The following is a 57671-nucleotide window of genomic DNA, read 5'->3' as shown; positions in this document are numbered from 1 at the left end:
TTTTGATATGCCTGAAAATGGCGGTTACATCGAAGTCAAAGATGCCGCAACACATGACACTTTGGCATGGGTGAAATCCCATGACCGCGCGTCAGTTGAGCAAGTGATTGCTCGTTCTCAAAAGGCACAAACTGCGTGGAAAGCACAAACAGCTCTACAACGCGCTGATGTGCTTTGGGCTTGGTTTGATTTGATGCAGGAAAATAAAGAGTCATTGGCTCAGATTTTGACTGCTGAACAAGGTAAGCCTTTAGCTGAAGCACGTGGTGAAATTGGCTATGCTGCTTCATTTATTCGTTGGTTTGCTGAACAAGCACGCCGTATCGATGGTGAAGTTTTAACACCAACACTGCCGAACCAGCGTTTGTTGGTGATCAAACAGGCGATTGGTGTTACGGCAGCAATTACGCCGTGGAACTTCCCCGCAGCAATGATCACACGTAAAGCAGCACCTGCCATTGCAGCAGGGTGTTCAATGATTGTGAAACCTGCTGAGCAAACGCCTTTAACAGCTTATGCTTTAGAAGTGTTAGCACTGCGTGCTGGTTTGCCACAAGACGTGTTATTACACATCAGTGGTGATTCAAGCGAAGTGGGTAAAACATTGTGTGAAAGCGACACGGTGAAAAAGTTGAGCTTCACCGGTTCAACTCAAGTCGGTCGTATCTTGATGCAACAATGTGCGCCAACCATCAAAAAACTGTCTTTAGAATTAGGCGGTAATGCACCAGTATTGGTTTTTGATGATGCCAATCTTGAGCAAGCGGTACAAGGTATTATGGCCAGCAAGTTCCGCAATAGCGGACAGACCTGTGTATGTGCCAACCGTATTTATGTACAAGACGGTATTTACGATGCTTTGGTTGAAAAATTAGCGGTTGCTGTGACCAACTTAAAAGTCGGTGATGGTCGAGTTGAGACTTCAACCCAAGGGCCTTTGATCGACGAAGCTGCGATTGCAAAAGTACAGTCGCATATTGCCGATGCCATTAGCAAAGGTGCACAGGTTAAAACCGGTGGTCAACGTTCAAGCTTAGGTGGTACTTTCTTTGAACCGACACTTTTAACCGAAGTGACGCAAGAGATGAAAGTCGCGAAAGAAGAAACATTTGGCCCATTGGCTGCATTGTTCCGCTTCAACACCGAAGAAGAAGCAGTGCAAATGGCCAATGACACAGAGTTTGGTCTAGCAACTTACTTGTTTACCCAAAACACAGCACGTCAGTGGCGTGTTGGTGAAGCGCTTGAGTACGGTATGGTTGGCATCAACACTGGCGCGATTTCAAATGAAGTGGCTCCGTTTGGAGGTGTGAAGCAGTCTGGCTTAGGTCGTGAAGGTTCTAAATTTGGTATCGACGAATATCTCGAAATGAAATATTTGTGCGTAGACTTATCTGTTTAAGTTAGTCCAGTAACCATCAGTTAAAGAATCAGCCTTGCCCATTCAAGGCTGATTTTTTATGGGTGTATATTGGGAAAGAGTCGATCTATTTTAAAATATTGCAAGGTCTAATATTGGTTTGACCCTGAAACTTATAGTTTTGCGGGGTAGTGTTTGATCAACCAAATAAGATCACTAAAGTCATTATTTTTCATGATAGCTTGTGTCGCACGCTGTAAAGAAGTATCAATTAAATCACCTGATTGCCTATTTAAAATATTTATATGCTTTCATAGGCTTTGTTGCACAAACCTATCTCTAAAGGCTTATTCCACAATATAATTCTCAAATGAATAAGCCCACACCTAAAATCTATCGTACAACCAATTGGTCTTCTTATAACAGTGCATTAATAAATCGAGGAAATCTCTCAATTTGGTTTGATCCCAAGACGCAATGGTACGCTCAACCCAAAGGTAAACATGGTCGAAATCAAACTTATTCAGATACAGCCATCCAATGCTGTTTAATGATCAAATCCTTATTTCGTCTTTCTTTACGCATGGTCACTGGCTTTGTGCAAAGTCTCATTCATCTTTGTAGATTAGATTGGACAGCACCGGATTATTCAACCATTTGTAGAAGACAAAAGCATATTGATATTGCAATTAACTATCAAAAAAGCAGTAATGGTCTCCAGCTACTCGTCGATTCTACTGGCTTAAAGTTTCTAGGCGAAGGTGAATGGAAGCGTAAGAAACACCAACCTGAATATCGTCGCCAATGGCGTAAACTTCATATTGGTATAGATGCTGAAACCCTTCAAATACGCGCTATTCAACTCACTACAAATAATGTGAGTGATTCACAAGTGCTTGGTGATTTACTCGATCAGATTCCACAAGATGAGCAGATTGACTCTGTCTATACTGATGGGGCTTATGACACCAAGCAATGCCGTCAAGTAATTGCAGACCGACAAGCACATGCGGTGATTCCGCCAAGAAAAAATGCGAAACCTTGGAAAGATACAAAGACCAGCTCGCTAGAGCGAAATGAATTACTTCGAACAGTTAAACGTTTAGGAAGAACAATATGGAAAAATTGGTCAGGCTATCATCGCAGAAGTCTGATAGAAACCAAGATGCATTGCATCAAATTATTAGGCGATAAACTCCGTGCGAGAAACTTTCAAAGCCAAGTCAATGAGATTCATGCACGTGTGGCCGTATTAAATAAATTTACAGATTTAGGCCGACCTCACACCCAAGTTGCCACTTAAATTTAGATAACTTGGAAGAAGTTTAGCTTTTGAATGTTTGTGCAACAAAGCCACCTGTAGACCATAAGTACAATTCTTCTGTTTTGGCTTTGGATGCAACCACAGGTAAAGAGAAGTGGGTTTATCAAACCGTTCACAATGATCTTTGGGACTTCGATTTACCCATACAGCCAAGCTTGGTCGATTTTCCAATGCAAAATGGGCAAACCAAACCTGCTGTCGTCATTGGCACTAAATCTGGTCAGTTCTTTGTACTCGATCGTGTGACAGGCAAGCCTTTAACCAAAGTCATTGAACAACCTGTCAAAGCTGCAGATATTCCTGATGAGCAATACAGTGCAACTCAGCCACGTTCAGTTGAAATGCCACAAATTGGCAATCAAACTTTGACTGAATCGGACATGTGGGGCGCAACGCCATTTGACCAGTTGATGTGTCGTATTAACTTTAAATCGATGCGTTATGACGGTCTCTTTACTGCACCGGGTTCTGATATATCTTTAAGTTTTCCGGGTTCGTTGGGTGGGATGAATTGGGGCAGTATCGCATTTGACCCAACGCATCGTTATATGTTTGTCAACGACATGCGCCTAGGTCTGTGGATTCAGCTGATTAAACAAACGCCTGAAGACTTAAAACTTGAAGCCAGTGGCGGAGAGAAGGTCAACACTGGTATGGGCGCAGTGCCAATGAAGGGTACACCGTATAAAGTGAATAAAAACCGCTTTATGTCGGTATTGGGCATTCCATGCCAAAAACCACCTTTCGGAACCATGACGGCGATTGATATGAAAACCCGTCAAGTGGCTTGGCAAGTGCCTTTAGGTACGGTTGAAGATACGGGTCCAATGGGCATCAAAATGGGCTTAAAAGCGCCGATTGGTATGCCAACTATTGGTGGTCCAATGGCAACTCAAGGTGGTTTAGTGTTCTTTGCTGCAACACAAGACTTCTACTTGCGCGCCTTCAATTCATCTAATGGTGAAGAGTTATGGAAAGCGCGTTTACCCGTAGGTAGCCAAGGTACACCAATGAGCTATATTTCTCCAAAAACAGGCAAGCAATATGTGGTCATTTCCGCAGGTGGGGCACGTCAGTCGCCTGATCATGGTGATTATGTGGTTGCGTATAGCTTAGCCGATTAAAACGTTTTATTGTATGGGAAGCCTGCCGAGATGATAGGCTTCCCATTTTTATGGTAATAACAAGCAAGGAAATATTGTGCGATTAACTTATTTGATGCCTGCGCCTTTTAAACAAGCCTTATTGACAGCGGTTATTTTACAATCTATGCATGCTTATGCAGAAGCGACAGAATATCAACTTCCTGTCATCACCGTCCAAGCGGTACATACCGATAGCGAGTTGTTATCGACTTCTGCATCCATTCAAAAAGTCCAAGCGGCTACAGTACAAAACAATGCCAATGTGAACCTATCCGAAGTTTTACAAGGGGTTGCAGGCTTACAAATTAATAACCGTGAAAACTATGCGCAAGACTTACAGATTTCGATGCGTGGCTTTGGCGCTCGTTCGACTTTTGGCGTGCGTGGCATTCGGATGTATGTCGATGGTATTCCTGCGACCATGCCTGATGGTCAAGGGCAAAGTTCCAATATTGACCTCAATAGTTTAGATCACATCGAAGTAGTGACAGGGCCATTTTCATCTTTATATGGTAACTCATCAGGTGGAACCATCTTGACTGAGACTAAAGAAGGGCAAGGCAAAGACTCAATTCAAGTGGGTCTAAATGCAGGCAGCCACCATAAGCAACAAGCCAATATCCAATTACAAGGGGGTTCTGAACAGGCCAATCAACCCGCTTATGTGATTAGTTCCTCTTATTTTGATACCGATGGTTTTCGAGACCATAGTGCAGCACAAAAAGTACTGAATAATGCCAAACTAACATGGAACTTAGACGATGGCAGTAAAATCAACTGGGTGATGAACCGTGTCGATATTGATGCTGACGACCCACAAGGTCTCAGTCGTGAGCAGTGGAAAGCTAATCCGAAACAAGTGAATGACCGTACCAATACTTATAATGTGCGTAAAGAAATTGAACAAACCCAAACAGGGCTGACGTGGACTAAGCCGCTGAATGATCAGCAAGAGTTGTATAGCATGTTCTATTTGGGCAACAGACAAGTCGTACAATATCAGTCGATTCCTAAATGTACGTTAAGTAAAACGACAGGGGAATGTATTGAGAATACATCACAATTAAACCCTCGCCATGCTGGTGGTGTGATTGATTTTGACCGAGATTATTATGGTGCGGACTTCCGTTGGACGGGTAAAGCGCTTTTACCGAATACAACCTTGGTTGCCGGTGTGGCTTTAGACCGCATGGTCGAAGATCGTAAAGGCTATAATAATTATAATCATGCAGGTACATTTGGCGTGAAAGGTGATTTACGCCGAAATGAAAATAATACCCTGTGGAATTTAGATCCATATGTGCAGGCCTCATGGCAATTCTTACCCACATGGCATCTTGATACAGGCTTACGCTATAGCAATGTACATTATGAGTCAGATGATCATTACATCCTTGATAAAAATGGTGATGACAGTGGTTCAACGGATTATCAAAAATTATTGCCTTCTGTAGCTTTAGGCTGGGAAATTTTACCTGAAATTTATGCCTATGCCAGTTATGGCAAAGGCTTTGAAACGCCAACCTTTACCGAAATGGCTTATAACACTGATCCTTCGAAATCGGGTATGAATTTTGCGTTAAAAGCAGCAAGTAGTGATAACTATGAGCTGGGTCTAAAGTCGCAGAATCCATTCGGGCTCTTCACTTTTGCTATTTTCCAGACAGATACAGAAAACGATATAGTGACAGCGGGAACACGTGATGGTCGTGCGACTTTTCGTAATGCAGATCAAACCACACGACAAGGTTTAGAGCTTTCATGGCAACAAACGATTTGGAAAGAACTCAATATTCAATCTAGCTTTAGTTATATCGATGCTGAATTTGATAGTTATACAGCAGAAATAGCGAATCCAGATGATTCAACAAAACCTTATGCGAAAGCCATTAATAAAGGAAATAAGATTCCCGGGATTGCCAAAAATCAAGTGTTTACCCGTATTGCATGGCAACCAGAGAGGGGCTTTCAAGCCGGCTTAGAAGCACGCTATATGGATAAAATTTATGTCGATGATATCAACTCAGATACTGCGCCAAGTTATACCGTTGTGGCTGCAAATGTCGGCTATTTATGGGTAAACCGTGACTGGAAAGTAAACAGCTATGCCCGAGTCGATAACCTGTTTGACCGTAACTATGTTGGCTCAGTGATTGTGAATGACGGCAATAGTCGCTTCTTTGAACCTGCCGATGGCCGAAACTTTAGCGTTGGCATGAGTGTAACCAAAGCCTTTTAATGAAAATGGTTTGGCTAAGCAAAAATGCAGCATAGCCAAACCAGATGAATCGCGCCATACGACTGCAAAAGACGCTTTTGTATGGGTGCTTAATCTATTTATGAATTGCTTTGATATTCCTGAATCACTTCCAGTGCAGCACGGAACGCCTCTTGAGTCGCAGGTGCGCCGCAATAAGGCAAACTGTGTAAAAGGACTTCTTGAATTTCTTCTACCGTTGCACCGTTATTTAGCGCACCGCGAACGTGACCTTTCAGCTCAGTTGGACTCTTTTGTGCCGTCAAAAATGCAATGGTAATTAACGAGCGATATTTACGCGGTAAAACACCTTCACGTTGCCATGTTGAGCCCCAAGCATGTTCATTAATCCAGTCCTGCAAAGGTTGGGTGAAAGGTACAGTATTGTCCTGAGCACGTTTAACAAAAGATTCGCCCATGACTTCTGTGCGAACTTTTAAACCATTTTCATAATCTTGTTGTGACATGGGAACCTCTGAATGTGGAATGCAAATATAGTAGCCGAGCGGCTTAGTTTTTCATCAGCTATTTGGGTTAAAAAGATGTGCGCTATAGTCATCCTTCAATATATTTGGAAGTATAGAGATACTCTTGATCAAGCTGATGATGGTTTTTATACTTGATTGAAAGGCTATAAAAATGCCTATTGGAACTGAAAACCTTTTTGATTGAACTCAATAACAAAGCAGCCGAAGCTGCTTTGAATGATGTCGTTTTGTACTAAGCGGCTTTAAAATCATTGATGATCAGTGCTAAGCCAGTCGCTTTCTGGATTTGTTCTAGGCTTACATCGCGTGCCAGTTCAACTAGTTTCACACCTTCAGTAGTGATATCCATCACGCCTAAGTCAGTAATGATACGGCTGACGACAGCTTTACCCGTGAGTGGTAGGGTACATTGAGGCACGATTTTTGGTGTGCCATCTTTGGCACAGTGTTCCATCAGAACCACAACTTTTTGTACGCCAGAAACCAAGTCCATTGCACCGCCCATGCCTTTGACTTTTTTACCCGGAATCATCCAGTTTGCCAAGTCGCCTGTTTCAGAGACTTCCATTGAACCTAAAATAGCAATATTGACATGACCACCACGAATCATAGCAAAGGATTCTGAGCTTGAGAAAAATGCAGCCCCTTTACGTGCGGTGACAGTTTGTTTTCCTGCATTAATCAAGTCTGCATCAACTGCATCACGGGTTGGAAATTCATCAATACCGAGTAAGCCATTTTCTGACTGTAACCAAACATTGATCCCTTCTGGCAGATAATTGGCCACTAAAGTCGGTAAGCCAATACCTAAGTTGACATAAAAACCATCTTCGAGTTCAAGGGCAGCACGCTGCGCCATTTCATTACGTGTCCAAGCCATGACTAAGCTTCCTCTGCTTTAATGGTCAGTTGTTCAATCTGCTTTTTGGGGGTGGCGTTCAGTACCACACGGTTGATGTAGATACCCGGTAAATGGATGTCATCTGGATCAATTTCACCAATTTCAACCACTTGTTCAACTTCGGCAATGGTGAATTTGCCTGCCATGGCACAGTCAGGGTTAAAGTTACGTGCTGTTTTACGGAATACCAAGTTGCCCGCTTTATCAGCCTTGTAGGCTTTCACTAAAGCAATGTCCGCAGTAAGGGACATTTCTAAAATATGCGGACGACCATCAAAGTCGCGGACTTCTTTACCTTCGGCAATGAGGGTGCCTACACCTGTTTGGGTGAAAAATGCAGGAATACCTGCGCCGCCTGAACGTAGTTTTTCTGCGAGCGTACCTTGCGGAGTAAGCTCAACTTCAAGTTCACCATTGAGATACTGACGCTCAAACTCTTTATTTTCACCGACATAAGAGGCAATCATTTTTTTAATTTGTTTGGTTTCTAATAATTTACCCAAACCAAAGCCATCCACACCCGCATTATTCGAAATACAGGTTAAACCTGTGACACCTGTATCTTTTAAGGCATCAATTAATGCTTCTGGAATACCGCAGAGGCCAAAACCACCCACGGCAACCGTTTGATTATTGGCAACTACATCAGCTAATGCTTCGGCTGCATTTGCGACGACTTTATTCATGTTTTATTTCCTGATCTTCCTTGCTTGTTATTTTTTTAGCATTGCGCTGCACTTTTTAGAAATTGAATCTTTCTAACGTATAATAAGAAAAACTCATTAATGCAGAATATTTACAAAGAAAAATAGATAAAAGAAGAGTCAAAGCATGTGCGAAAGCTATGCAAATAATCATACAGTTTATTTTGAACTATAAAGGTTTAGCTTCAGTTTCGCCTAGAGAAAGGGAGAATTTAGCTTAGAAATGATGCCAAAGTGTGGTCTCAATAAATTGAGACGACATGTTAGACAGTTCATAATCTTTTTTATAAATAATGCCCACCGCGAGTTGCGCTTGATTGTCCTCAATTTCAACCAACACATTTTTTTCAAGGTCGATGAATTTTTGGAAATGCCGTGGAATAGCAGTGACGCCCATACCATAGGCAACAAAGTGTGAAAGGGAACTGATTTGGTGGCATTCGACTTTCAAGTCCAACACCACTTGATGCGCAGCACAATGTTCCTCAATCACATGCCGAATAATCGAGGGGTTTTGTAAGGTCACAAATGGACAAGAGCACAGTTCAAGCCATGTCACGCTTTTTTGTTTGGCTAAGACGTGGTGTTTGGGCAATAGAGCCAAAAAGTCTTCATTGAATAAAGGCTGAAAAATCAGTTGATCATTGGCCTTGGGTTCAAAACAAATGCCAATTTCAAAGATGCCTTCTTGAACTTTTTCAATGATTTTTTCATTGGTGATGTCATGGATGGAAAAACTGATGTTAGGGTGCAACTGTGAAAAATCATGCATCACTGCGGGGAGTACCGCATGGGTGGCAAAGGGCATTGAGGCAATATTTAAAGTGCCACGGTTGAGTTTAAAGCGCTGTTTGACATCTTTTTCCATATCTTCCCAGTTGGCCAGAAGCTTTTTGGCATAGGGAATAAGAGATTGACCTTCAGTGGTGATTTCTACCCGACGCGTGTTGCGTTTAAACAGTTTTCCACCCAGTTCTTCTTCCAATGTTTTAATGCTTAAGCTAAGAGCGGATTGGCTCAGACATAGTTCATTGGCTGCATTGGCATAATTAAGCGTACGTGCAAGGACCAAAAAGGCTTTTAATTGTTTGAGTGTCATGAGCTTCCCTGAGCAATGATGCAACACGATGTTGAATGAAAATGAACGTGTTTTTCTCAAATGGTTTACATGAAAAATACAACAGACGGTCAAAACAGATCAAGTGATGGAAGTGGGTGTCATTTTTATCAAGTCGTCAAAGCAGTATAAGTCGAACAGCATGATAGTCTGTAAAAATATGTTTTAACTGAATGAAAAATATAAAAATTGGTCATTTCGTGCGATTTTGAAATTTTACCTTTAACTTGATGCAATTAGTTTTATCAGTCTTGCTAGGGCTTGGATATTAATCAATTTTTCTTCTTACTCAATGATTATTTTCAAACAATGTGTGGGTTTATATGCATTATAGTCTGACCCAATAAGCTGAAATATTAATGCTCTGATGGATAAATATAGTACATAGATCAGAGTGCAAATAGACATCTCGTCATGAGGGAAATAGACGGTCTATGAATGCGTATTTGGTTTTTCCGCACAGGCTGATTGCACTGTGACTCCACTAGATTTGACATCATTAGTCATTAATATCACAGCACATCAAGACATATTTTCTTTAAGGATGGAGTAAAAAATATGTGGGATTTAGGTGTAATTTTATTGTCTCTTGGGCTACTGATGTATACAGCCTACAGAGGTTTTTCCGTAATTCTTATGGCACCGATTTGTGCCCTGTTAGCGGTTTTACTGATTAACCCTGCTAACGTTTTGCCTTTTTATTCAGGCGTGTTTATGCCCAAAATGGTTGGGTTCATTAAAGATTATTTCTTGGTGTTTTTACTCGGTGCCATCTTCGGTAAAGTGGTTGAAATGTCAGGGATTGCCGAATCCATTGCCAAAACTATTGTGAACCTGATTGGCTCTAAAAATGCGATGTTAACCGTTGTGCTGTTGGGTGCAATTTTAACTTATAGCGGCGTCAGTCTCTTTGTGGTGGTCTTTGCAGTTTATCCATTTGCAAATCAACTCTTTAGACAAGCCAATATTCCAAAGCGTTTGATTCCGGGAACCATTGCCCTTGGTGCATTTACGTTTACCATGGATGCCTTGCCGGGAACCCCGCAAATTCAAAACGTTATACCGACGACCTTTTTTGGTACAGATATTTATGCAGCGCCGTTTCTTGGTTTGATTGGTGGTGTATTTGTTCTTGCTACAGGTTTGAGCTATTTAGAATGGCGTCGCCGTGTAGCCGCTCGAAATGGTGATGGCTATGCTACAGGTATTGAGCTGACAGAAGCCGAGCAACAACAACTTAAACAAAACTTAGATACAACATCAAATGGTTCTACCGCACGTCAATGGTTGGCTTTTGTACCCCTCATTTTAGTTGCCGTGACCAATAAGTATTTATCAACTGCGATTAAAGAATGGTATCCAAACGGTTTTGATTTCAATGCCATTGGACTTGCAGCTTACACCGTCGATGTTGCCAAAACCTCTGCCATTTGGGCTGTGGGTTTAGCCTTAATTGTGGGCATTATCGCGGCAATTTCATTTGACTTCCGCCGTGTCTATACCGGCTTCAAAGATGGCGTCAATGCCAGTATTGGCGGGTCTTTACTTGCAGTGATGAATACCGCATCTGAATACGGTTTTGGTGCGATCATTGCGGCCTTACCGGGCTTTGCGATCATTAGTCATGCATTGGGCAATACCTTTACCAATCCACTGGTCAATGGTGCAGTCACCACGACAGTCTTGGCGGGTGTGACAGGTTCAGCCTCTGGTGGTATGAGTATCGCCCTCAGTGCGATGGCCGATCAATACAATGCTGCGATTCTAGCCATGGGAATTCCACCTGAAGTTATGCATCGTATTGTTGCAATGGCATCTGGCGGTATGGATACCTTACCGCATAACGGCGCCGTGATTACCTTACTTGCTGTGACAGGTTTAACCCATAAACAATCTTATAAAGATATTTTTGCCATCACGATTATTAAAACCATCGCGGTATTTGTTGCCATTGCTGCCTTTACTTGGTTTGGTATTGTTTAAGACTTTGGAATGAAAAAAGAAGACAACGGAGTACATCATGAGTCAACTGTTAAAAGATAAAGTTGCATTTATTACAGGTTCAGCCAGTGGTATTGGACATGAAATTGCAAAGAAATTTGCCAGTGAAGGTGCAAAAGTTGTCATTTCTGATATGAATGCCCAGAAGTGTGCTGAAACTGTGGCGGAACTTCAAAAGCAAGGCTTTGAAGCATTGTCTGCGCCTTGCGATGTGACCGATGAAGAGGCATATAAAGCTGCGATTGAACTGACTCAGAAAACCTATGGGCGGTTGGACATCCTCATCAATAATGCGGGTTTTCAGCATGTTGCTGTCATTGAAGACTTTCCAACCGCAGTCTACCAAAAGCTGATTAATGTCATGTTGGTGGGGTCGTTCATTGGCATCAAGTACGCATTTCCAATCATGAAAGCACAGCAGTTTGGTCGCGTGATTAATATGGCTTCGATTAATGGATTAATTGGATTTGCTGGCAAGGCTGGCTACAACAGTGCTAAGCATGGTGTAATTGGTTTGACCAAAGTTGCGGCTTTAGAATGCGCACGAGATGGCATCACCGTAAATGCTCTGTGTCCGGGCTATGTCGACACGCCGTTGGTACGTGGTCAAATTCATGACTTGGCTAAAACCCGAAATGTCAGTGAGCAAAGTGCATTAGAAGATGTGATTTTGGCGATGGTGCCGCAAAAACGCTTACTGAGTGTAGAAGAAATTGCGGATTATGCGATCTTTCTTGCCAGTGATAAGGCGGGCGGTGTAACTGGTCAAGCCGTGGTGATGGACGGTGGTTATACCGCGCAATAACTTAGCTCAGCACACGTTTAAAAATTGAGAAGCCTCGGATGTTCGTATCTGGGGCTTTTTTATAGCGATAGGTATTACAGAAATATCTAGGTTTAAATAAGTGGTGAGTTCTGTGAATGAGACGCTGAATAGAGAGTTACAGGCCAAAGCAATGCGTTCTAAACGCTTTCTCTTTTTCTGATTTATAGTTCATTATTTTAAATACCAAGGATGAAGGGCTTAATGTAGAGTAATTAAATCAATAGATTAAAGAGAAAATGAATGCATAACGATGCTACAAATGAGTCCTAGAAATCACAAAATCCATAGTTACAGAAAACTCTCAGCACGGCTTCATTTGCTGATTGGGTATAAAAAACTAAATTTTAATAAAAATAATCAGTTTTAAATCAATAAAAAAAGATGGATTTTTATTTTTATCTTATTGAATGGATTATTCTTTTATTAAAGAGCATTGCAAATTACAGCTTCTGCCACACTTGATTTTCATCATCAAAAGACACCGTAAAATTAAAACGAGAATCTGCCGTTACCAAGTAACCAGTAGGTGTTTTCATGAGAACTTTGAGCACAGTGCCTTCTTCAAAGTTAATGGGTGGAAAGTCTTCTTTTGTCAGTGTGAGTGGTTTGATCAGTTCAAGTACTAGGGTTTCCATGTCATAGATCCAATAGTTTTTAATGAAAAGATAGTAGCATGAAGTCATTTTAAAATGTGCAAACTTCATTCTTTTATACATAAAATCAACAAGTAATCATATGGTTGTCAGAGAAATACCGTCATTGCACTCGTTTTAAATCCTAAGCAATTTTTCAGTTTGAAACCTAAAAGTTATAAGCAATAAAATATTATTTTAAATCTGAGGCCAAGTCCGTTTGTATTTTCATAAGTTATTGAAATAATTTATTTTGATTGTTATGTGACTGATCAAGTCGGAAAATAATGTCCTGAGCTCTTGTGAAGGGGCATACAAATCAAATAACGTATAACCCAATAAAGATAAGTAAAGTGTACAAACTTGCTGTAATGCGATTGTACTAAATTAAGAAATAAGGATTAGTATGCACGGATTGCATACCTGAAACATAAAAGGGATATATATCGTTCATGTTTAAGTCATTTTTCCCAAACCCTAGATGGTTCTTCATTTCGGTATTATTTTGGTCAGTGATTAATGTCGTACTGTGGTACACAGGGGGAAATACATGGGGAAGCGCCATAGGTTGGCCGCAAGGATATGCAACGGCTGAATTAGCTATTGGGGTAAGCCGTTTTTGGTCTCCGTCTTTTCTGTGGTTCTATCTCTGGTTTTTTATAGCGACAACACTCTTTGCCTTATTTTGGCGTTTTGTCTCAGACAATAAATGGCAACGCTGGTCGATTTGGGGGTCCGCATTTATTCTGTTCAACATCTGGTTTGGTGTACAGGTCAGTGTTGTTGTAAATGCTTGGTATAACCCTTTTTATGACTTGATCCAAGAAATGTTGAGTAATGGCGGCGGCGATGTGAATCAGCTTTATAAAGGTATTTTAACTTTTATTTATGTTGCGATGGTTTACGTTACTTTTGCTGTTATAAATTTATTTTTTGTGAGCCATTATGTGTTCCGTTGGCGCACTGCGATGAATGACTATTACACTTCAAATTGGAATAAGTTAAGGCACATTGAAGGGGCATCGCAACGTATTCAAGAAGATACCATGCGCTTTGCAAGAACTTTAGAAGGTTTAGGGGTCAGCTTGATTGAAGCGTTAATGACGTTGATTGCCTTTTTGCCAGTGTTGTTTAGTCTGTCGAGCCATGTAAAGGCAATTCCAATTGTGGGGGCTATTCCATATGCTTTGGTTTGGGCTGCTATAAGTTGGGCTTTATTAGGAACACTCATTTTAGTGTTGGTTGGTTATAAATTACCTGGTTTAGAATTTAATAATCAAAAAGTCGAAGCAGCCTATCGTAAAGAGTTGGTGTATGGGGAAGACCACGTAGACCGTGCTCAACCTGCCACGCTGAAACAATTATTCAGTGGTGTACGTAAAAACTATTTCCGACTGTATTTTCATTATGCATATTTTAATTTAGTACGAATATGGTATATGCAGTTAGATAATATTTATGGACTATTTGTTCTTTTTCCAAGTATTGCAGCAGGGCTAGTGACTTTAGGCTTACTCACACAGATATTGAATGTTTTTGGCAAAGTTAGGGAGTCATTTCAGTATTTGATTGCATCATGGCCAACCATTATCGAACTGCTCTCAATTTATAAGCGTCTAAAAGCTTTTGAATCGACTTTGGATGACTAAATATTTTTGATGTATCTCACCTGCCTTTCAAGGCAGGTTTTTTATGTGCTCAAACATCGTTTTGTCTGTAACTTTTGTATTGTGGTTCAAGCTAAATTTATGAAATGTTGTTGAAGTTGTCATAAAACAAAGCAGAATGATGTGTGCGTCAGGCTAAAATAAATAATAAAAACAGTTGTTTAAGTTTGTTATTTTATGAGCTTTCCGCTAATGTTTTTATGCGGGTGTTTAAGAGTAAAGTCGTAGTGAATTATAAAATTTTATGTGTATTTGGGGTTTTGGGGAGTGTGTTGCAGGGCTGTACCAGTCTGGGAAATATAGCACAAGCACCTTTTACAAATATTGCATCACCACAAGAACTAATCGTAGAACGAAAAATTAATGATACCGATAAAAACAGCAAAGAATACGTGTATCACACGGTAGGCGTAAAAAATGAAAAAGATATCGAGGTGCTATATCCACGCAGCATGTTTAGTCAGTATTGCCAAGCCCATGGTGGGCGTTTTACTCAAACACAAAAAAGTAGTTTTAGCTTAGTGAAAGATCCGTGGGCGAAAAAACTACTTCGCACCTATAACAGTTTAAAACAGGGTACGGGTGCTTTTCGTTGCCAGCTCAATAATGGCGAACAGTGGCTGGTGAGTATTGAGGCATTGTCTGAACGCAAACTGCCTAACTCAAATGATACTCGTGTGGTGAATCTACAAAGCAAAGTACTGACTGAGTCAGCACCACGAAGTATGACCCCTATTACGCCAAGCAAAAAAACGGTGACGAAGGCACCTGCCACCAAGGCAGAGGTGAAGAAAGAGGAAGAAAGCAAAAAAGAAGTAGAGCCTAAAAAAGAAAATAAAGTGGAAGTACCACCTAAAGCTCCCAAAACTGTAGAAACACCACAGCAGCAACAGGCCAAACTGTATGTGTCTGCACGCCGTGATATTAACAGTGGACGCAACCAAGTCGCTGCCTGTAACAGTGCACAACGCGCATATAACTATGGTCGTTTGCCGGGGTCGGATGCCTCAAATGTCTATACCGAATCGGGCATATTAGTTGCACGTTGTTTAACGGGTATTCCAAGTTATAGCAGTCGTTTTTCCAACCCTAAAGGGCAGGCAAAATATGTTTTGCAGAACTTAGCCAAAAACCATAACCATACAGGTGCTAAAAATATGCTCAAGCAAATGAAGTAAGATTTTCGGCTGTTTGCGACCGCACTTCATGTGAGCACATCAACCAAAGGAAATACATCATGAGTAATGTCCAAACACCAACCACCTATTTTACTGCGCCTTTGCTGGATCAGACCGTGCAAGAAATAGACGTTGATATTTCAGCTCAGCCTTATTTTTACAACAATGGCGGAACACCCAAGTATTTAGCCGATGTATCAACTGGTATTGAACTGATTCAAGTATCCTCAACCAACGCCCATATGAGTATGGGACATGTTTATGATGTACCCAAAGAAATAGCAACGATCCAAACCCATTGGGGCGAGCAGACTCAGTTAGCATTCGCGGGAAACTCTTTTGAGTTTATGCCACTCAAAGCCACGTCTGAAACAGCTGCCGCCTTTGGTATGACTTTGGTGAAAGCTGGACAGGCGATAGAGGTGCAGGCTACGCAGAAAAAGTTGTCTCAAATTAAATATCAATATGGCATGTTGGCGGGTCATTTTTTTCCTTATGACCCAATTCAAATCAATCTAGCCGCGAAAACCTTATATCCCTTTGTCGTCACAGACTTAGAGCATCATGACTTTCCGCATGTGTTTGCTTCGACCGATCTCAATCATTTGCCGTTGGTGATTTCAGCAGGACGATATTTTCCAAAAGACCAAAAAATTTACTTGGCTGATTTGTGGGTAGAACATGGTGACGCACTTTATATTCCTGAAATGCCAAAGCAAGTTGCTCCTGAATTTATCGATTTACACAATAACCGTAATGCTGCTTTAGCGTGTTGGAAGGGCGAAAGTAGTCAATCTACGATTCAAATGCATACTTTGCTTGACCCCAACGGTTATTTTTATTGGTTTTGGAATGACTGTCCGACCATACACCCACAGCTCACTGCATTTGAAACTGCTGAGTTAGATAGGGAAATCTCTTGAATTGGGCGATTTAATTTTTCTTCAACTACACGGTAATTTTACAGTTCCATAACAGGCTGATTGGCGGGCTTTATGATACAAAGAATGCAATTGTTGATTGGAGTTGAGTTTATGTCACAGCCTATTTTAAGCGTTTTACGTGGTCGGTCTTCTGTTATTTTTCGTCATGCTTTTTTGGCAGTAGCATTGTGTGGTTCAGTCCAAGTTGCAACGGCCAGTACCACAGTCGACCAACTGAGTAATTGTTTGGTGAAGTCAACGACAGCAACAGATAAAACTACCGTGTTGCAGTGGACGTTTGCGGCATTGGCTGCGCATCCAGATCTAAAGGTGTATAGCAATGTCACTGATGCACAGCGTACACAGCTAGATAAAAACCTCGCACAGGTTTTACAACGTATTTTGGTAGAGCAATGTTCAGCTCAGACTAAAGCAGTGATTCAAGCTGAAGGTATACAAGCGGTTGGAGATAGTTTTCAGGAACTTGGACAGATTACGGGTGAAGAAATTTTAAAGAACCCTGAAGTGAAAGGGCAGTTGCAAGGCGTACTGCGTTATGTGGATTTGAATAAATTGTTCACGACTTTTTTAACCCCAGAGATTTGGAATAAGTTGGGTGTAACGAGGTAGTTCGGCCTTTGAAAATTATGAATAGTGAGAGCGATTTATAAACTGAATCGAAAGCATTAATGTTATAAAAAAAGCCATTAAAAAAGCTCCTTGAATCGAAGGAGCTTTTTTATTTTTGAATCTAAAGGCTGATAGGCCATCTCATAAAAGATTCATTTGAGGAACAACACAATTAAATCGTTACAGTCGCCCCTAAAGCTTTAATAAACTGTGCCATCCAAGCAGGGTGGGCAGGCCAAGCTGGCGCTGTGATCAAGTGCCCATCGGTTACAGCTTCTGTCACTTCAATGTCCGCATAAGTCCCGCCTGCTAGTTTCACCTCGGCTGCGCACGCAGGGTAAGCTGAACAAGTACGGCCTTTTAGTACATCGGCTGCTGCAAGAATTTGAGCACCATGACAAACTGCTGCAATTGGCTTTTTCGCAGCATCAAACTCACGCACGATCTCAAGAATACGTTCATTCATGCGTAAATATTCGGGCGCGCGACCACCGGGAATGACTAAACCTGCATAGTCCGCAGTGTGTACGGCTTCAAAGTTGTAATTAATGGCAAAGTTATGACCTCGTTTTTCACTATAGGTTTGCTCGCCTTCAAAGTCATGAATAGCTGTGGCGATGCTTTCACCTTCATTTTTATCGGGACAGACCGCATGTACGGTATAACCGAGACCCGTTAAGAACTGAAAAGGCACCATGGTTTCATAATCTTCGGCATAGTCACCAACGAGCATTAAAATTTGTTTTGACATCTTTAAACCCTCTTTATTGTTTGTGCATATTTGTGTTCACTTTTGATCTAAATTAGCACAGTTCAGATGTTATCTTTAAGTGGTGGTTTGCTGTCTTTAGTCGTAAAGGTTTTTTGTTTGAAATGGAATACAGGAAGCAAGTAGCTACTAGATAAAACGTGGTGTAGGCGTTACAGCGAATTCTGGTTGAGCAATATTCAGCACAGACCAAAGCCGTGATTCAGGCAGATGGCATTCAAGCGGTTGGCGAGAGTTTTCAGGAACTTGGACAGATTACGGGTGAGGAAATTTTAAAGAACCCTGAAGTGAAGGGCCAGTTGCAAGGTGTGCTGCGCTATGTGGATTTGAATAAATTGGTCACGACTTTTTTAACCCCAGAGATTTGGAATAAGTTGGGTGTGACGAGGTAGTTCGGTCTTTGAAGATTATGAATAGTGAGAGAGATTTATAAACTGAATCGAAAGCATTAATGTTATAAAAAAGTCATTAAAAAAGCTCCTTGAATCGAAGGAGCTTTTTTATTTTTGAATCTAAAAAGATGATAAACCATGCCATAAAAGATTCATTTGAGGAACAACACAATTAAATCGTTACAGTCGCCCCTAAAGCTTGAATAAACTGCGCCATCCAAGCAGGGTGGGCAGGCCAAGCAGGCGCTGTGATCAAGTGCCCATCGGTTACAGCTTCCGTCACTTCAATGTCCGCATAAGTTCCACCTGCTAGTTTCACCTCGGCTGCGCATGCAGGGTAGGCTGAACAAGTACGGCCTTCGAGTACATCGGCTGCCGCAAGAATTTGTGCACCATGACAAACCGCTGCAATTGGTTTTTTCACAGCATCAAACTCACGTACGATCTCAAGGATACGTTCATTCATGCGTAAATATTCGGGCGCGCGACCACCGGGAATGACTAAACCGACATAGTCCGCAGTGTGTACCGCTTCAAAGTTGTAGTTGATGGCAAAGTTATGACCACGTTTTTCACTATAGGTTTGTTCGCCTTCAAAGTCATGAATGGCTGTGGCTATGCTTTCACCTTCATTTTTATCGGGGCAGACGGCGTGTACGGTATAACCGAGACCTGTTAGAAACTGAAAAGGCACCATGGTTTCATAGTCTTCAGCATAGTCACCAACGAGCATTAAAATTTGTTTTGACATCTTTAAACCCTCTTTATTGTTTGTACATATTTATGTTCAATTTTGATCTAAATTAGCACAGTTCAGATGTCATTTTTAAGTCATTCACTGCTCTTTAGTCGTATAACTGAATTCATTTTTTATAAAAAAGCCCCAAGTAATTGAGGCACTTTAACTGTATAGAAAAGCATGATAAATCAGTCAGTTTATATATTCATGGATATGAAATTTACTATGCTAAGGTGTTAATAGTCTAATGTGCAGGCTTTACCGTTATATTCATAACGGTTGACATCATATTTTTGACCATTCCAGCGGTAAACAGCAAAACAAAATCCAGGGCCGCCATTTTCAATATCTGGCCAGCCATGTTTTGTTTTTGAAAAGCCAGCGGCTTTAAAGATTTGGCTGGCTTCTTTAGCTGGAACATTGGGTTTGGTTTCAGCAAATGTGGTGGTGCTGAGGAAGACTAGGGTAGAAAGTGTGAGGATGACTGTTTTCATTTTTGTCCTTCGGTATTTTTAAAATTGGTTAATGTTTTAAAATAATAGATGGTGGGCAGAGTAAAAATCCTCTCCCTAGCCCTCTCCTTTGCCAAAGGAGAGGGAATTACGCGTATATAATAGATTACGTGACAAAGTCCCCCTTTGAAAAAGGGGGATTTAGGTGGATTCAGAATTCACGTATAAAGAAAGGCTTTGGAAGTTGGATGCGTCCTAAGTCTTCAAGTTTGGCAATCGAGGATACTTTTTTAATGGTCATCTTATTTAACAAATAGTTCTTTATGCTAGATTACAATATAAATTTAGGGGGGGAAGAAATGAGTTATTTTTCTATAGATGAGTCCATTGAAAATATTAAAAATCCATATACAAAAGAATTATTTAAAGAAGTTTACTCTTCTTATGCAATGGGGAATTATAGATCTGCTACTGTGATGCTTTGGTCGGTTGTAGTGACAGATCTTGTCCATAAATTGAAGGAGTTAGATAGTGTTTATAGTGATCCTAAAGCAGCACAAATTCTTCAATACATTCAAGCCGAGCAGACTAAAGATCCTAAGTCATCTAAATGGGAGTCTGAGATTATTGATAAGTTTTATAAAGAAATAAATTTTTTTGAAACTTTTGAAGTTGCTAATTTAGAGCATTTACAGAAAATGAGACATGTATCAGCTCACCCAGTAATTACATCAACAGACTTATTGCACTCTCCTACAAAAGAGACAGTGTACAGCTTGATAAGAAATGCTCTAGAAAGTGTACTAACTAAAGAAGCTTTATTTTCCTCTAAAATTATTGATGTTATGCTTAAAGATTTGAATACTATTAGAGATACTTTAGTTGGTTATGATCAAAGAGATCGTTATTTTTCTCATAAATTCCTTTCAAAAATGCCTAATGCAGTATTGCTCAAGTTCTTAAAGACATTATGGAAGTTTCTTTTTAGAGTTAATAATCCAGAAACAATACTCAATAAAGATATTAATTTGGATATTTTAAATAGTATCATTAATAGAAAAGAGCAGATTTTTATAGAGTTTTTAAATAAAGAAAAAGATTTTATTTCTGATATTCAGTTAGAAGATAATTTAAAAGAAAATCTACTTTATTTCTTATTGAACAATAGATGGTGTTTTGAATATTTTAGTGAAAACTCTATTCAAACTGTAACTACAATTATTGAGGCAAGTGATAGTAAGTTTCAGTTAATTAAGTTTAAGCGTATTATTGATTATATTGATTTTTTAATTAGAAACTCAAATAATTATTCATTATCAAACTTTAATATTATAGAAGATGAAGCTGAGGAGTATAGTTGTAAAGATAAATTCTATGACTACTGTATTGAAGGATACTCTTTTGCAAGATCATTTGATTCAGCTAATGACAGATTTGATAAGTTAATACGTCCTTATTTTCAAAACTTTAGTTTTCAACAATTAAAAAATTTAGCTAGTAAGATTAATCAAAATTCACAATGTTATGATAGAAGTCGTGCAAAAAGAGATCATAAATTAATTATTGAAAAAATATTAGAAAATGATCCAACATACGATTTTACAGGTTTAGATGGTTTTATAGATGGGAATGAATCACTGATTTCATCTTTAACCGATTAATAAAAAACCCGCTTTCGCGGGTTTTCTTTTTCAAAACTGATCAGATTAACCAATCAATTTCTTCATCAATTCATTCACTTGAGCAGGGTTAGCTTTACCCTTAGACGCTTTCATCACTTGACCAACAAGACCGTTAAAGGCTTTCTCTTTACCAGATTTAAACTCTTCAACCATCTTCTCGTTAGCAGCAAGCACGTCTTTAATAATCGCTTCAATCGCACCTGTATCAGTTTCCTGCTTCAAGCCTTTTTCCGCAATAATTTCGTCCGCAGTTTTGCCTTCATCCCACATAAAGCCGAATACTTGCTTGGCAATCTTGCCGCTAATGGTGTTATCTACAATACGCGCAACCATGCCACCCAGTTTTTCAGCCGAAACAGGGGAGTCTGCGAGTTCTAAGCCCGCTTTGTTTAAAGCACCAGAGAATTCGCCCATCACCCAGTTTGCAGACACTTTACCTTGAGCCGCGCCACCAGCAGCAGCCACAACTACTTCATAAAAGTCTGACATTTCACGGGTCAGTGTCAACACATGTGCATCGTACTCAGTAACACCAAAGTCCGCTACGAAACGCTCACGACGTGCCGCAGGAAGCTCAGGCAATGCAGCACGAGCTGTTTCAATTTGCGCGTCTGAAATAATCACAGGCAACAAGTCAGGGTCTGGGAAGTAGCGATAGTCGTTCGCTTCTTCTTTCGAACGCATTGAACGTGTTTCCATCTTCACAGGATCGAATAGACGCGTTTCTTGGTCAATCGTGCCATCCCATTCCAAAATTTCCATTTGGCGTTCAATTTCAACATTGATCGCTTGTTCAATGAAACGGAATGAGTTGAGGTTTTTCAACTCGCAACGTGTACCGAACGGTTGACCCGGACGACGTAACGACACGTTACAGTCAGCACGGAATGAACCTTCTGCCATGTTACCGTCAGAAATACCCAACCAACGCACTAAAGTGTGAATCGACTTGATATAAGCCACAGCTTCTTCAACCGAACGCATATCGGGTTCAGACACGATTTCAAGTAAAGGTGTACCTGCACGGTTTAAGTCGATGCCTGACATACCTTCAAACTGGTCATGGATGGATTTACCTGCATCTTCCTCAAGGTGGGCACGCGTTACGCCAATGCGCTTTACCGTACCATCTTCAAGTTGAATGTCGATATGACCCAAGCCCACAATCGGGTTGTCCATCTGGCTAATTTGGTAGCCTTTCGGAGAGTCAGGGTAGAAGTAGTTTTTACGTGCAAACACAGATGCTTGGTCAATATAAGCATCAATACCCAAACCAAAGCGAATGGCTAAATCCACCACTTCTTTGTTTAATACAGGCAGTACACCCGGCATGGCCAAGTCAACGAGGCTGGCTTGTGTGTTTGGGTCTTGACCAAATTCAGTCGAAGAACCTGAGAAGATTTTAGATTGGGTCGCAAGCTGAGTGTGAATCTCAATCCCGATCACGACTTCCCAACCTTCAATCAATAATGATTTTGGTTTAGCAGCATTTTTAGTCATTATGCATTCTCCTCAGCAATTGCCGCACGTTTCGTATGCCAATCCGTCGCTTGTTGGTACTGATGTACCACAGACAACAGTTGAGATTCTGACCAATAGTTACCAATCAGCTGTAAGCCCACAGGTAAGTTGTCTTTGTCAAAACCAACAGGTGCATTAATCGCAGGAAGTCCCGCAAGGTTGACCGCGATGGTGTAAATGTCGCCCAAGTACATTTCAACTGGAGACAAGTTCGCGCCAATTTTATAAGCCGTGGTTGGTGCAGCAGGTGCAGCAATCACATCAACGGATTCAAATGCTTTTAAGAAGTCTTGTTGAATCAGACGACGGACTTTTTGTGCTTTGACATAGTAAGCGTCGTAGTAACCCGCAGACAACGCATACGTACCAATCAAGATACGACGTTGCACTTCTGCACCAAAACCTTCAGAACGTGAACGTTTGTATAAGTCCATCAGGTCAACTGGGTTCTCAGCACGGTAGCCATAACGTACGCCATCGTAACGAGACAAGTTTGATGACGCTTCAGCAGGCGCAATCAAGTAATAGGTTGGAACATAAGCTTCAGTCATGTTGAGGTCAATCTCAACCAAGGTCGCACCCATCTCTTCCAATTTTTTCAATGATTCTTCAACACGTGCTTTCACATCTGCGTCTAAACCAGCGACATTGAAGTATTGCTTTGGAATACCAATACGTAGACCTTTAACAGATGTGCCGTTTAGGTTCGCCACATAGTCATCAACGTCTTTTTCAACGGATGTTGAGTCTTTTGCGTCATGGCCTGCCATCACATTCATGAGGTAGGCACAGTCTTCAGCCGAACGTGCCATTGGCCCGCCTTGATCCAGCGATGATGCATACGCAATCATACCGAAGCGCGAGACACGGCCATAAGTTGGCTTAAGACCCGTTAAGCCACAGAACGATGCAGGTTGGCGAATCGAACCGCCTGTATCTGTACCTGTTGCAAATGGAGCAAGATCAGCCGCTACAGCCGCTGCAGAGCCACCAGATGAACCACCCGGCACATGACTTAAGTTCCACGGGTTCGCAGTCGCGCCGTAGAATGAGTTTTCACTTGTTGAACCCATGGCGAATTCGTCCATGTTCACTTTACCTAAAGTGACAAGGCCCGCAGCTTTACCTTTCGCTACGACGGTGGCGTCGTAAGGAGAGATAAAGTTATCCAACATTTTTGAGCCCGCAGTGGTTTTAATGCCTTGGGTACAAAAAATGTCTTTGTGTGCAATTGGCACACCTGTCAGTGCAGTTGCTGTGCCTGCTTTAATTGCGGCATCGGCAGCACCGGCTTGTGCAAGCGCTTGTTCTGCTGTCACGGTTACATAAGATTTAACTTGTGTATCCAGTTTTGCAATGCGCTTTAAATAATGTTCAGTCAGTTCGCGAGATGAAAATTTAGCCCCAGCTAAACCCTCAGAGAGTTCACGAATCGATAAGCGATGTAAATCTGTCATGAGAAATGTCTTTACGTTAATTTTTACAAAATAATGGTTTAACTGAATAGAAATTATTCAATCACGCGAGGAACAAGGTACAAACCGTCTTGCACTTGCGGTGCAATGGCTTGATATTCATCACGATGATTGGTTTCTGAAACCACATCTTCACGTAAGGGTTGTGGGTGATCAAATGGGCTTTTAAGCGGTTCAACACCATTGGTGTCGATGCCTTTTAAGGTTTCCATCATGCCTAAAATTTTATTTAGACTTTGAGCATATTCAGCAGATTGCGTATCATCTAGCGACAATCGAGCAAGATTGGCGATTGCTGAAACTGTTTGTGCATTTAAATCTGCAGAATGCTGTGCATCCGATGTAGACATAACATCACCTGAGTCAGTATTAAAAAATTTCAAAATATCGTGCGTTATAATAAGCGATTGACTTGTTCAAATCATCACATTTAGTTAAAGTTGCCACCTTGCGTCCACATAAAGTTTAATCGAGAACGTCTCCGTGATTCTAAAAAGACTAATTGGCTTGTTTTCGCCCGATCTAGCCATTGATTTAGGTACAGCAAATACACTTATTTATGCACCAGGACGAGGCATTATATTAAATGAACCGACAGTTGTGGCAATTCGTCACAGTGGTTCACAAAAAATCGTTGCCGCGGTAGGTCTTGATGCAAAGCAAATGCTGGGCCGTACACCTGCAAATATCTCTGCCATTCGTCCAATGAAGGATGGTGTGATTGCCGATTTTGAAGTGACCGAAACTATGCTGAACCAATTTATTGGTAAAGTACATGAAAAACGTCTGTTCCCACCTGCACCTCGTGTTGTGGTGTGTGTGCCTTGCAAATCAACTTTGGTTGAGCGTCGTGCGATTCGTGAAGCTGTATTTAATGCAGGCGCGCGTGATGTTCGTTTGATTGAAGAACCAATGGCTGCTGCAATTGGTGCAGGTATGCCAGTTGAACAAGCATGCGGTTCAATGGTGGTCGATGTTGGTGGTGGTACAACTGAAATTGCGATCATTTCGCTTCAAGGTTGTGTCTATGCTGACTCACTACGTATTGGTGGTGATGTATTTGATGAACAAATCATTAACTACGTACGTAAAGCACATGGTTGCGTGATTGGTGAAACTACCGCTGAAATTATCAAGAAAGAAGTGGGTATGGCTTTACCAGAAGCTGATGCCAAAGCACTTGAAATTGAAGTTCGCGGCCGTAACCTTGCTGAAGGTGTGCCACGTGCGATCACTGTGACTTCGGACGAAATTACGCAAGCGATTTCTGATCCATTACAAAGTATTGTTTCAGCTGTGAAATCTGCACTTGAGCAAACGCCTCCTGAGCTGTCTTCAGACATCGCTGAGCGCGGTATAGTGTTGACAGGTGGTGGTGCATTACTCCGTAACCTCGATAAACTTCTTGCACAAGAAACAGGCTTACCTGTGGTGGTTGCAGAAGATCCTCTAACGTGCGTCACTCGTGGTGGTGGTAAAGTTTTAGAATTCTTCGATAATCCAAATCACGACATGTTATTTGTAGGCTAATAAAGGAATCGGCGGGTGCAAACAAATCTGTTTTCCAGACAACCGCCATCTTTTCGCTCATTTATCATTGCAGTGATCACATGTTTGGTCGTGCTGTTTTTTAACTGGCGCATGCCACATGTGATTCAACCTGCAAGAGATGTCTTGTATGCCGCTTATAATCCAATTTATGCCGTAGCAAGTTATCCCGTGTTATCGCGAGAGTGGCTGAATCAACAAACCAAGTCTGAAGCTCAATTGCGCCGTGAAAATACCGCGATGCAAGCCGAGTTATTGCAGGCGCAGGTGCGTTTACAAAAATTATCTGAATTATCTGCGGAAAATACACGTTTACGCGGTCTGTTAGATACCCCGTTGATCATCGATGGTCGTATGGAGATTGCAGAAGTCATTGGGACAGATGCCGATCCACTACGTCATATTATTGTGGTAAACCGTGGTGCCAACAGTCAGTTAAAGGTCGGGCAAACCGTGCTCGATGACAAAGGGATTATGGGACAGATTATCAATGTCTATCCGCATAGTAGTCGCGTCATGTTGCTTTCAGATAAAGAACATTCTCTTTCGGTTCGCTTAGAGCGATCTGGAATGCGTGCCATTGTTTCAGGGACTGGAGATTTGGGTCATTTGAAAATGGAATACGTGCCGACCAGTGCCGAAATCAAAGTGGGTGAAAAAGTGTATAGCTCTGGTTTAGGTGAGCATTTTCCAGCAGGTTATCTGGTGGGCACCATTTCAAAAATCAGTCGTCATAATTCAGGCGAGTTTGCTCAAATTGATGTTGTTCCTGCTGCGCAGTTAGCGGGTGGGCATCATGTCGTTGTGTTATTTTCCGATTCTTTAGCGATGGAGCAACCGCATGCCGATCGCTAAACTTCGTGCTGCCAAACAGCGTGATCCCTTATTTCCGATCATTTTTTCAGTGATCATTGCTTCAGTGTTGATGGTTTATCCTTTGTCTTATGCGCTCTCTGGCTGGCGTCCATTGTTTATGATGATGGTGATGCTGTTTTGGGTGCTGTGCCAGCCGACATGGAGCGGGATTTGGTTTGCCTTTGCAGTCGGGATTTTCACCGATTTATTGCTTGATGCACCTTTGGGTTTAAACGCGCTCAGTTTTGTTCTGATTACTTTTGTGTCCCGTTTTTTAACGCGTGAACGTCGGATTATGACCTTTGCCAATATTTGGGTCATCGCCACCTTGGCTGTGGTCGCGCATTTGTTTATTACGTGGATCGCACAAATTATGATTGGGGCACAGTTTTCCCTTGCACGTCATTGGCAACCGCTGTTGAGTAGTGTGCTGACTTTCCCGATGGTCTATTTCATGTTGAAGAAATGGCGCGTTTAATTTTAGCGTCCAGTTCGCCCCGTCGCCGTGAGCTGCTTGAGCAGCTCGGTCTAGTATTTGATATCTATAGTCCAGATATTGATGAATCTGTACAAGCAGGCGAGTCGGTAGCTTATTATGTGGAACGACTGGCATGTGCCAAAGCTGAGGCAGTACAGCTTCAATATCCTGATGCAATTGTGATTGCTGCCGATACCAGTTTAGGAGTCGATCAAGAGATTTTAGGCAAACCTGAATCTAAGCAGCATGCATTTGAAATGTGGGGAAAAATTTCTGGGCGCAAGCATGATGTATATACTGCGGTTTGTGTTCGTACAAATACGCAAATTTCAAGTATAGTAGTTCGTACTGAAGTCGAGTTTCAGCATTTGAGCCCGAATGATATGGAAGCATATTGGGCCACATCCGAACCTCTTGGCAAGGCGGGAGCCTACGCCATACAAGGCATTGCAGCACGTTATATTCCACGCATAGAGGGAAGCTATAGCAATGTCGTGGGGCTACCGTTGCATGAAACGGTACAGTTATTACAGGCAGTTAAGGCACTAAATTAACTGTCTCAAAAGATTTTTTATAATGTTTTGAGTTTGTTATGTCTGACGAGTTATTAATTAACGTCACGCCTATGGAATGTCGCGTCGCGTTAATTGAAAACGGCACGGTCAATGAATTATTTATTGAGCGTACGGTGAAACGTGGTTTAGTAGGCAATATTTATAAAGGTAAAGTGGTGCGCGTTCTTCCAGGAATGCAGGCTGCTTTTGTCGATATTGGACTGTCACGAACTGCTTTTTTACATATTAATGATATGGTTTGGTCACGCAATCAACCCACCCCGAATGTTTTTGAGCTCTTACAGCCGGGACAAATTCTTACTGTTCAAGTCATGAAAGACATGCTGGGAACCAAAGGAGCTCGGCTTTCAACCGATCTTTCCATTCCTTCTCGCTATTTAGTGATGATGCCTTATGGCAATCATACGGGTGTTTCTCAACGCATTGAATCTGAAGCTGAGCGTGATCGTTTACGTTCGATGATTGAGCGTATTCAAGCGGAACATAAACTTCCGGGTTCAGTGATTGTTCGTACCGCCGCTGATGGGATTGCGGAAGCTGCTATTGCACAAGATATGGCTTATTTGGCAAAACTTTGGGAATTTATTCAGCGCAAGCAAATCAGTATAGCGGTGCCATCATTAATTTTTGAAGAACTGCCTTTACCCCAGCGTATTATTCGCGATCTTGCGAGTGAAAAGACCGCTAAAATTTCAGTCGACTCACGTGAAATTCATGGCAAGCTCCAAGAGTTCGTAGAAGAATTTGTCCCGAATATTAAAGAACGCCTCATTCATTATCCGGGTGAGCGCCCAATTTTTGATTTGTATAATGTCGAAGAAGACATTCAAAGAGCATTGCAGACGCGTGTTGCGTTGAAGTCCGGTGGTTATTTGATGATTGACCAGACTGAAGCTATGACGACTATTGATGTCAATACAGGCTCATATGTGGGTGGTCGCTCTTTAGAAGACACCGTGTTTAAAACCAATATGGAAGCGACACAGGTCATTGCGCGTCAGCTGAGACTACGCAATTTAGGCGGTATTATTATTATCGACTTTATTGACATGCAAGAGCAGGAGCATCGAACTGAGGTCATGACTCAGTTTGAACGGATGCTTGAGCAGGACCATGCAAAAACCAAAATTACACAGGTTTCTGAGTTAGGTTTAGTCGAAATGACACGTAAACGTACGCGTGAATCATTAGAGCACTTATTATGTGAATCTTGCCCGACCTGTCAGGGACGGGGTTATGTGAAAACAGCTGAGTCTGTATGTTACGAAATCTTTCGAGAAATCATGAGATATACACGTGCGTATCAATCTCAGACTGGCTTTACTGTCGTTGCGCATCCATCAGTGATTGACCGCTTGTTAACTGCAGAAGCCCCAGCAGTCGCTGATTTAGAGCATTTCATTGGTCGTGTGATTAAATTTCAGGTGGAAAATTTATATACGCAAGAGCAATACGATATCATTCTGAGCTGAAATTGTAACAATATATAGTTAAATAGTTGTTACAACTGAAATTTTACTTTCGATCTTAGATTTTTAATACTAGAAACACGGAAATAGCCAAAGCTTATTCTCCCAAATAGGTTTAGCAAATGAGGTGTGATATGGGTGTTAGAGAAGCAATTATTCAACCTAGTTTGAAACATTTATTAGATGCGAAAGTAACGCATAATGCGTATATCGTGGATGATCAGGGTAAAGAAGTACAAATTACAACTGCTATGATTCGTACTGCGTGTCATCAATTATTAAAACAATGTCGTAGCATTAAAAACTAAGGGGCTTATCGAAGCCCCTTAGTTTTATTGATTATTCTTGTATTTCTGATTCGTTTTTTTGCGGCATCAACTGACCGCTTGCAACTTTGGGCCTTCGACGCCCACAATCGCTTCAAAGCGTTGAATCTCTTCTTCTAAGTGTGTGAGTAGATTCTGCATCTTCGGCAGCGCATTTCGACAAGCCGTCAAACCAACTTCAAGTTTATCTAAATAACTGGTCATGGTGATGTTGAGTGCCTGACCATCTAAAATGATTGAGGCAGGGTATAGCGCATCGAGTCGTGCCCCGTTCCAATACAATGGTTCACGTGGGCCAGGAACATTCGAAATTACCAGATTAAACGCTTGGCGCTTAGGCAGTAAGCCTGAGGCAATATTGAGACCAGCAGCACTATAAACAAACGCACTATAGTTCAAAATTTGGTTTGAGTTCATGCGTTTGAACTTTTCTTTGGCATTTTGCACACTACGACGAACAATTGCGAGGCGCTCTAGTGGATCTTCTTTATGCGTGCCTAAATTTGCCAGAATCATGGTGATACGATTCGACATAGACGAATCATCATCGCGAACAGAGGCAGGTACCATGGCAATTAAAGGCTTTTTAGGAAGTGCGTCTTGGGACAATAAATATTCACGCAAGGCACCTGAACAAATCGCCAGTACGATGTCATTAATCGTGACACCCAAACTTTTAGAAATATGACGTAAACGGTCAAACTCAAAAGACTGTGCTGCAAAACGGCGGGAGGAGCTAACCCGCTGGTTCAGAATAGAGCTGGGTGCTTGGAAGCTTGAAACATAATCAGGATTACGTCCCATATCTTTCATGACGGTTTGTGACAATTCATACATGACACGTGGTGTTGACCCAAGCTGGCCCATTACGCCATTCATTATTTTCTTAAAGCGGCTAACATTCGGTTCTTTTAAACGCTTCGCACGAGGGCCTTCAACACACCAAGGTGGCACAATACTCTTTGCGTTTGGATTTTGTGATAATGATTTTTCCACCAAACGCATACCCGCAATACCATCCACCATCGCATGGTGAATTTTGAAGTACATCGCAAAACGATTCCCTTCAATCCCTTCAATAATATGACAGGTCCATAACGGTTTAGCACGGTCAATTAAACTACTGTGTTCTTGTGAAATATAGGTGAGCAGTTCAAGAATACGCCCCGGTTGTGGGAGTGCGATATGACGAAAATGGTGATCAAGATCAAACTCTTCATCTTCATCCCAAAATAAGCCGTTGAGTTTGTTGTTAAATGGAGGAATAGGAATAGATTTGGAGTTACGAATATCTGCAACTAAATTTTGAATGAAGCTGGCAGGTGCATTTTCCGGGATTTGGAATAAGAATAATCCACCGACATGCATGGGTTGCTGGCGTTTTTCAAGTGATAAAAAAATAAAGTCAATCGGATGTAATGGACGCATAGTCTGGATTGCCTCACTGCAATATCTGACCGCTCCTATATGAGCAATCTTGTTAGAATTATAGAACTTAAAGCTAGTATATCGATTTTTTTTAACAATGGGAGCGCTTTGTGTGTATCCATTGGTTGCGAAAAAACCACTGCTTTGCAGTGGTTTTGATCTTTACTTTTTCAAATTACCTGCATGTAGGCCACATTCTTTGTGTGTCGCTTCCTCCCACCACCAACGTCCTTCACGTTCATGTTGGTTTGGTAACACTGGACGCGTACATGGTTCACAGCCAATAGAAATAAAACCGCGCTCATGCAATGGATTATAAGGCACTTCCATCATGCGAATGTAGCTCCACACATCGGCACTGGACCAGTTGGCAAGAGGATTGTATTTAATCAATTGTTTGCCTTCGCCTGAAAAGCCTGCATCTGCTTGAACAACTGGAATCTCAGTTCGTGTGCCTGGGCTTTGGTCTTTACGTTGACCCGTAATCCAACCATCTAAAGTGGCTAATTTTTTACGTAAAGGCTGAACTTTACGGATACCACAACACTCTTTATGATCATCTTGATAAAAGCTGAATAAACCTTTTTCATTGACCAATTGTTGAACGGCATTTGCTTCAGGGAAGCAAATTTCGATATTAATGTTGTAGTGTTTACGCACAGTTTCGATAAATTGATAGGTTTCTGCATGTAAACGTCCTGTGTCTAAGCTAAAGACACGAAAAGGTTTACCTAAGTTAGCAGCCATATCAATAAGTACGACATCTTCTGCACCTGAAAACGAGATGGCAATTTCGCCAGTTTGATTTAGTGCAAGTGCTAAAATTTCACTTGGAGATTTATCGGCATATTCAGCTGCGAGAGCATCAACAAGATCAATAGTTGGAATGGTTGTCATGAGTATCCTGGCAATAGGCTTGGAATCTAACAAGACCTATATTACGTTATTTGCTGCGTATTTTAATAGAGTTGAAATAAACCACTTATCACTAAAAAATAAATGCTTATGAAAAAAATAGATTTAAAAAACAGCAATGCATTAGACAAATATTAAGCTATGATAGTTCAAAATTTTTCCACGTAAATAAAAGGGAGTATTCATGGAAGTTGTTTGCCTTGATCTAGAAGGGGTGTTAGTTCCAGAGATTTGGATTAACTTTGCTAAAAAAACAGGCATTAAAGCGCTTGAAGCAACCACACGTGATATTCCTGATTATGATGTGCTCATGACACAGCGTTTGAATATATTAAAAGAACATGGTTTAGGCTTAAATGATATTCAAGAAGTGATTGCTGAAATGGGACCATTTCCAGGTGCAAAAGAATTTGTTGAATGGTTACGTACACACTTTCAACTGATTATTTTATCAGATACTTTCTATGAGTTTGCGCATCCTTTAATGAAACAACTGGGCTGGCCAACGATTTTTTGCCATAAGTTAGAAACTGATGAAAAGGGTATGATTACAGCGTATAAGCTGCGCCAACCTGACCAAAAACGTGAAGCAGTTAAAGGATTGCATGGGCTAAATTATCGTGTGATCGCCGCAGGTGATTCTTATAATGACACCACTATGTTAGGTGAAGCAGATAAAGGCTTTTTATTTGATGCACCAGAAAATGTGATTAAAGAATTCCCACAATTCCCTGCAATTCATGGTTATGAAGCTTTAAAAGAGGCAATTCGTAATGCTTCAGTTCGTGATATTCCTGCTTAAGGATAAATAACCAATATCCACCAAAACAAAAAAGGCGCATCTAAATAGATACGCCTTTTTTATTGGATATGATGCTACGGTTTAGAATTTATAACCGATATTTAACCCATAAGCGATCGCATCATTGTTGGTGAATTTTCCGGCATTTGAATGAGCACCTGTTACAGCATCAGCATCGCCTAACCAGAAGTACTTCACGCCAGCGCCAATAAAGTAGTTTTCTGCTGGCGAAAAACGAACACCTGTACCCACACTCCAAAAACCTTCTGTTGGGCCAAGTGTTGTCACTGGGTTACCTGCACCAGAATCCCAACCTACTGATACATTGCCGCCCCAACGTTCGTTAAATTTGCGGCCTACACCAACAGTTGCGGAGATTTGATCTTCTTTATAGTCAATCAGGTTAAAGCCATTCGGTTTGTCCGCTACAAGACCTGATTGACCTAAAATTTGTGAAAGCTTAGCAAAGTTATATGGTTGAACTTTAAAGTTTGACCAATCGACCCAGCGTACATTTGCGAAAGCAACGGTATTGGCCATAATTCCCGTCTGAAAATCAACATTGACAGATTGTGGTGTAGTTAACTTAGTTTCACCTGAAGAGGCATTTAAAGCTGTCATAATTGGATTGAGGGCACTAGCAGGGCCTGTGATAAAACCAGCAGCACCGAAGTTTTCATCAGCAGTCATTTTATGATCAATTTCAGAGCGATAAGTTACCGATGCCTTAAGGGCGATTTCTGGAATTTGATATGCAACACCTGCTAACCAACCTACAGATTCATCTTCGCCAGTTCTAAAGTCGTAACCATTGAATACACTATAAGTTGTACCGCGAAGTAAAACTGTACCATCTACAGTTTGGTATACCGCACCTGCATAAAGATTCCAGTTTTCGTTCGGTTGATATCCAAAAAGTAAATTCAAGTTTTGAGTATCAACAGTAACAGATGTCCCACCTTGGAATGGAACTGGGCGGTTTTCTACAAAAGTGCTATTACCCGAGTATTCTGCGTCCGCACCGAAAGGTTGATCGTAAATAAGACCAACAGAGAAATGATCCGTTGCTTGAATTTTTAGAGCAGCGTGAGGGAAGTAGTAGTCACTTGCCATGTCACCCGTTTGGTTGCCACTTGTATCTTTTCCTTTTACTTCAGGGTCAAGGATTGAAATACCCGCTTCAAAATAATTGCCGGGTTGAAGAAACGCAGCAATAGATTGGCCTGAGCGATCAAGACCTGCAGCAAATACTGAAGTTGTTGGAATTAAGCTGAGCAAAATAGCTGAGCGAAGAGCTGTAAGCTTCATAGGGAACATTCCTTGTTGTAGCTTTATGTAAGTGATTGGCACGGAAAGTAACATAAATACAAAAAGAGTAAATGCTCAACTACGGCTGTAAAATGAACTGAAAAGTTAAAAAATGTACTTGTATAGAGTAAAAACACTAAAAAAAAATATTAATTTTATGATTTATAAGGATTTATTTTATGAGTAGATAGAAGGTGGAAAAAGATTATTAGAAAAGTTTAAGTGTTGTTTTGTTAGTCAAATGAATCACAATTGTATAGCAATAACAAAAGATTCCATTTTAAAAAATGAAAAAACCATCTTTACAGATGGTTTTTTCAATATCAATAATTAGAACTTGTAGCCCATTTTTAGACCGTATGCGATTGCATGGTTATCTTTGAATTCTGCTACATAACCTGCTGTATCAAACTGAGCGCCAGTTTGGGCTTTAGCATCACCTAACCAGAAGTATTTCACGCCGCCAGCAATGAAGGTTTGTGGGGTTGGGCTAAACTGAGCACCTAAACCAAGATTCCAGTAACCTTCTGTTGGACCAAGAGTTGTCACTGGGTTACCAGCACCAGAATCCCAACCTACAGAAACGTTACCTGCCCATTGATCATTTAATTTACGACCTACACCGATGTTTGCTGACCATTGGTCATCAGTATAAGCAACTAGATCAAAGCCATTTGGTTTGCCAACAGATGGTCCAGCAACCTCTGAAGCCACTCCGAACGCATAAGGACGGATTGAGAAATCTTTCCAATTTACCCAGCGCACATTCGCAAATGCGACAGTATTTGCCATAATACCTGTTTGGAAATCAAGGTTAACAGATTGAGGCGTGGTGATTTCTGTTTGGCCTAAGCCATTATTCATATTAATAACAGTACCGACATTTTGACCAAGTCCTGCAATAGAACTCTCATTAACGGTAGTTTTATGATCAATTTCAGAACGGTAGGTAACGGATGCTTTTAGTGCAATTTCTGGAATTTGATATGCAGCACCAGCTAACCAGCCAACATCGCCAGTTTCTTTAATACTGGCATTATATCCACCAAAGTTGCTATTTCCACCATATGCTAAACCACGAAGTTGAACATCACCTTCAATTGTTTGATAAACAGGACCAGCATAAAAATTAAAATTTTCAGTTGGTTGATAACCAAATATCATTGAAATACTTTGGGATTTTACTTCAACTTCCGTTGTCTCAGTGCCATTATGAAATAAACCTACACCGCCAGCTGCAGCTGAAACTGTATCAGAGAGAGAATATGTAGCATCAGCACCAAAAGGTTGATCGTACAGTAGACCAAAAGAAAAATTGTCAGTCAGTTGAAGTTTTAATGCTGCGCTTGGAAAGTAATAATCATCGCCCATATCACCAAGATTTGTATTTTGTAAACCAATCGCACTTGGTGGTGCTGCGTTTGGTGAATATCCATTACGTACTTTACCAGAAACGTTTGGATCTAATATAGAAATACCTGCTTCAAAGTAGTTACCAGGCTGTAAGAATGCAGAGATTGACTGGCCTGAACGATCTAGAGCAGCGGCAAATGCCCCAGTCATTGGTACAGTTGCTAAAATCATCGCTGTCGTTAATGTCTTTAATTTCATTCTACGTCTTTCCTTGAGGTGCAAATGCAAATGTTTGTTGCTCATTTTGTGTTTATGTTTTTTGGCTTTTGGAGAAGTCGGTTAACCGAAATCATTTGTTACTCCGTGTCACAAAAATAGCACAATTAAAATAAGAGTAAATGCTCTAGATATAACTAATCAGTTCAAAAAGTAATCATAATAGAGTTTTTATACTAAAAAAACACGTTTTTATAACTTAAGTTAATGAAAAATATAAATATATAATTTGAAATATAAAATTTATTTTTTGGTTAAAAATTACTCAATTAAGTGTGGAAATAAATCCTTTTTGTGATGTTTATCACTGTTTTTCTTTGCTGTTTTATAATACAAAACCATATTTTGTAGATCATTTGTCGATTATTCTTTTTTAGAAGATCAAGTATTGTTTTTTACATGATTAATATCATCCGCAGCCGAAGTGATAATTGTTGCGGTTATATTGCGTTGTGTTATAAAAAACATATAGATTTGAATCAAATGTTAAGAACAAAAATCTTTAGTTTTAAATATAGATGAATGAAGATAGGTGGTCATTAAGCGGTGTAATCAGCACTTAATCTTGGCTTAAATTAAGCTGTAGTTTTTTATACCGTTAAAAGCATAATTTATTAAAAAAGTTAGAGTTTTAGTTCGCTATCGCTCTACTGTGAACCATAAATGATTAGAAGGATGCGATAAGTACATGAATAATTTTTCTTTCAATCCTAGAGCAATAAAAGGCTTACTTCTTCTTAGCATTTTGGGAGGATTAGGAGCTTCTCAGGCTTATGCCGACGATGGTGCAGATTTGGCCCAACAGTTATCAAATCCTGTCGCGAACTTGGTTAGTGTGCCATTTCAGTTAAATTATGATGAAAACATTGGTGCGGCTGAAAATATAGAACGTTATCAACTCAATATTCAGCCTGTTATCCCGATTGAATTAAATGAAAATTGGAATTTGATCTCTCGTACTGTATTACCCGTAAATTATCAATTTTATAATGAAGGGGGGCGTGATGATGATTGGGGCGTGGGTGATATTGTACAAAGCTTATTCTTTTCTCCCTCAAAAACATCGGACAGTGGGGTTACATGGGGTGTAGGTCCTGCCTTTCTATTTCCAACTGCTTCTGAAAAAGCCTTGGGTGCAGATCAATACGGTGCTGGCCCAACTTTTGTCGTTTTGAAGCAAAGTCACGGTTAGACATTTGGGGCATTGGCAAACCATATTTGGGAAGTAGAGCATGAAGATGATGTTGAGGCGATCAGTAGTACCTTTGTGCAACCTTTTATTAGTTACACTTATCCAAATAGTACGACGGTGGCATTGAATACTGAAACGACATATGACTGGAATGCAGAAGAAGCCACAGTTCCTGTCAACTTGACTGTGACCAAAGTGATTCGCCTAAATGGTCAGGCGATTAGTGTGGGTGGTGGTGCTCGATATTGGGTTGATGATACTGACGGCAGCCCGAAAGGTTGGGGGGCGCGTTTGGTTGCATCCTTTGTTTTCTCGAAATAATCAATTGAGTCTGTATTGATTAGAGCGACATTCAACGGATTTAAACTATATGCTTGAATCCGTTGGGTACTTTTTATTTAACAAGGTCACAAAACCAGAAGTCAGACAATATGGCTTCGACTTTTGTCTTTTAATTCGGTTGGGGGAACACCAAACCAACTTTTAAAGTTGCGACTAAAAATAGATAACTCTGCATAGCCCAACTGTAGCGCTATATCCGTCAAATTCACATTGCCTGCATCAAGCATACGAAGCGCTTCTTTTTTTCGGACATTTTCGAGTATATCTCGATAGGTTGTTCCTTGCATTTTTAAAGCGCGCTGAAGCTTTTTCGGATGCATGCCCATACATAGCGCGATATTTTCAATGCTACAGTCTCCTGTCGCCATCAGCATGCGGACTGAACTCTCTATCAGTGCGGTATTGTCTTCAGTTTTGGTGCTGCTTTGTGTTTCAAGCTGCTGTACGATCAGTTGATTGATGGCATCTTCATTAAAATTATAGGGTTTATAGCTTAAAAAGCTTGCAGGAAAATAAAGTGCATCTTCATCGGTTTCAAACTCTACCTGACATGAAAAATGAGCTTGGAAAGTTTGGGCACCTTTTTGTGGTGCTTTTTGCTTGAAGCAAATTTTTTCTGCATGCCACTGTGGGCCAATCAAATCTTTTAAAATATTCGCGACAAGGCAAATGGCCAGTTGTGATTTTTGTGGTACATCGGTGTTGTATTCACTTAAACGCACAAAGTTCAGCTTACAGAGTAGAGCATTATGTTGCGAGACGTGGAAGACAATGCCTTCAGCATGTAAATAGACATATTTTTGCGCCACGCTTAAGGCTTCAAGTATGGTCGTTTGTCGGGACATATAGACGCCAATTAAACCGATTGTGCTAATATTTTGGAGTGCACCGAGTTTTAAACCGAAGCAATCATCCTGACAAGCTAAGGCCGCTTTTTCCAATAAATTTAAATAATGATCATAATGAATAAATGAATCTGGATCACGGAGTAAAGCAGGTAAAATCCCGATCTCTTTCAAGATTTCTATAGGGTTTATGCCATAACTACGGACTAAGTCTTCAAAACCGCCGAGGCTGGCTGTACGAATATAACTTCCCATTACAACATTCCATGTTGTCCTAAAAGATCAATTTAGTGTCCTAAAAAGTCAAGCATAATTCAAGTCATTTGTTAAAGTAGGATAAGAGATTGTCTCAACCAACATAGAAAATAAGTATTGAATCACCATTTTTAACCGTGAAAGGAAAAGCATATGCAACTTACGGTTCAGTCTCATATCGAGCAAACAGTGATAGAACAGACATTACACGATTGTTTTCAATTACAGCGCAAAAGCTTTCATGACCAAGGCATTGAAACGATTGTACAGCGCAAGCAACATTTACTGAATTTAAAAGCACTGATTAACGATCACCGTGAAGCAATTATTGACGCCCTGAATCGTGATTATGGCAATCGTTCACGTCATGAAACCTTATTGGCAGAAATTATTACTGTCACGGATGACATTAACGGTAGCATCAAACATTTGAAGCAATGGACCAAAGTACAAAAACGACATGTCGATCATAGCCTGTATTTTGGTGCAAAAAACCGTGTGATTCCGCAGCCGCTGGGCGTGATTGGAATTATTGTGCCGTGGAATTTCCCCATCAATTTGATGTTTTCACAGTTGTCAGCCGTGTTTGCTGCGGGAAATACCGCTATGGTTAAAATGTCTGAAAATTCAAGACATTTGGCTGAATTGCTGATGGAGTTAAGTCCAAAATACTTCAAAGCGGAAAAATTACAGATTTTCGATGAGACTGGTGAAGTGGGCATCGCGTTTTCAAAACTACCGTTTGATCACTTGATGTTTACTGGCTCTGGCGCGACAGGGCGTAAAGTCATGGCTGCTGCAGCACAGAACTTGACGCCAGTGACTTTGGAGCTGGGTGGTAAATCTCCTGCAGTGATTGACCCTGAATACCCGATTGAGAAAGCTGTAGAACGCATTATGTTTGTGAAACAGTTTAATGCGGGACAAATTTGTACCAATGTCGATTATTTATTTGTGCATGAGTCGAAGTTACAAGCATTTATTCAAGCCGCGGCAGCGTGGGTTCAGGAACATGTGCCTGATATTCATAGCAAAGATTATACTTCTGTGATTGATGAGCGTGCATTTCAGCGCTTAGTGCATAGCTTGGCAGACGCAGAAGCTAAAGGGGCCAGTTTGATTAATTTAAATCAGCAAGAGCCTGATGCTGCGACACGAAAATTTCCACTGACTTTGGTGTTGAACAGTAATGATGAGATGGAAATTGATACGCGTGAAACCTTTGGCCCGATCTTGATGGTCAAAACCTACCAAAAGCCTGAAGATGTGGTTGACTATATTGTGCAGCGTGATCGTCCATTGGCCTTTTATCCATTTAGCAATAATAAAAGCTTAGTCGAATTTTATATCAGCCGAGTTATGTCGGGCGGGGTTTCGGTCAATGATGCCTTATTTCATGTTGGGCAGCATGACTTACCCTTTGGTGGGGTCGGCCCCAGTGGCATGGGGCACTATCATGGTTATGAAGGCTTTTTGACTTTTTCTAAAATGCGCCCTGTGTTTTATCAGGCGGGTTTTTCAAGTTTGAAGTTTCTCGCGCCACCGTATGGGAAATTTGCTAATTGGCTGTTGAATTTATTGATTCGCATGAAGTCATAAGCGCTTAAATTTTAAAACCTCAACATCACTTTTCACTTCAAGATGGATATTTTGAAGTGAAGGGGTTGGTGTATTTAAAAACAGAAAAATAAAACTATTAAAGGAGTTAATAGGATGAATAATAAAGATTTTGATTTTGATCAAATCGTGATTGGCTCAGGCTTTGGTGGATCGGTCAGTGCTTTACGCCTCAGTGAAAAAGGCTATAAAGTCCTGATTTTGGAGAAAGGCTTACGCCGTGAAGACAAGGATTTTCCAACTACAAATTTAGACACCAAAAACTATTTGTGGCGGCCTGAACTGGGATTCAGAGGTACGATGCAATTTACTTTCACTAGTAAAACCACCATTTTGCATGGGGTAGGCGTTGGTGGGGGGTCACAAATTTATGCCAATGTACACTTAATTCCACCTGATGCTGTTTTTGAGTCTGAGGCGTGGACCAAGATTCGTAAAGACTGGAAAGAAACCTTAAAGCCGTTTTATGGTCTCGCTCAACGTATGTTGGGTACAGCGAATAATACTTATACCAATATTGCAGATGACACGTTAAAAGAAGTTGCGAGTGAAATTGGATATGCAGACTCTTTTAAAACGGTCAACACAGGGGTATTCTTTTCGCAAGCAGCTGGTCAGGAAGGTCAATTAGCGAAAGACCCGTATTTCAATGGAGAAGGGCCAGATCGTAACTCATGTATTTATTGTGGCAGTTGTATGTTGGGCTGTCGTAATAATGCCAAAAACACCCTCATGAAAAATTACCTGTATTTTGCTGAGCGTAATGGCGTTGAAATTCGTCCAAGCTCTGAAGTCATCAAAATTATACCCTTGAGTGAGGATGGTGGTGAAGGCTATGAAATCATCATCAAAGAAACTTTAGGCAAGAATGTTCGTCAGTATAGTTTGCGCAGTCGTGGGGTGGTGTTATCTGCAGGGGTGATGGGTACTGTACCGATGTTGTTAAAAATGCGGGATCAGTATAAGACTTTACCCAATATTTCTTCATTGCTGGGACAGGAAGTTCGGACGAATTCGGAAACCCTGACCACAGTGAACAACACAGGGAAAAAACTGGATGATGGGGTGGCAATCAGCTCTTTTATTTCGGTCGATGCAGATACCAATATTGAGGTCACGCGTTTTCCTGAAGGTGCAGATGCTTCATGGATTTATATTCCATATGTGCCGATGGTGACTGGTCAGGGCTTTATGCGCTTTATGAAGTTTGTGTTCAATACACTGTTGCATCCCTTAAAAACCTTTAAAGTACTACGCTATAAGGGTAAAGCTAAAGATTCGATCATTTTATTGGTGATGCAGAAATCTGAAGCGTTCATTCATTTTGAATGGCGTAGAAAGTGGTATCGACTGTTCCAGAATAGTATCACTGCCGTGCAAAAAGAAGGGGACACGCCACTCACCGTTTCATTCCCTGCGGCTGAAGAAGCCACTAAAATGATTGCACAAAAGTTGGGTGGAGAACCGGGTTCTGCACTTACTGAAATTCTACTGGGAACGCCAACGACAGCACATATTATGAGTGGCGTTGCGATGGGTAATGACCGTAACAATGGTGTGGTGGACTTCACCGGTCAAGTCTTTGGTTATCAAAATTTACGCGTATTAGATGGTTCGATTGTACCTGGAAATTTAGGTGTGAATCCCTCACTGACCATTACCGCACTGTCTGAATTTGCGATGAGTCAAATCCCAGTGTTCTCCGCAGAGCGGGCAGCAAAGATTCAGCGTATCGAATTTAGTCAGCCTTTGGACGGACAGGTGTCTGACTTGAAGGGTACTGGTGATTTAGCCAGTGCATTAAGTAATGCTTAAAAAAGTGGATATGGTTTGGGCTGGTGATGGTGCCTAATACGGCAAATTTGACATCCGAAGCAATACAATCTTGAGATCATTATCCCTCTAACGCTGTATGACAGTGTTAGAGGGCGTTGCTGATTTGATGGGCTATAATTCAGAAATTCCTAAGCTAAGAAGAGAGCAAAAGCTGTCTTACCTTTTTTACCGATCAATGAGTAATTGGCGGGCATTACTGAGTCTATTCGTAAACCCAAAAGCCATAGTTTATTTTTTCTTGTTATAAAATATGACTAGTAAAATCAAAATAATAACTAAGATCAAAGTAATCATGACTGTTTCCATAGTTTGACCTCTAAATCTTGGATTTTATCTAATTTTAACATGCTCATTCGATCACTATATATTCAAAAAAGATCATTTTTCGTTCTTTAAATATGGAATTGCATATATATGTTTATTCGTATATAAGTATATTCAAAGATTCGATTGAGTTTGAGCAAATGACTGCTACTCCAAAAGTTAAGATTTATCATAACCCTGAATGTGGTACATCACGTAATACATTGGCATTAATTCGTAATGCCAATATTGAACCTGAAGTGATTGAGTACCTTGTAACACCTCCATCTAAAAATGAACTAATTCAAATGATCGCGGATGCAGGTTTAACGGTGAGAGAAGCGATTCGTAAGAATGTTGATCCTTATCGTGATCTCGAGTTGGGCCGTGAGGACTGGACGGATGAACAGCTTTTAGATTTTATGCTGCAGCATCCAATTTTGATTAACCGTCCATTCGTAGTCACTGAATTAGGAACTCGTTTAAGTCGTCCGTCAGAATTGGTTTTAGAAATTCTGCCACTCCCACAAAAGGGTGCTTTTAGTAAAGAAGACGGTGAACAAGTGTTGGATGCAAATGGGCAGCGATTAAAATAAATATGTACTGGGTATCTGTGAGTATTGTTATATCCAGAAGTATGAGTGAGTGAAAGTATGGATCAAATCAATTTTTTTAAATGTTTAGCGGATCAAACGCGATTCAACATTGTGATGTTGGTTGTGGTTAATCATGAGCAGTGTGTCTGTGATTTGACTGAAAAATTACAACTTAGCCAACCTAAGATTTCGCGGCACTTAGCTTTACTGCGCTCTTCAGGTCTTTTACAAGATCGACGTCAAGGGCAATGGGTTTATTACAGTCTCAATCCCAATTTACCCACTTGGTGCGTAGACGTACTTAACACCCTTAACAATACCGATATACAGCCAAAAGTTGCACCATCCTTTCAGCAAATCAATAGTTATTGCGAGTAGTAAAATATGAAATTTCTTTTTTTATGTACTGGAAATAGTTGCCGTAGCATCCTGTCAGAAGTGCTGTTTAATAGTCGTGCGCCTGAAGGGTGGAAAGCTTACAGTGCAGGTAGCAAACCATCTGGACAGGTGCATCCATTGACCATTGAAACTCTGGAAAACTTAGGTCTTTCAACTGAAGGTTTGTGGAGTAAAACGATTGATGACTGCGAACAATACCAACCTGACGTTGTGATTACCGTCTGTGATTCGGCAGCTCAAGAAGCATGCCCGCTGTATTTAGGTGGTGCAATTAAAGCACATTGGGGTTTGGTCGATCCTTCACATTTGGATTTACCGAAAGAAGAAAAGCTCAAAGCATTCCAAGTCACTGTTGATCATATCAACCGTCGCTTAGACGCTTTATTGGCACTCGATACAGCGCATATGTCTCGCCCAGATTTGATTGCCGCAATCAATCAAATTTCGCATATTGAATGAGAACATCATGGCTCAACAAAGATTATCCTTTTTAGATCGTAACCTCACGCTATGGATTTTTATTGCTATGGCGTTGGGGATTGCGATAGGTGTGTTCTTTCCACAAGCTTCAGTGGCTTTGGATAAAATGAGTGTGGATTCTGTCAATATCCCAATTGCGATTGGTTTGATTCTGATGATGTATCCACCATTAGCCAAAGTGGACTATGCAGCTTTGCCACAGGTGTTTAAAGATAAGAAAACGCTGACCCTATCCTTAGTACAAAACTGGCTCATCGCACCTGTTCTGATGTTTGCATTAGCCATCATTTTTCTACACAGCTATCCTGAATACATGACAGGCTTAATCTTGATAGGACTGGCTCGTTGTATTGCCATGGTCTTGGTTTGGAATGGTTTAGCCTGTGGTGATAATCAATATGTCGCAGCATTGGTCGCTTTTAACAGTATCTTTCAGATTTTGTTTTTTAGTACTTATGCTTGGTTATTCTTGACGTTCTTACCGCCTTATTTTGGCGTTGCAGGGCAAGTGATCAATGTTGATTTTTGGACCATTACCCATGCTGTTTTGGTTTATCTCGGTATTCCGTTTTTATTAGGTTTCTTAACGCGCTTAATTTTGGTGAAACAAAAAGGCGTGGAGTGGTATCAAACCAAGTTTATTCCGAAAATCAGTCCTCTAAGTTTGATTGCTTTGCTGTTCACGATTTTGGCTATGTTTAGCCTAAAAGGTGGTGATGTTGTAAGCCTGCCAATGGATGTTTTACGAATTGCGATTCCTTTAACAATTTACTTTGTATTGATGTTCTTTATTAGCTTCTTTATGAGCAAATGGATGGGCAATGATTATCCGAAGACAGCAGCAATCTCTTTTACTGCGGCTGGAAACAACTTTGAATTAGCACTTGCCGTTGCAATCGCCACATTCGGTTTAGCTTCGCCAGTCGCTTTTACAACGGTGATCGGACCATTGGTTGAAGTGCCTGTGCTGATTGCTTTGGTGAGCGTGTCATTGTGGTTAAGAATGAAATACTTTAAAGAGGCCTAACGCTATGAATCTCCCAAATGTAGATATGAATCTTCTCGATCAACCTACTTTAGAAAAAGTACAGGCTAAAGAGGTGAATCATCCACCGCGTATTTTGCTGCTGTATGGCTCAAACCGTGAGCGTTCATATAGCCGATTGGCGGTGATGGAAGCAGGACGTATTTTGGAGCAGTTTGGTGCTGAAGTAAAAATCTTCCATCCTAAAGGTTTACCCTTGCCTGAAGATGCGGATACTGAGCATCTAAAGGTTAAAGAATTGCATGATTTACTCGCTTGGGCAGAAGGTATGGTGTGGTGTTCACCTGAACGTCATGGCTCAATGAGTTCAATCTTTAAGTCACAAATTGACTGGATACCTCTAGCGGGTGGTGCGATTCGTGCAACGCAAGGCAAGACTTTAGCCTTGATGCAGGTCAGTGGTGGTTCGCAGTCTTTTAACAGCTTAAACCAGATGCGTATTTTAGGCCGCTGGATGCGCATGATCACCATTCCAAACCAATCGTCTATTCCCAAAGCTTTTTTAGAGTTTGAAGAAGATGGACGAATGAAACCTTCAGCCTTTTATGATCGAATTGTCGATGTTATGGAGGAGCTGTATAAATTCACGCTACTGACGCGTGGGCAAAGTCAGTACCTTACAGACCGCTATTCAGAGCGAAAAGAGTCGGCAGAAGAATTATCTAAGCGTGTCAATCAACGGAGTTTATAAACTCTAGATGATCAAAGATGTTGAAAAGTAGCTTGTGTAATTGAAAAGTCCAATTACAGATTTGATCAGTTTTTAAAAGTCACTTAGTTTGTTGAATAGACTGGGCTTTTTTAATTATGAATATGGCTTCACTATAATCAAGAGGAGAGATGCTTTGGCACAACTACAAGCACAAGTCGATGTGGTTATTATTGGTGGTGGTCAGTCGGCACTTGCTACAGCTTATTTTCTCAAACGTAAAAAAGTTCCATTTGTGATTTTAGATGATCAATCGCAGGCGGGCGGTGCATGGCTGCATGCTTGGCAGTCGCTACATCTTTTTTCACCGCATACATGGAGTTCGTTGTCGGGTTGGATGATGCCAACGACTGAACACACCTACCCAACGCGAAATGAAGTGATCGAGTATTTGTTGGCATACGAGCAACGCTATCAATTTCCGACCATTCGGCCAGTCCATGTCGATCATATTGAACAAAAAGATGGCTATTTAGATGTGTATGCTGGCGAACAATATTGGCGAGCTAAAGCGGTGGTCAGTGCTACAGGAACATGGAGTCAACCTTATATTCCACATTATGAAGGACATGAGCGATTTGAAGGGATACAAATACATTCAGCTCATTACGTAAATCCAGAGCCTTTCATCAATAAAAAAGTGATCGTGGTTGGAGGTGGTAACTCAGGCGCACAAATTCTTGCCGAAGTTTCAAAAGTGGCAGAAACGACTTGGGTCACGACGACAGCACCAGCATTTTTATCGGATGATGTGGATGGGCGAGTCTTGTTTCTTCGTGCAACGGAGCGTTTAAAAGCACAACAGGAAGGTCGGAGTTTGGAACAACTCGCAGGTGGATTTGGAGATATTGTCATGATTGACAGTGTCAAAGAGGCAAGAACACGAGGAGTTTTGCACAGTCGAGAGCCTTTTGTCGCATTTGCTGAGCATTCAGTTGTTTGGGCTGATGGTTCAACACAAGCGGTAGATGCTGTCATTTGGTGTACAGGATTTAACCCTGCACTTAATCATTTAAGAGATCTTGGTGTGGTAGAACCTGATCAAACGGTTGCTGTCCATAATGGGCGTTCAATGAAAGTAAATAACTTATGGTTGGTTGGCTATGGTGAGTGGACAGGCATGGCATCGGCGACTTTAATTGGAGTGTCCAGAACAGCAAGAGCTGCGGCTGATGAAATTGCTGCCTATTTGACTGGTGCTTAAACCTATAAGTTTAAAGGGATGCATAGACAGGTTTCATGCATGAACAATTCGATTTGATTCGATACGGAGGAGGACGGAAATAGAATTCGCCGTGAAGCAAATGGAAAGCAATTATTGATGATTGATAGGAGATTTAAGGTGCTCTAAGTAGCTAATTAAAATAAGAAAACCTATCTATTTAAATCAGAAAAGCAGCCGAAGCTGCTTTGCGTTTTTTTATCATCGTTGAAGTTGCCTCTAAGCATTCACCATCAGCACAACTTCCGCCAGACTTAAGCGTCTACTTTGGCGGTACGAGAGTTATGGCTTAATTCATCTGCATGTAGGAAATGCGTATGCTGCGGCGCGCGTTTGGTTTTGCTCCATTCTTCCAGCATGTCATATTTCATTTGTTCAGTAATCATGGCAATTTTTTGTGGTGCTTTTTCATCGTCATAGGCCAGTTCCAAACGATGGCCATTTGGATCAAAGAAATAAATTGAGTGGAAAATACCATGATTGGTAATGCCCAAGACCTCTATGCCATTGGCTTCTAGGTGTTCTTTAGCATCAATCAGTGCCTGACGGTCTTTGACTTTGAGTGCAATGTGCTGCACCCATTTTGGGGTGTTTTCATCACGACCCATTTCAGGCTGGGTTGGTAGTTCAAAGAAAGCCAGCACATTACCGTTTCCTGCGTCTAGGAATAGGTGCATATAGGGATCAAAGGCTTTGGTTGAGGGGACATGGTCTTCAGCAAAGGCGAGAATGAAATCCATATTTAGATTTTTTTTGTACCATTCCACCGTTTCTTTGGCATCTTTACAACGGTAGGCCACATGGTGGATTTTTTCAATTTGAATGGTCATTTTTATATCCTTATAAAAAACTTAAGCAGCTTCAGGCTGCATTTCAGGTGCAGCGTGTTGAAAGGCCTCTAAACTGTTGCAATGGGTATAGATCGAACAAATTTTTGGATAATCGGATAAATCAAGATTAAAACGTAGAGCGTTATAGACTTGTGGAATCAGGCAGCAATCCGCTAGGGTCGGCTGATTGCCAAAACAGAATTTGTCATTTGACTGTTCCAGTTGTGCTTCAAGGGCTTTAAAGCCCGTTAAAATCCAGTGTTTATACCAAGCTGTTTTCTGCTCATCACTTATTTCCAATGTACCCGTTAGGTACTGAAGTACCCGTAGGTTGTTGAGTGGATGGATATCGCAGGCAATACTCAAACTAAATGCACGGATCAAAGCACGCTGCTGCAAGTCTTGAGGGAGCAAGGCCATGTCTGGGAATTTTTCTTCTAAATATTCAAGAATACTTAGCGATTGAGTCAGAGCAAAATCCTGCTCTGCCCATGTTGGCACCAGCTCACTAGGATTGATCTGACGGTAGCTTTCACTATGCTGTTCACCGCCATTATTGACTAAGTGCACAGGGACATGTTCAGCAGTCAGACCTTTTAAATTCAGGGCAATACGAACTCGGTAAGCCGCAGAACTACGAAAATAGGTATACAGTTTCATGGGCAAGATCCTAGTCTGCAATTATTGGGTAAAACCAAAATCCACTGCTGGCAGAATTGTGCCGCTGACTTCACCAAAGCCAATACGCAAATCATCTTTTTCGCAATAGCCTTTCATAATGATGGTATCGCCGTCTTGAATGAAGTTACGCTGTTCGCCCTTTGATAGCGTTAAAGGTTTGGTGGCATTCCATGTGATTTCGAGTAATGAACCATAAGAATCTGGGGTTGGCCCTGAAATGGTCCCTGAACCCATCAAATCACCGACCTGTAAGTTACAGCCCGCAATCGTATGATGTGTCAGCTGCTGAGCCATGGACCAGTACATATATTTAAAGTTGGTTTTGCAGATCACATTGCTCTGGTCGTCATTCTCAGGCTGAATTTCAACCGACAAATGAATGTCATAACTATTGCTGCTGTTGTCTTCACGCAGATAAGCCAAAGGTTTCGGCTCTTGTTCAGGTGAGCTGGTTTTAAATGGCTCAAGTGCTTCCAGCGTCACAATCCAAGGTGAAATAGACGATGCAAAAGTTTTGGCATTAAACGGGCCAAGTGGTACATATTCCCATTGTTGCAAGTCACGTGCAGACCAGTCATTAAACAGCACCATACCGAAAATATGATCCCACGCGTTTTCAATTGAAACAGGTTGACCCAGCTGACTTGATTTACCTACGATAAAACCAGTTTCCAGTTCAAAGTCGAGTTTACGACAAGCAGAAAATACAGGACGTTCTGAATCTGGCAGCTTGATTTGTCCTGATGGACGGACAATGTCAGTGCCGCTCACAATGACCGAACTGGCACGACCGTTATAACCAACAGGGAGTTCTGACCAGTTGGGCAGCAGCGCATTTTTCGGGTCACGGAACATGCAACCGACATTGGTGGCATGTTCTTTAGATGAATAGAAATCGGTATAGCCTGAGATGTGTACAGGCATATGCATTTTAACGTCTGATTGTTTGAAGAAGATCTGATCACGCAGAGCCTGATTGTCACGAAGATCAGGATTATCTGCGGACAACAAAGCTTGTAATTCTGCGCGGACCTTAGACCAATTGGCTTTACCTGATTCAATAAACGTGTTCAATGTCGGTTGATTAAAGAGCAGCTTGCTATCTGCCTGTTTGCAATAACCATGCGCTTCCAGTACCGCCAGATCAACCACCCATTCTCCCAGTGCTACGCCAGCACGGGCCTGCGAATTGTGTTTTTCACTAAAAATGCCATAAGGCAGGTTTTCTAGTGGGAAATCTGAATGTGCAGCAATTTCAACAAATGACTTCAAGCGTTTGCTCATGGATATTGATCCTTTCCGTGGAAAATTTAAGTTCTAGATAGAATCATACTTATATTTTAAAATTACGCAATAAATAATTTATTTATGAATAGTGTAAATTGTTAGGCTATACTACTCTGAATGAGAGAGTCAGGTTTAGATGGCTCACATTTTTGATTTAAGTAGTACAATTCACCAATGGAGTTATGACAACTAATGCAGCTATGCAGGGTAAAGCGATGAGTGTTGAGGAAGAAAAAATACAGGGAGGGGTTCAGTCTCTGGAAGTTGGATTAACCGTATTAGATGCATTAACCGCACATAATGCACCGATGATGTTAAAAGAGCTGTCCGAAGTTTTATCCATGCATCCGGCCAAAGTACACCGTTATGTGGTGAGCTTGATTCGTAAAGGTTATGCTCAGCAATTAAATGATGGGCGTTATAGTTTAGGTGAGCGTGCACATGCTTTTGGGGTGAATGCACTCAAACGAACAGATATGCTGGAATTAAGCCAGCGTTATATTCAGGACATTCAGCAACGTCTGAATTGCAGTATTCATGTGAGTAAATGGTTTGCCGATGGTGCGGTCGTGGTTCAGTCTCTAGAATCTAACCATGTTTTTAATATTATTACCCGAGTCGGTTCACGCATGCCGCTGCTGAAATCTGCGACAGGGCGCTTGCATGCCTGCTATCAGCCTGAGCACATCATCAGGCCATTATTGGAAAAAGAATGGGAAAGTAGCGCTAAACCAGAACAGTATCCTGCAAATTGGGAAGATTTTTTAGAGCTGAAAGTGAAAATCCTGAGTCAAGGTTATGCTTCAGTCACAGGAGATATGATGGCTGGGATCAATGCGATTAGTATTCCAGTCTTTAATTTCACACAGCAACTGGATCATGTCATTACTTGTATTGGCACAGAAGATCAGTTACCCGAAGGACAAATGCAGCAGGCAATTGATTATGTACTTGGCGTACAGCGACAGATCGATGCTTTATTTCATCCAGCTGCTGCCATATAAAAGCATCGATTACATTGAAAAGATGAATTAAGTTTTAAATCCACCCTCTGGTGGATTTTTTATGGGATGCAGTCGCGCTAGACAGTATAAATATTTCATTTTCTGCCACGCTGCTAAAGGAAAAGGGGAAATTAGGAACTAGATAGTGAAGCTGAAACCCGTAGACTTAGGTTGTCTTGATTCAAGTTCCGAATAATAACGATAAAAAAAGGCTTCTGACCCTAGAGTGAGAAGCCTAAGTGAACATGATATATTTTAAGCAAGCACAGACTCAGCGGAACTTGCAGCTTTAAGCACAGTCGCCATCGACGCAGCCACATAATCAATATTGTTTAAATTCAGGCCAGCAGTACACATACGGCCGCTGCGGACTAAATAAATACCATAATCGTGTTTCAGCAAATCGACCTGTTCTGCACTTAAGCCCGTATAACTAAACATGCCTTGTTGCTGGGTCAGATAGCTAAAGTCCATATCTGGTAGCGCTTGAGTGAGTTTGTCTTCAAGTAAGCGACGCATCAGTAAAATGCGCTGACGCATTTCTTCTAATTCAGACTGCCATAGCTGAGACAACGCTGTGTCATTTAATACCTGACTCACCAATAACGCACCATTAGCTGCTGGGCTAGAATAAATGCGACGGACTGTCGCTTTAAGCTGACCCAATACATTTTGGGCAATGTTTGCGTCATCGCAGACAAAGTTCAAGCTACCAACGCGCTCACCATATAAGGAAAAGATCTTGGAAAAAGAATGGCTGACAATAAAGTTCATACCAGACCGATCTAGCGCATGTATCGCATAAGCATCTTGCTCCAAGCCTTGACCAAAACCTTGATAGGCCATGTCCAAGAAAGGAATCAAGTCATTTGCTTTTAGAACCTCAATCACTTGATCCCATTCATGAGGTGCTAAATCTGCACCTGTCGGGTTATGACAGCAAGGATGCAGTAGTACGATACTTTGAGTAGGCAGCTGTTTTAAGGTATCTAGCATCGCAGTTAGATTTACGGCATGGGTGTCCGCATCATAATAAGGGTAGAAATGGGTTTGAACACCAGCACCATTAAAGATCGCAATATGATTTTCCCAAGTCGGTTGACTGACCCAGATTTCAGACTTCGGGAAATATTTGTTTAAGAAGTCTGCACCTACTTTGAGTGCACCAGAACCACCCAAAGTCTGAATGGTGACGACACGTCCTTGCTGACGAGCAGGGCTTGCCTGACCGAAAATGAGTTCTTGTGCAGCCTGATTAAAGCTCTTGAGCCCATCCATCGGCAAATAGACTCGGACTTTGTCATAGTCAGGAATTAAATGAGTATAGGCTTTTTGAACCGACTGTAGCTGCGGCACGATATTATCTTCATTATAATAAAGTCCGATACTGAGATTGACCTTATTCTGGCGCGTATCTTTGCTGAATTCCTCCATCAGAGAAAGAATCGGGTCACCTGCATAGGCATCAATATGTTGAAACATGAATACATCCTAATATGATAAATACGATATTACGCTTCTGGTAAGGAAGTGATTTTACTTTTTTCAAGCAACGCAACATGATCTTCTTGCTTCCGTTTAAAGAGGTAAGCTGTCAGTAAAATCGCGATCCAGACTGGAATCATGAGAACTGCAATTTGCATATCTGGGCTACGACTCATAATGAGCAGAATACTCGCCATGAAGGCAATACATAAATAATTGGTAAATGGATAGGCCACACTTGGAAAGTGAGTTTTTACCTGCATGCGATTCATGGCTTTTTTAAACTTTAAATGTGTATAAGAAATCACGACCCAGTTAATCACAATAGCCGCTACGACTAGCATCATGAGTAAGTTAAATGCTTTTTCAGGAAATAAATAGTTAATCAGAACACATATTAAAGTAAAGAAAGCTGAAACTATAATGGCATTTACAGGAATACCACGCGGATTAATTTTGCTTAAAAATTTTGGGGCATTGCCTTGTTGTGCCAGACCAAGCAGCATTCGGCTGGTACAGTAATTGGTGCTGTTATAGACCGAAACAGCTGCAGTCAAAACCACAAAATTCAAAACAGCGGCTACGGTTTGGCTGCCCAACGAGTCGAAAATCAATACAAAAGGACTACCGCCTTCAGCCATCATATTCCATGGATAAAGTGACAAAATCACGACCAAGCTTAAGATATAAAATAACAACACGCGGTAAACAATTTGATTGACGGCTTTTGGGAGGGTTTTCTGAGGATTATCTGTTTCTGCTGCTGCAATACCTACCAGTTCAATTCCACCGAAAGCAAACATAATCATGGCCATAGCCATCACTAAGCCTGTAATACCATTGGGGAAGAAGCCACCGAGTTGCCATAAATTTTGTAAGCTAGACTGGCTATGACCACTACCGCTAGCCAGCAAGTAACTACCAAAAGCAATCATGGCAATAATTGCCACGACCTTAATGATGGCTAACCAAAATTCCATTTCACCAAATAATTTCACGTGCAGTAAATTAATGACATTAATGAAAATAAAGAAACCCAAAGCAGAAACCCACGTTGGAATATCAGGCCACCAGTAATGGATATAGAGGCCGACAGCACTGAGTTCAGCCATACACACTAAAATATTGAGTACCCAATAATTCCAGCCAGACATAAAGCCCGCAAATTTGCCCCAGTATTTATAAGCAAAATGACTAAAAGAACCACTCACGGGTTCATGCACAATCATTTCACCGAGCTGGCGCATCATGAGAAAGGCAATAAGGCCTGCGATGGCATAGCCTAAAATAACAGAAGGTCCTGCGAGTTTGATGGTTTGTGAAATACCGAGGAATAGCCCCGTGCCGATAGAACCACCGAGGGCGATGAGCTGAATATGACGATTACTTAAACCTTTTTTCAGGTTTCCTTGTTCAATATGCTGCATTTTTATTCTTCATCCATGTGAGATAAAGCCCTGAACCATGATGATGTGTGTACTTATTTTTATATTGTCATCGGAGCAGGCTTTAATTTTTACGAGTATAATTTTTGCGCAAAAGTTAAATTTCCCTGTACATAAAACTATATGTACAGGGAAATTCTAGAAATCGTTTAAGCTTTAGATACATCTAAAACGCCACGTTTAATTTGGTCGCGTTCAATCGACTCAAATAGCGCTTTAAAGTTGCCTTCACCAAAACCGTCGTCATCTTTACGCTGAATAAATTCAAAGAAGACTGGGCCTAGCATATTTTGAGAGAAAATTTGCAACAAGAGACGTTTATTACCGTCTTTAGTATTGCCATCCAGCAAAATGCCACGTTTTTGTAGCTCATCGGCGGGTTCACCGTGGTTAGGCAAACGCTCATCTAGCATTTCATAGTAGGTATTGGGTGGAGGTGTCATGAACTTGGCACCTAACGCTTTGAGTTTGTCCCAAGTGCTGATCAGGTCATCACAAATGAAGGCAATATGCTGAATACCTTCACCGTTAAATTCATTCAGGAATTCGGCAATCTGGCCATTTCCTTTATCCGAATCTTCATTGAGCGGAATACGGATTTTGCCATCTGGCGCCGTGAGTGCCTTGGACGTCAGGCCAGTATATTCACCTTTAATATCGAAGTAGCGTATTTCTTGGAAGTTAAAAATCTTTTCATAGAAATCAGCCCAATACTGCATACGGCCTTTATACACATTATGGGTCAAATGGTCGATTTCATATAAACCTGTGCCGACAGGATAGGATGGCACATCATCAAAGAAAATGAAGTCATTTTGGTAAATGTCACAATCGACGAGGAAAATAGGAGAGCCGCCAATCCCTTTAATTGCTGGGATATTCAGCTCCATCGGGCCAACTTGGTTGTAAATTGGTTCTGCACCAATTTCTATTGCCTTTTTAAATGCCTTTGCCGCATTCTTGGTGCGGAAACCCATTGCACAGGCAGAAGGGCCATGTTCTTTATAGAAATAAGCTGCATACGATTCAGGCTGATAATTTAGAATGATATTAATTTTGCCCTGACGCCATAAATACGCATTTTTAGACTTATGCTTTGCCACTTTGCTGAACCCAATGGTTTCAAACACCGCATCTAGCTGACCATCTTCAGAAACAAATTCAATAAATTCGAATCCACACAGTTCTAATGGGTTGGCTAATTCATTCATACAACGTCCTCATTTCTTTTTTAAGCAATCCTATTGCTTATCTTTTTAACGATTCCTTTCAGAGCCAACGGACTGGTCGCTACAATTTTAGAGCGAGAGAGACAAATCCGTTTGTCTGACATGGGGCACCTGTTCAGCAGCATTCTTAATGTTGAGTGAGCAAGTGTAGAAGTTTTAATTCATCATACTTGATCTAAATTATTATTCAATACGTAATTTAATTACGCAATAAATAAAATTGGTAAACGATTGACCTATAAATTAAATTAATATTATTCATAAAAATATTTTTTAAAATAGAGGCGCTTTGTTATACCAAGATTTCAGGATGAAATCTGTGCTATAGGACTAAAATAGAAGGGAAAAATTGGGTATGAAATTTGACTCATTCCGTGCATCTGTTGAGAACAGCTATTTTAAACAGCCAAACAACTGATTCGAGCACGAAAATTAATTGTAAAGTGTCTAGAACAGTTTGACTTAGTTAGACCTGATTTGAAAACCCAGATGTAGGTGTCGCCGCGAGCGAGTTTGAGTGGCTGTTGAATCAGCGTCCAAGTTTGAAGGGGATTATTAGTATCACAGTGTGATAAATCGAATTTTTAGTGTTTATTATTAGGCTTTGAGAGGATGAGAAACAATTAAAAAATGGTGCGCTCTGCGCGAATAGAACTATAAGCTGTATGTATTTGTATTATTGGGTTTGATTGTTTCTGTTTTTGATTAGTATCCCTATTTGTATCCTTATTTATAGAAGTACTTTGTGTTGATGAAAATTGAGAGGGACGTGGGTTCGAATCCTAAACAGGGATTCGAACTGGTGGAATCATTATGGATTAATATTAAAAAAATTAGATAACTAGTCTTAGTCAGCGATAAGCTTTTTAAGCCGTGACGCAAAAAAAGAATAGAGCTTTATCCGAGTGAGGGAGTGGGTAACCAATAAGTACAAAATAGGGAAAATGGGTGTGTTTGAGTGGGAAGATTTAGGCACGGTTATTGATGAATTAGGTCGATAAATTTAGTAATATTATTGATTTACATGGAAGTTTAAATAATGGCTGAATCATTCAAATACAAAAGATTAGAAGTTAGTAAATTATTATTTCAGTCTTGGGGAGAATACAAAATTCTTCTTGGTCGAAAAAACTATGAGTCTTCCACATACAGCTTTATGTTTTATCCATTTCCTACAATCAGTCAATTCCATAAAATGGAAAAAGGGCGTAGAAAAAATTATTTATTATTAAAAGAATATAAAGCTGGATATTGTCTTTACGATGGAAATATTTGGTATTGGAATTTGAATCAAGGACGCTATAGGAGCGATTATCCAGACTCAAGGATTGGGTGTGCTTTTACCAATGAAATTTCGAGAAAAAAAGAATTTATAAAAAAAATATCTCAAATCGTAGAGAGTTTTAGTGGAAAGGATAAATTCAATATTTTTGATTTTCCTGAAAAAACTAAAGTACCTTTCAAAAATTACAATCATCTGATTTATATTTTGCCGATGTTAAGTTTAACTTCGGCAATTTTAGAAGGAACTTTAAGAGAAATTTTAGCAAAATACTTACAGGAGGAAATTAATAAACATGTTGAATTAGGCAATAAAGAAGGAAGAACCCAGCATAATAATTACCAGAAGTTATTAGTAGCTAAGCAATCATTAATCGAGTCACATAGTTCAATAAGTAGTCTTATGTCTGAATATTCAATAATTTTTGATTTTAAATCTAGTGAAATTATCCCTAAAAATTTAGGTAATATTATAAATTCTCTAAATACATTAAGAAATATTGTTGCACATGGAACAAGTATGGTGACAACTAACATTAGGGTTCAAGAAGATGATTATTTTAAAAATTGGAATAAAAAAATTGATAATTTACAAATAGTTTTAAAGAAATATTTTGGATCTGAGGATATATATTTGAATCTTTCAGACTATAGATTAGCCGATTTTTATATGGCTTGTGTACTTCATTATTTAAGCTATATTTTAGCTGAATTAAGAGGGTATGATGAATCTATAGACAAAGCCTTAACAAATATTAAAATGGTAGAAGAAATAGAGAAAGTTTCAAATATTAAAATTAAATATAATCATGAATATCTCAATTGGTTTGAGTAATCACCCCCACACCACATTCTCATATCGCTAAGTACGATGACAGAACATCAGTTTTAACAATAAACTATTCTTTAAAAGTCTCATTCAAAGCCTGTTGCACGGCGTCTACTCGTGATTTACAGGCTTTGTAAGCAGACATAGATTCTTCAACGATCTTCATCAAATTATCAATGTCAGGCTCTTCCTGGGACTCAAGCAAGTCTACATTCTTCTTAAGAACGTCATAACCTTCTTTAAACGTTAATTCTTGTTCAGTCATTTTGATTTACCTGAGTTACTGTTGCTTCAATGGTGCCGTCTTGTAATTCCACTTGAATTGAATTATCTGATACCTGGTGAATGGATCGGATGGCTTTACCTTGGCTGCGGACGATACCGTAACCTTTGGCCATCACATTTCTTGGATTCTGTAATAGGGTTTCACGCATCAATGATTCAACCTGATTTGATGCTAATTTGATTTGCTGCTGCGCTAAGTACTGTGTTGTACCTTTCATCATGTCTAACGCTTTATTTGCTTCATTGATCTGTCCATGAGCAAGCGTTTTAATCACTCTCATGTATTGATCATTTTGACCTTGATACGCCGTGATTTGATGTTGAGATAAAAGTTTAATCCTCTGTAGTGATTCCAATACTTCCTGAGTCCGTTCAACAATCAAATTACGAATACCACCAATGACTTTACTTGGAGTATCAAAAGACCGATTAGCTACTTCATCTAATATGGTTTGATCTTTTTCATGGCCGATACCGACCCAGATAGGAACTGAACGTTTACAGAGTAGGGCTGCTAGATTGTAGTCATTCAAATAAGCCAAGTCATTTACAGCACCACCCCCACGAATAATAACGATCAGATCTGGAGCAGTATCAAAGTTTAAAGCCCATTGACGTAAACCATTACCCAAGGCATCAATAATACTCACAGCGGCAGTATTCCCTTGAAAGGTCGCGATGTGATAAACAAAATGACAAACATCCGCTTTATCTAAAACATCTGCATCTTTTTTGAAGTCACCAAGACCAGCTGCATTTTCAGGCGCAATCACCAGGACATTTTGAATGTCGAAAGGAGAAGGGTGAACCGTACCGGGTTTGTCGGAGACTTTTTTATTTAAGTTAGGCCACCTGACCTAACGGGTTAATCTTATCATAGTACATTGCTTCAAACTCAAAAGGCGATACATAACCCAGTGCACTGTGTACACGCTTTTTATTGAACCAATCTACCCAG

The 57671-nt window shown here is 40.7% G+C and carries 53 protein-coding genes and 3 pseudogenes (1 of these 56 running past the window's edge); 31 read left to right on the top strand and 25 right to left on the bottom strand.

Annotated elements, in window-relative coordinates; translation table 11 throughout:
* From MF4642_RS09465 to MF4642_RS09450, 4 genes and pseudogenes are all read left to right on the top strand, one after another.
* On the top strand, window positions 1-1402 hold the 3' portion of the coding sequence (locus MF4642_RS09465; RefSeq protein ID WP_078426050.1) for an NAD-dependent succinate-semialdehyde dehydrogenase. It extends 47 nt beyond the left edge of the window; only the last 1402 of its 1449 coding nucleotides appear in the window; its start codon lies off the left edge, out of view; the stop codon is at window positions 1400-1402.
* Between the two features lie 328 nt (window positions 1403-1730).
* Window positions 1731-2663, top strand: a complete 933-nt coding sequence (locus tag MF4642_RS09460) for an IS5-like element ISAha1 family transposase (RefSeq protein WP_004637176.1) — start codon at window positions 1731-1733, stop codon at window positions 2661-2663.
* Window positions 2664-2716: 53 nt separating this feature from the next.
* Window positions 2717-3808: pseudogene (locus tag MF4642_RS09455) on the top strand (PQQ-binding-like beta-propeller repeat protein); the annotation flags it as partial.
* 94 nt (window positions 3809-3902) lie between these two features.
* A complete protein-coding gene (locus MF4642_RS09450; RefSeq protein WP_078426039.1) occupies window positions 3903-6068 on the top strand; it encodes a TonB-dependent receptor in 2166 nt (721 codons plus the stop codon).
* A 98-nt stretch (window positions 6069-6166) separates the two neighbouring features.
* Here MF4642_RS09450 and MF4642_RS09445 read toward each other — a convergent pair whose 3' ends face one another.
* The 4 genes from MF4642_RS09445 to MF4642_RS09430 form a co-directional block, all read right to left on the bottom strand.
* Window positions 6167-6553, bottom strand: a complete 387-nt coding sequence (locus tag MF4642_RS09445) for a carboxymuconolactone decarboxylase family protein (protein WP_004981378.1) — start codon at window positions 6551-6553, stop codon at window positions 6167-6169.
* A 253-nt stretch (window positions 6554-6806) separates the two neighbouring features.
* Window positions 6807-7454: a CoA transferase subunit B gene (locus MF4642_RS09440; protein ID WP_078426038.1), complete on the bottom strand. Its 648-nt coding sequence runs from the start codon at window positions 7452-7454 to the stop codon at window positions 6807-6809.
* Window positions 7455-7456: 2 nt separating this feature from the next.
* Window positions 7457-8161 carry a CoA transferase subunit A gene (locus tag MF4642_RS09435; protein ID WP_004694710.1) on the bottom strand — a complete coding sequence of 235 codons (705 nt, stop codon included), beginning with the start codon at window positions 8159-8161 and terminating at the stop codon, window positions 7457-7459.
* Window positions 8162-8396: 235 nt separating this feature from the next.
* Window positions 8397-9278, bottom strand: a complete 882-nt coding sequence (locus MF4642_RS09430) for a LysR family transcriptional regulator (protein WP_078426037.1) — start codon at window positions 9276-9278, stop codon at window positions 8397-8399.
* 576 nt (window positions 9279-9854) lie between these two features.
* Between MF4642_RS09430 and MF4642_RS09425 the strand changes: the two genes are divergently transcribed.
* Together MF4642_RS09425 and MF4642_RS09420 are read left to right on the top strand one after the other, a co-directional pair.
* Entirely contained in the window at window positions 9855-11279 is a 1425-nt protein-coding gene (locus MF4642_RS09425; RefSeq protein ID WP_078426036.1) for a GntP family permease, read from the top strand.
* A 37-nt stretch (window positions 11280-11316) separates the two neighbouring features.
* Window positions 11317-12102, top strand: coding sequence for a 3-hydroxybutyrate dehydrogenase (locus MF4642_RS09420; protein ID WP_078426035.1), 786 nt, complete (start codon window positions 11317-11319; stop codon window positions 12100-12102).
* Window positions 12103-12563: 461 nt separating this feature from the next.
* Here the strand turns inward: MF4642_RS09420 and MF4642_RS09415 are convergent, their stop codons facing one another.
* Window positions 12564-12758: a hypothetical protein gene (locus MF4642_RS09415; protein WP_004694700.1), complete on the bottom strand. Its 195-nt coding sequence runs from the start codon at window positions 12756-12758 to the stop codon at window positions 12564-12566.
* 449 nt (window positions 12759-13207) lie between these two features.
* On the opposite strand from MF4642_RS09415, the gene sbmA reads away from it, so the two are divergent.
* From sbmA to MF4642_RS09395, 4 genes are all read left to right on the top strand, one after another.
* Window positions 13208-14404: a peptide antibiotic transporter SbmA gene (sbmA, locus tag MF4642_RS09410; protein WP_078426034.1), complete on the top strand. Its 1197-nt coding sequence runs from the start codon at window positions 13208-13210 to the stop codon at window positions 14402-14404.
* A 143-nt stretch (window positions 14405-14547) separates the two neighbouring features.
* The gene (locus MF4642_RS09405) at window positions 14548-15600 is read left to right on the top strand and encodes a hypothetical protein (protein ID WP_078426033.1); all 1053 of its coding nucleotides are present in this window, start codon (window positions 14548-14550) and stop codon (window positions 15598-15600) included.
* A gap of 59 nt (window positions 15601-15659) precedes the next feature.
* Entirely contained in the window at window positions 15660-16523 is an 864-nt protein-coding gene (locus tag MF4642_RS09400) for a hypothetical protein (protein WP_078426032.1), read from the top strand.
* A gap of 111 nt (window positions 16524-16634) precedes the next feature.
* A complete protein-coding gene (locus MF4642_RS09395) occupies window positions 16635-17153 on the top strand; it encodes a hypothetical protein (protein WP_078426049.1) in 519 nt (172 codons plus the stop codon).
* Window positions 17154-17325: 172 nt separating this feature from the next.
* Here the strand turns inward: MF4642_RS09395 and MF4642_RS09390 are convergent, their stop codons facing one another.
* Complete coding sequence (locus MF4642_RS09390) at window positions 17326-17904, bottom strand: DJ-1/PfpI family protein (RefSeq protein WP_078389848.1); 579 nt, start codon at window positions 17902-17904, stop codon at window positions 17326-17328.
* A gap of 170 nt (window positions 17905-18074) precedes the next feature.
* Between MF4642_RS09390 and MF4642_RS09385 the strand changes: the two are divergent.
* Window positions 18075-18314, top strand: a pseudogene (locus MF4642_RS09385) (hypothetical protein); the annotation flags it as partial.
* Window positions 18315-18486: 172 nt separating this feature from the next.
* Here MF4642_RS09385 and MF4642_RS09380 read toward each other — a convergent pair.
* Together MF4642_RS09380 and MF4642_RS09375 are read right to left on the bottom strand one after the other, a co-directional pair.
* Entirely contained in the window at window positions 18487-19065 is a 579-nt protein-coding gene (locus MF4642_RS09380) for a DJ-1/PfpI family protein (RefSeq protein WP_078426031.1), read from the bottom strand.
* 224 nt (window positions 19066-19289) lie between these two features.
* Window positions 19290-19547 carry a hypothetical protein gene (locus MF4642_RS09375; protein ID WP_078426030.1) on the bottom strand — a complete coding sequence of 86 codons (258 nt, stop codon included), beginning with the start codon at window positions 19545-19547 and terminating at the stop codon, window positions 19290-19292.
* Between the two features lie 317 nt (window positions 19548-19864).
* Between MF4642_RS09375 and MF4642_RS09370 the strand changes: the two genes are divergently transcribed.
* Window positions 19865-21166, top strand: a complete 1302-nt coding sequence (locus tag MF4642_RS09370; RefSeq protein WP_078426029.1) for a hypothetical protein — start codon at window positions 19865-19867, stop codon at window positions 21164-21166.
* Window positions 21167-21211: 45 nt separating this feature from the next.
* On the opposite strand, the gene gatB is transcribed toward MF4642_RS09370, so the two are convergent.
* Genes gatB through gatC form a run of 3 tightly spaced genes read right to left on the bottom strand, consistent with a single transcriptional unit; the run spans window position 21212 to window position 24533 of the window.
* Window positions 21212-22687, bottom strand: a complete 1476-nt coding sequence (gene gatB / locus MF4642_RS09365; RefSeq protein WP_078426028.1) for an Asp-tRNA(Asn)/Glu-tRNA(Gln) amidotransferase subunit GatB — start codon at window positions 22685-22687, stop codon at window positions 21212-21214.
* Window positions 22687-24165, bottom strand: coding sequence for an Asp-tRNA(Asn)/Glu-tRNA(Gln) amidotransferase subunit GatA (gatA, locus tag MF4642_RS09360; protein WP_078426027.1), 1479 nt, complete (start codon window positions 24163-24165; stop codon window positions 22687-22689). Before gatA ends, gatB begins: the two co-directional genes overlap by 1 nt.
* Window positions 24166-24218: 53 nt before the next feature.
* Window positions 24219-24533: an Asp-tRNA(Asn)/Glu-tRNA(Gln) amidotransferase subunit GatC gene (gene gatC / locus MF4642_RS09355; protein ID WP_062034404.1), complete on the bottom strand. Its 315-nt coding sequence runs from the start codon at window positions 24531-24533 to the stop codon at window positions 24219-24221.
* A gap of 133 nt (window positions 24534-24666) precedes the next feature.
* Here gatC and MF4642_RS09350 point away from each other — a divergent pair, with 133 nt between their 5' ends.
* From MF4642_RS09350 to MF4642_RS16980, 6 genes are all read left to right on the top strand, one after another.
* Entirely contained in the window at window positions 24667-25713 is a 1047-nt protein-coding gene (locus MF4642_RS09350; RefSeq protein WP_004694670.1) for a rod shape-determining protein, read from the top strand.
* A 15-nt stretch (window positions 25714-25728) separates the two neighbouring features.
* The gene (mreC, locus tag MF4642_RS09345; protein WP_004694667.1) at window positions 25729-26586 is read left to right on the top strand and encodes a rod shape-determining protein MreC; all 858 of its coding nucleotides are present in this window, start codon (window positions 25729-25731) and stop codon (window positions 26584-26586) included.
* The gene (gene mreD, locus MF4642_RS09340; protein ID WP_078426026.1) at window positions 26573-27064 is read left to right on the top strand and encodes a rod shape-determining protein MreD; all 492 of its coding nucleotides are present in this window, start codon (window positions 26573-26575) and stop codon (window positions 27062-27064) included. The genes mreC and mreD overlap by 14 nt, the downstream gene beginning before the upstream one ends.
* Window positions 27052-27618 carry a Maf family nucleotide pyrophosphatase gene (locus MF4642_RS09335; protein ID WP_078426025.1) on the top strand — a complete coding sequence of 189 codons (567 nt, stop codon included), beginning with the start codon at window positions 27052-27054 and terminating at the stop codon, window positions 27616-27618. Before mreD ends, MF4642_RS09335 begins: the two co-directional genes overlap by 13 nt.
* Window positions 27619-27656: 38 nt before the next feature.
* A complete protein-coding gene (gene rng / locus MF4642_RS09330; RefSeq protein ID WP_004981336.1) occupies window positions 27657-29111 on the top strand; it encodes a ribonuclease G in 1455 nt (484 codons plus the stop codon).
* A gap of 131 nt (window positions 29112-29242) precedes the next feature.
* Window positions 29243-29416: a PA1571 family protein gene (locus MF4642_RS16980; protein WP_162841312.1), complete on the top strand. Its 174-nt coding sequence runs from the start codon at window positions 29243-29245 to the stop codon at window positions 29414-29416.
* Window positions 29417-29482: 66 nt separating this feature from the next.
* Here MF4642_RS16980 and MF4642_RS09325 read toward each other — a convergent pair whose 3' ends face one another.
* Both MF4642_RS09325 and MF4642_RS09320 read right to left on the bottom strand, forming a co-directional pair.
* Window positions 29483-30862, bottom strand: a complete 1380-nt coding sequence (locus MF4642_RS09325) for a WS/DGAT/MGAT family O-acyltransferase (RefSeq protein WP_078426024.1) — start codon at window positions 30860-30862, stop codon at window positions 29483-29485.
* A gap of 162 nt (window positions 30863-31024) precedes the next feature.
* Window positions 31025-31759 carry a phosphoadenylyl-sulfate reductase gene (locus tag MF4642_RS09320; RefSeq protein ID WP_078426023.1) on the bottom strand — a complete coding sequence of 245 codons (735 nt, stop codon included), beginning with the start codon at window positions 31757-31759 and terminating at the stop codon, window positions 31025-31027.
* Window positions 31760-31961: 202 nt separating this feature from the next.
* On the opposite strand from MF4642_RS09320, the gene thrH reads away from it, so the two are divergent.
* The gene (gene thrH / locus MF4642_RS09315; RefSeq protein ID WP_078426022.1) at window positions 31962-32579 is read left to right on the top strand and encodes a bifunctional phosphoserine phosphatase/homoserine phosphotransferase ThrH; all 618 of its coding nucleotides are present in this window, start codon (window positions 31962-31964) and stop codon (window positions 32577-32579) included.
* 81 nt (window positions 32580-32660) lie between these two features.
* Here the strand turns inward: thrH and MF4642_RS09310 are convergent, their stop codons facing one another.
* Both MF4642_RS09310 and MF4642_RS09305 read right to left on the bottom strand, forming a co-directional pair.
* Window positions 32661-33887: an OmpP1/FadL family transporter gene (locus tag MF4642_RS09310; protein WP_078426021.1), complete on the bottom strand. Its 1227-nt coding sequence runs from the start codon at window positions 33885-33887 to the stop codon at window positions 32661-32663.
* Window positions 33888-34217: 330 nt separating this feature from the next.
* Window positions 34218-35498 carry an OmpP1/FadL family transporter gene (locus MF4642_RS09305; protein ID WP_078426020.1) on the bottom strand — a complete coding sequence of 427 codons (1281 nt, stop codon included), beginning with the start codon at window positions 35496-35498 and terminating at the stop codon, window positions 34218-34220.
* Between the two features lie 706 nt (window positions 35499-36204).
* Here MF4642_RS09305 and MF4642_RS17180 point away from each other — a divergent pair.
* Together MF4642_RS17180 and MF4642_RS17175 are read left to right on the top strand one after the other, a co-directional pair.
* Window positions 36205-36708, top strand: a complete 504-nt coding sequence (locus MF4642_RS17180; protein WP_227518534.1) for a hypothetical protein — start codon at window positions 36205-36207, stop codon at window positions 36706-36708.
* A gap of 12 nt (window positions 36709-36720) precedes the next feature.
* Window positions 36721-37029 (top strand): hypothetical protein, encoded by a 309-nt coding sequence (locus MF4642_RS17175; protein ID WP_227518533.1) that lies wholly within the window; start codon window positions 36721-36723, stop codon window positions 37027-37029.
* Between the two features lie 101 nt (window positions 37030-37130).
* On the opposite strand, the gene MF4642_RS09295 is transcribed toward MF4642_RS17175, so the two are convergent.
* Window positions 37131-38150, bottom strand: coding sequence for an AraC family transcriptional regulator (locus MF4642_RS09295; RefSeq protein WP_078426019.1), 1020 nt, complete (start codon window positions 38148-38150; stop codon window positions 37131-37133).
* A gap of 153 nt (window positions 38151-38303) precedes the next feature.
* Between MF4642_RS09295 and MF4642_RS09290 the strand changes: the two genes are divergently transcribed.
* The 8 genes from MF4642_RS09290 (at window position 38304) to MF4642_RS09255 (ending at window position 46339) form a co-directional block, all read left to right on the top strand.
* On the top strand, window positions 38304-39749 hold the full coding sequence (locus MF4642_RS09290; RefSeq protein WP_078426018.1) for a coniferyl aldehyde dehydrogenase: 1446 nt from the start codon (window positions 38304-38306) through the stop codon (window positions 39747-39749).
* Window positions 39750-39863: 114 nt separating this feature from the next.
* The gene (locus tag MF4642_RS09285) at window positions 39864-41582 is read left to right on the top strand and encodes a GMC oxidoreductase (RefSeq protein WP_078426017.1); all 1719 of its coding nucleotides are present in this window, start codon (window positions 39864-39866) and stop codon (window positions 41580-41582) included.
* A 485-nt stretch (window positions 41583-42067) separates the two neighbouring features.
* Window positions 42068-42502: an arsenate reductase (glutaredoxin) gene (gene arsC, locus MF4642_RS09280; RefSeq protein ID WP_078426016.1), complete on the top strand. Its 435-nt coding sequence runs from the start codon at window positions 42068-42070 to the stop codon at window positions 42500-42502.
* Between the two features lie 57 nt (window positions 42503-42559).
* Entirely contained in the window at window positions 42560-42880 is a 321-nt protein-coding gene (locus MF4642_RS09275; RefSeq protein WP_078426015.1) for a metalloregulator ArsR/SmtB family transcription factor, read from the top strand.
* Between the two features lie 6 nt (window positions 42881-42886).
* Window positions 42887-43360 carry an arsenate reductase ArsC gene (locus MF4642_RS09270; RefSeq protein WP_004981612.1) on the top strand — a complete coding sequence of 158 codons (474 nt, stop codon included), beginning with the start codon at window positions 42887-42889 and terminating at the stop codon, window positions 43358-43360.
* 7 nt (window positions 43361-43367) lie between these two features.
* Window positions 43368-44408 carry an ACR3 family arsenite efflux transporter gene (arsB, locus tag MF4642_RS09265; RefSeq protein ID WP_078426014.1) on the top strand — a complete coding sequence of 347 codons (1041 nt, stop codon included), beginning with the start codon at window positions 43368-43370 and terminating at the stop codon, window positions 44406-44408.
* A 4-nt stretch (window positions 44409-44412) separates the two neighbouring features.
* Window positions 44413-45117 (top strand): arsenical resistance protein ArsH, encoded by a 705-nt coding sequence (gene arsH / locus MF4642_RS09260; protein WP_078426013.1) that lies wholly within the window; start codon window positions 44413-44415, stop codon window positions 45115-45117.
* 154 nt (window positions 45118-45271) lie between these two features.
* Window positions 45272-46339: an ArsO family NAD(P)H-dependent flavin-containing monooxygenase gene (locus MF4642_RS09255; protein ID WP_078426012.1), complete on the top strand. Its 1068-nt coding sequence runs from the start codon at window positions 45272-45274 to the stop codon at window positions 46337-46339.
* 272 nt (window positions 46340-46611) lie between these two features.
* On the opposite strand, the gene MF4642_RS09250 is transcribed toward MF4642_RS09255, so the two are convergent.
* From MF4642_RS09250 to fahA, 3 genes are read right to left on the bottom strand one after another with little or no spacing between them, the layout of a single operon-like run.
* Window positions 46612-47187, bottom strand: coding sequence for a VOC family protein (locus MF4642_RS09250; protein ID WP_005005954.1), 576 nt, complete (start codon window positions 47185-47187; stop codon window positions 46612-46614).
* 21 nt (window positions 47188-47208) lie between these two features.
* Entirely contained in the window at window positions 47209-47847 is a 639-nt protein-coding gene (gene maiA / locus MF4642_RS09245; RefSeq protein ID WP_078426011.1) for a maleylacetoacetate isomerase, read from the bottom strand.
* 21 nt (window positions 47848-47868) lie between these two features.
* Window positions 47869-49152: a fumarylacetoacetase gene (gene fahA / locus MF4642_RS09240; RefSeq protein WP_078426010.1), complete on the bottom strand. Its 1284-nt coding sequence runs from the start codon at window positions 49150-49152 to the stop codon at window positions 47869-47871.
* Window positions 49153-49337: 185 nt separating this feature from the next.
* Here fahA and MF4642_RS09235 point away from each other — a divergent pair, with 185 nt between their 5' ends.
* Window positions 49338-50159 (top strand): IclR family transcriptional regulator, encoded by an 822-nt coding sequence (locus MF4642_RS09235; protein WP_078426009.1) that lies wholly within the window; start codon window positions 49338-49340, stop codon window positions 50157-50159.
* 255 nt (window positions 50160-50414) lie between these two features.
* Here the strand turns inward: MF4642_RS09235 and MF4642_RS09230 are convergent, their stop codons facing one another.
* From MF4642_RS09230 to hppD, 3 genes are all read right to left on the bottom strand, one after another.
* Window positions 50415-51641, bottom strand: coding sequence for an aromatic amino acid transaminase (locus MF4642_RS09230; RefSeq protein WP_078426008.1), 1227 nt, complete (start codon window positions 51639-51641; stop codon window positions 50415-50417).
* A gap of 29 nt (window positions 51642-51670) precedes the next feature.
* Window positions 51671-53071 (bottom strand): amino acid permease, encoded by a 1401-nt coding sequence (locus tag MF4642_RS09225; RefSeq protein ID WP_058869111.1) that lies wholly within the window; start codon window positions 53069-53071, stop codon window positions 51671-51673.
* Between the two features lie 167 nt (window positions 53072-53238).
* Window positions 53239-54300 (bottom strand): 4-hydroxyphenylpyruvate dioxygenase, encoded by a 1062-nt coding sequence (hppD, locus tag MF4642_RS09220; protein ID WP_078426007.1) that lies wholly within the window; start codon window positions 54298-54300, stop codon window positions 53239-53241.
* A gap of 1057 nt (window positions 54301-55357) precedes the next feature.
* Here hppD and MF4642_RS09215 point away from each other — a divergent pair.
* Entirely contained in the window at window positions 55358-56434 is a 1077-nt protein-coding gene (locus tag MF4642_RS09215) for a hypothetical protein (RefSeq protein WP_078426006.1), read from the top strand.
* Window positions 56435-56498: 64 nt separating this feature from the next.
* On the opposite strand, the gene xseB is transcribed toward MF4642_RS09215, so the two are convergent.
* From xseB to MF4642_RS17355, 3 genes and pseudogenes are all read right to left on the bottom strand, one after another.
* The gene (gene xseB, locus MF4642_RS09210; protein WP_078426005.1) at window positions 56499-56693 is read right to left on the bottom strand and encodes an exodeoxyribonuclease VII small subunit; all 195 of its coding nucleotides are present in this window, start codon (window positions 56691-56693) and stop codon (window positions 56499-56501) included.
* Window positions 56686-57516: pseudogene (locus tag MF4642_RS09205) on the bottom strand (exodeoxyribonuclease VII large subunit); the annotation flags it as partial. The gene xseB and the pseudogene MF4642_RS09205, both read right to left, overlap by 8 nt.
* A gap of 40 nt (window positions 57517-57556) precedes the next feature.
* A partial coding sequence (locus tag MF4642_RS17355) for an IS3 family transposase (protein ID WP_323486535.1) occupies window positions 57557-57671 on the bottom strand: 115 nt, incomplete at its 5' end.

Origin of the sequence: Acinetobacter sp. MF4642, from assembly GCF_002018925.1 — a bacterium.
GTDB classification, from domain to species: domain Bacteria; phylum Pseudomonadota; class Gammaproteobacteria; order Pseudomonadales; family Moraxellaceae; genus Acinetobacter; species Acinetobacter johnsonii.
Note: the sequence above shows the minus strand (reverse complement) of the source record. Positions and strands in the feature narration are given on the sequence as shown.

What these genes read in the sequence shown, in the direction of transcription:
- MF4642_RS09460 (WP_004637176.1), top strand. Translation starts at nt 1,731, where the DNA reads ATGAATAAGCCCACACCTAAAATCTATCGTACAACCAATTGGTCTTCT.
- MF4642_RS09450 (WP_078426039.1), top strand. Translation starts at nt 3,903, where the DNA reads ATGCCTGCGCCTTTTAAACAAGCCTTATTGACAGCGGTTATTTTACAA.
- MF4642_RS09445 (WP_004981378.1), bottom strand. Translation starts at nt 6,553, where the DNA reads ATGTCACAACAAGATTATGAAAATGGTTTAAAAGTTCGCACAGAAGTC.
- MF4642_RS09440 (WP_078426038.1), bottom strand. Translation starts at nt 7,454, where the DNA reads ATGGCTTGGACACGTAATGAAATGGCGCAGCGTGCTGCCCTTGAACTC.
- MF4642_RS09435 (WP_004694710.1), bottom strand. Translation starts at nt 8,161, where the DNA reads ATGAATAAAGTCGTCGCAAATGCAGCCGAAGCATTAGCTGATGTAGTT.
- MF4642_RS09430 (WP_078426037.1), bottom strand. Translation starts at nt 9,278, where the DNA reads ATGACACTCAAACAATTAAAAGCCTTTTTGGTCCTTGCACGTACGCTT.
- MF4642_RS09425 (WP_078426036.1), top strand. Translation starts at nt 9,855, where the DNA reads ATGTGGGATTTAGGTGTAATTTTATTGTCTCTTGGGCTACTGATGTAT.
- MF4642_RS09420 (WP_078426035.1), top strand. Translation starts at nt 11,317, where the DNA reads ATGAGTCAACTGTTAAAAGATAAAGTTGCATTTATTACAGGTTCAGCC.
- MF4642_RS09415 (WP_004694700.1), bottom strand. Translation starts at nt 12,758, where the DNA reads ATGGAAACCCTAGTACTTGAACTGATCAAACCACTCACACTGACAAAA.
- sbmA (WP_078426034.1), top strand. Translation starts at nt 13,208, where the DNA reads ATGTTTAAGTCATTTTTCCCAAACCCTAGATGGTTCTTCATTTCGGTA.
- MF4642_RS09400 (WP_078426032.1), top strand. Translation starts at nt 15,660, where the DNA reads ATGAGTAATGTCCAAACACCAACCACCTATTTTACTGCGCCTTTGCTG.
- MF4642_RS09395 (WP_078426049.1), top strand. Translation starts at nt 16,635, where the DNA reads ATGTCACAGCCTATTTTAAGCGTTTTACGTGGTCGGTCTTCTGTTATT.
- MF4642_RS09390 (WP_078389848.1), bottom strand. Translation starts at nt 17,904, where the DNA reads ATGTCAAAACAAATTTTAATGCTCGTTGGTGACTATGCCGAAGATTAT.
- MF4642_RS09380 (WP_078426031.1), bottom strand. Translation starts at nt 19,065, where the DNA reads ATGTCAAAACAAATTTTAATGCTCGTTGGTGACTATGCTGAAGACTAT.
- MF4642_RS09375 (WP_078426030.1), bottom strand. Translation starts at nt 19,547, where the DNA reads ATGAAAACAGTCATCCTCACACTTTCTACCCTAGTCTTCCTCAGCACC.
- MF4642_RS09370 (WP_078426029.1), top strand. Translation starts at nt 19,865, where the DNA reads ATGAGTTATTTTTCTATAGATGAGTCCATTGAAAATATTAAAAATCCA.
- gatB (WP_078426028.1), bottom strand. Translation starts at nt 22,687, where the DNA reads ATGACTAAAAATGCTGCTAAACCAAAATCATTATTGATTGAAGGTTGG.
- gatA (WP_078426027.1), bottom strand. Translation starts at nt 24,165, where the DNA reads ATGACAGATTTACATCGCTTATCGATTCGTGAACTCTCTGAGGGTTTA.
- gatC (WP_062034404.1), bottom strand. Translation starts at nt 24,533, where the DNA reads ATGTCTACATCGGATGCACAGCATTCTGCAGATTTAAATGCACAAACA.
- mreD (WP_078426026.1), top strand. Translation starts at nt 26,573, where the DNA reads ATGCCGATCGCTAAACTTCGTGCTGCCAAACAGCGTGATCCCTTATTT.
- MF4642_RS09335 (WP_078426025.1), top strand. Translation starts at nt 27,052, where the DNA reads ATGGCGCGTTTAATTTTAGCGTCCAGTTCGCCCCGTCGCCGTGAGCTG.
- rng (WP_004981336.1), top strand. Translation starts at nt 27,657, where the DNA reads ATGTCTGACGAGTTATTAATTAACGTCACGCCTATGGAATGTCGCGTC.
- MF4642_RS16980 (WP_162841312.1), top strand. Translation starts at nt 29,243, where the DNA reads ATGGGTGTTAGAGAAGCAATTATTCAACCTAGTTTGAAACATTTATTA.
- MF4642_RS09325 (WP_078426024.1), bottom strand. Translation starts at nt 30,862, where the DNA reads ATGCGTCCATTACATCCGATTGACTTTATTTTTTTATCACTTGAAAAA.
- MF4642_RS09320 (WP_078426023.1), bottom strand. Translation starts at nt 31,759, where the DNA reads ATGACAACCATTCCAACTATTGATCTTGTTGATGCTCTCGCAGCTGAA.
- thrH (WP_078426022.1), top strand. Translation starts at nt 31,962, where the DNA reads ATGGAAGTTGTTTGCCTTGATCTAGAAGGGGTGTTAGTTCCAGAGATT.
- MF4642_RS09310 (WP_078426021.1), bottom strand. Translation starts at nt 33,887, where the DNA reads ATGAAGCTTACAGCTCTTCGCTCAGCTATTTTGCTCAGCTTAATTCCA.
- MF4642_RS09305 (WP_078426020.1), bottom strand. Translation starts at nt 35,498, where the DNA reads ATGAAATTAAAGACATTAACGACAGCGATGATTTTAGCAACTGTACCA.
- MF4642_RS17180 (WP_227518534.1), top strand. Translation starts at nt 36,205, where the DNA reads ATGAATAATTTTTCTTTCAATCCTAGAGCAATAAAAGGCTTACTTCTT.
- MF4642_RS09295 (WP_078426019.1), bottom strand. Translation starts at nt 38,150, where the DNA reads ATGGGAAGTTATATTCGTACAGCCAGCCTCGGCGGTTTTGAAGACTTA.
- MF4642_RS09290 (WP_078426018.1), top strand. Translation starts at nt 38,304, where the DNA reads ATGCAACTTACGGTTCAGTCTCATATCGAGCAAACAGTGATAGAACAG.
- MF4642_RS09285 (WP_078426017.1), top strand. Translation starts at nt 39,864, where the DNA reads ATGAATAATAAAGATTTTGATTTTGATCAAATCGTGATTGGCTCAGGC.
- arsC (WP_078426016.1), top strand. Translation starts at nt 42,068, where the DNA reads ATGACTGCTACTCCAAAAGTTAAGATTTATCATAACCCTGAATGTGGT.
- MF4642_RS09275 (WP_078426015.1), top strand. Translation starts at nt 42,560, where the DNA reads ATGGATCAAATCAATTTTTTTAAATGTTTAGCGGATCAAACGCGATTC.
- MF4642_RS09270 (WP_004981612.1), top strand. Translation starts at nt 42,887, where the DNA reads ATGAAATTTCTTTTTTTATGTACTGGAAATAGTTGCCGTAGCATCCTG.
- arsB (WP_078426014.1), top strand. Translation starts at nt 43,368, where the DNA reads ATGGCTCAACAAAGATTATCCTTTTTAGATCGTAACCTCACGCTATGG.
- arsH (WP_078426013.1), top strand. Translation starts at nt 44,413, where the DNA reads ATGAATCTCCCAAATGTAGATATGAATCTTCTCGATCAACCTACTTTA.
- MF4642_RS09250 (WP_005005954.1), bottom strand. Translation starts at nt 47,187, where the DNA reads ATGACCATTCAAATTGAAAAAATCCACCATGTGGCCTACCGTTGTAAA.
- maiA (WP_078426011.1), bottom strand. Translation starts at nt 47,847, where the DNA reads ATGAAACTGTATACCTATTTTCGTAGTTCTGCGGCTTACCGAGTTCGT.
- fahA (WP_078426010.1), bottom strand. Translation starts at nt 49,152, where the DNA reads ATGAGCAAACGCTTGAAGTCATTTGTTGAAATTGCTGCACATTCAGAT.
- MF4642_RS09235 (WP_078426009.1), top strand. Translation starts at nt 49,338, where the DNA reads ATGACAACTAATGCAGCTATGCAGGGTAAAGCGATGAGTGTTGAGGAA.
- MF4642_RS09230 (WP_078426008.1), bottom strand. Translation starts at nt 51,641, where the DNA reads ATGTTTCAACATATTGATGCCTATGCAGGTGACCCGATTCTTTCTCTG.
- MF4642_RS09225 (WP_058869111.1), bottom strand. Translation starts at nt 53,071, where the DNA reads ATGCAGCATATTGAACAAGGAAACCTGAAAAAAGGTTTAAGTAATCGT.
- hppD (WP_078426007.1), bottom strand. Translation starts at nt 54,300, where the DNA reads ATGAATGAATTAGCCAACCCATTAGAACTGTGTGGATTCGAATTTATT.
- MF4642_RS09215 (WP_078426006.1), top strand. Translation starts at nt 55,358, where the DNA reads ATGGCTGAATCATTCAAATACAAAAGATTAGAAGTTAGTAAATTATTA.
- xseB (WP_078426005.1), bottom strand. Translation starts at nt 56,693, where the DNA reads ATGACTGAACAAGAATTAACGTTTAAAGAAGGTTATGACGTTCTTAAG.